The following is a 57671-nucleotide window of genomic DNA, read 5'->3' on the forward strand; positions in this document are numbered from 1 at the left end:
ACGCAAGCTTGAATGCCTCATTTGCCGCCGCCTCAAATCCACGTCGATTGTATATTTTAGTTAGCTCATCCTCGACACTCATCTTCTCAAGCCTTTCATTCATCGCGATAAGCTCAGATGTTTTTGCAGCAACCTCTTCCTTTAAATTTTCTTGGTATTCTAAAGTTAATTGCTGCGCCTCACGTAGCTGATAGCGAACAGACTCTACTTCTTTGCTGGTATAAATTGAATTCGGTTCTTGAACAATAACTTTATGTGCGGCAAAGCTTTTTACTATTCCCACCAAAGGGTCGGTAATTTGCTTTGATAAACGACGTGTAAAGACCAGTCCTAAAATTGAAATAAGAAACAGGGCGACCATAAGTCGATAAAAATTCTGCTTATAAAAGCCTATTAACTGGCTCGCGTCAGCTAAGGCATATATATTCCAGCCCTGCTTTGAGTCTTCAAAATGATACAGGTAGTTACCAGTAGAAAGCGTCAACACTGGCAAGGTATTGGTAAAAGTTATGGTCTCGTCAACAGGCTCAAATCGACTCAAATTTTCTAATCCTAGTCCATCAGATGCGTAAACTATGCTGTTATTGCTATCCGTTACAATCAAATAGCTTACTCGTCCCTCTTTATTATCAGAACCATCGAATTGGGGCAAGTCCAAAGATCCTTGGACAATCCCTTTAAAATCGCCATTGCGTAATAATGGCGAGCTTATAGCTACTATTGGTGCATGTCCAAATCCTCGACCTTTAAAAGCTGTTGAAATGAAATTTTGTTCGGTTTTTTTAGCCACATAAAAATAGCTACGGTCAGTAACTATTCTTTCACTGGCTGGTAACTGAGTTATTTTATCAAACGCAGTTTTAGGTGAACCATGAATAATACTTCCAGAAGCATCAGCTATGAGCATTGTGAGAAACCCTTCATAGGTGCTGTTCCACTTTTCTAATAGTTCTCGAGTTTTGGTTTCATCCAGTTGAAACTCAACTAATAGTAGCGCCAAACTATCGATTGCATCTCTATGGTGTTGGACATGGCTCTCTATTGAGTCGACATGATTTTCTGCCTTTATCTTTAATAGCTGAGAAATCTGTTTTTCGGCATTATCAGCAGAGCTATCAGATAGAATTAAAGCAACAATCAATGATGGAAGCGCGATACTTATCAGTGAAACCTCAAATATTCGGCTCGACAGCTTTAACGTTGTCCGGGTATAGTTTTTCGAGTACCATGACGCTGGAGCGAAGGGTCTCACCAAAGAAACAATTGAGACGATCAGTATGCCATTAAGCGCCTGTTTGAGTAGAACGACATGAGCAAAGTCTTGCGTACTGACCTCATAAATAAACACGATGACCAAGTATGTAATGGGCAACCCAATCAAGAGCCAAAAGAGCAAATCTGCTACTAATAAGACGATCTCTTTTTTTAAGAGATAATGTAAAACCAGTATTTCTAATATCGAAACAGCAAAAAACCATGGATTACCGGTAGTGATATACAGTCCTAAAGAGCCCAGTATCGATGCCATAAGTGCTGGGGATAAACCTCTGGTGACCAAGCAAAAAATGACAAAAAATTCACCAAGATGCAAGCTCAAATTACCATAAACAGGCAAAACAAAATAAAGATTAGCAATTAATGCTAACGCCCCATATACCAATCCTGAAATATATTGGTTCATAACTCTCCTGTTAACCTGCTCCCATCATTTAGCTTTATTTACTTTCTACTGCTTTTCCATGGTCAATTGATTTCGACCATTTTCCTTACTTTGGTATAGAAGTTTGTCCGCGTTAGAGACTAGCTTATCATAACTAATATTTAAATCTTCGACGATACTGTATGCACCAATGCTCACTGTGATCGAAATAATTGTGTCTTCATAGTAGACTTCATGGTTGGCAATGTTAGTCCTCAGCTCTTCAAGCATTCTTTTATGAACATCCACATCTCCGCCAGCAATAAATACTACAAACTCTTCACCACCATAACGCGCTACAAAATCAGAATCGCGCTTGAATCGCTTTTTCATTTCCTCCGCAACCATAATAATGCATTGATCACCAGCGCTATGCCCCCACTGGTCATTCACATTCTTAAAATGATCAATGTCGAGTATCGCTAACGTTACAGGAGTAGCGTGGCGTATCGACACTGCAAAAGCATTTTTAGCATTCTGATTGAAGCCGCGGCGGTTATAAATCTGAGTTAACTCATCCTGCACACTAACCACTGCTAACTTTTCATTTGCTTCGCGAAGCTCCTTTGTTTTTTCCTCAACTTGTTGCTGTAAGGTTCTTTGATATTCCAACATAAAGAACTGCGCCTGCTGCAACTGATCCCGAACTGATTCAATTTCTGCGCTACTGTAAACAGAGCGTGACTTTTGAGGTATAGGATCGTTTGCGGCAAAATGCTTTACAATATTTTCTAATGGTCGAGTAATTTGTTTGGAGAACCTTCTAGTTACCAGCAAGACAATAGAAGCAATGATCAACAAGCTAACAATCAAGCGATAAAAATCACTTCTATAGGCATCAATCAATGTATCCGGAGTACTTAATGTAAAAATTCTCCAACCACTGTCCGTAATGCTTTTTTTGTATAAATAAAAACTATCATTTAATGCTAATAGAGGAAGTGTTTCGGTATATACCTGCTCTACCTCTTCCACCTTAAACTCGGTTAACCGCTCAAGTCCTAAAGCATCAGAGGCGTAAACCAATTGCTTCTTCGCATCAGTAACAACCACTAAAACATCAAGTGCTTCTGAACCACTTTCGAATTTTTTAAAGTTTGCTAAGTTCAAGGTCGCCTGCACAATCCCTGCAAATGCATCGCTTTCATAATAAGGAGCGGTAATTGCCACTATAGGGTCATTACCGTAGCCTCTTGCCTGGAACACATCCGATATATAATGAGTATTCCTCGAAAGAGGTACTTGATAATAAAGTCTATCATCAACCATCTTTTCTTCTCTTGGCAACTCCCTCAATGTTTTCTCAAAGTCTTCAGGGGCTCCATGGGTTACAAACCCAGTATGATCGGTTATCAGCATAGAGAATACATCTGGATACTGGCTATGCGAGTCCAATAATAATTCTAGTTTGTGGTTACTGTCATAGATTTGCCAGCTGAATGTGTTGGCCAAGTTATCAACCATCCTCTGATGAAATGTTAAATGGTTATTGGTAATTTCAGCGTAATGCTCTGCTTGTACTCCCAACAATTCACTAACCTGTTCCTCTGCAATCTTAGCCGCATTGTTAGACAGAATTAAAGTTATCACCAACGATGGTAAGACAATGCTAATCATCGACAACTCGAATATCCGGTATGATAGCTTTGGCAGCTTGACTTTAACTTCCAGATTACTCCAGCGACGCGGTATGAATGGTAAAAGTAGTGAAGCTGCCGATACCACTATCACTCCGTTCAGCAGCTGCTTCAACATGATGACCTGGATAAAGTCACTGGATGATATGCCATAAAAAACGGTTACAAATCCATAGGTAATTGGAATACCGATCAGCAACCAATAGACGATGTCTGCAATCAGCAACACCCAACCTCTGCGACTCAGTAAGTATAAAACCAGGATTTCAATTAATGAATTGATGAAAAAGGCGGGGTTATGAGTCTCAATATAAAGACCTATTGAGCCTATTAAAGCCGCCAATGCAGCAGGCTTTAGTCCTCTTGTTATAAGACAGAATATGACAAAAACTTGCCCAAAGTGCAGGCTAAGATTGCCATAAAGATGGGCTATGAGATAACTATTGAATAACAAAGCGATCAGGCCATACGTCAATGCATAGCCCAATTCAGTAACTATTTGCTGTTTTTTGGTTCTAGTTTCCAGAATTGCCTCCTGTTGCTAGCACTCCCATAGTAACCTAATCTTTTGATTTACCAAACTTTTTTTGACTTTTTGCCAAGTCATAACATCCCCCTTTAGGTGTTATTTTCAATTTTAAAGGCTTTTAGCCGTTCAGCCTTTGCCTCCAATGGCTTGCTAATATATAATCCCTGTCCATTTTTTGAACACCCTTTAATACTTAACTTATTGATTTTCTAACTATGACTCAAGCTAACTCTGCACAAAACTCGACTACAGCCCCACAAAAACAGCGTAAAGCCGTTGCCTTAATATCCGGCGGCCTGGACTCTTTGCTTGCTGCAAAAGTGATCCAAGAACAAGGTATTCACGTTGAGGGCATTAATTTCTATACAGGCTTTTGTGTCGAGGGCCATACCCACGCCATTCGCAAAAAAGACAAAGATAAGCAGAAACGGAATAACTCATTGTGGGTTGCAGAACAGCTTGGCATAAAACTCCATATCATTGATATCTCGGAGGAATATAAAGATATAGTGCTCAACCCAAAACATGGCTATGGCGCCAACCTCAATCCGTGCCTGGATTGTAAGATCTTTATGGTCAATCAAGCTCAAGCTTGGGCCTGGGCCGAAGAGAATGGCTTTGATTTCATAATCACAGGCGAAGTGATCGGTCAGCGCCCCAAGTCACAGCGCAAAGAAACAATGCCCATTATTGCTCGCGAATCCGGCGCAGATGACCGACTGTTACGCCCTCTGTGTGCAAAAAATCTGATGCCTACTCTCCCCGAGCGTGAAGGATGGGTTGATCGTGAACAACTCTATGGTTTCTCTGGGCGTAGCCGAAAACCTCAATTTGAATTAGCAAAACAATTTGGTTTCGAGGATTTTGCACAACCAGCCGGTGGCTGCTGCTTCTTAACCGATGCAAATTACTCTGCCAAACTTGCCGATCTCTGGGAAGCGCGTGGTGAAAGACGTTACGAACTGGACGATATTATGCTATTAAAAGTTGGACGCCATATCCGCCCCAAACCAAACTTCAAGCTTATTGTTAGCCGCGAAGAAGGGGAAAATAACTTCTTAACCGGTTATAAAAAACAATTTACCAGCATCCACACCGTCAGCCATGGTGGACCCTTGACCTTACTTGACGGCGCTTTTGACAAAGAGGACATTAAGTTGGCAGCACAAATAACAGCGCGCTACTCTGGTGGTAAAAGCGCTGAATCGGTAACCGTTCAGGTAGAAAACTATAATGGCACTTCATATGTCATGGATGTCCCGCCAATGGCAGCGCATGAAGTCAAAGAGGAATGGCACGTATGAGCACAAACCATAAGCTAGATTGCTCAAACCTGTTGTGTCCAATGCCGGTTATAAAAACGCAAAACGCACTAAAAGAATTAAACGAGGGAGATATACTGGAGGTCACCTGCACCGACCCAGGTACATTAAGCGATATCCCCACCTGGTGCCGTATTAACCAACAAGAAGTATTAGAAACCATTGAACATGACAGAACAATCATCTTCACGATAAAAAAAACCGCTAATTAGCGATTTCTTACGGCCTGATGCTCTAGCCAGAATATTTAAACCAGCAATTAAAAGCTACGGTGATTCTATCTGACTCACCAAAGTAAGGCTTTACCTCGTGCAACAACCATGATGGAAATAATACCAACTGCCCTTCCTGTAATTGAACGAGCTTGTTCCCCCTACTAAATTGCCCTCCTAAATTTGTACAGGCCTTATCGATAAAACTCGTCGTACTAATATGTGGTGAAATAAAATTTAGACCACCACTATCGGGGTCATCATTCATTTTATCTCCAGCCTTTACGCAATACACTCCGGACCAAGAAGCCATAGGGTGGTTATGAATACCAAAGTATCCTCCTTTCTTTGTAATATGATACCAACTCTCGCTAGCGATATGTAACTTGCGAAGAGTATCCATATCATACTGATTTAATGTACCTATAAATTGATATAGTTGCGCCCAGCAGAATCTTTGTAGCTCTTGTACGCAATCATCTTTCCAATTAAACAAATCAAAAGAACTTTCAAATACCTCCTTGTTTTTAGTAACAAAACCATGTTGATCTATCTCACTGTTAGCTGCTTTATGCCGGAACAGTTTAGCCAGTTCATTGTTCAACTCGTTATGATCTGGATTATGAGCCACCCCCAATGGAACAGAGAACATTGGTATAATTTCATTTTTTAGTATATTCATTTATTGATATCTTTCTTATACTGAGCTTTATTTGAAATAAATACTATCTCTAACTGTTAGCCTTGGTCAAATTTTAACAATAAATCTTTCCTCTCATAAAATACCAAAACAAAAGAAGAATAAACTATAACTTACCATCAGAAACATCATCTATATACATAACTGAAGTCTATTTGCCTAACTTTATTACATCTGCTCTACTTTGTTGTATAGTTATAGTTTATAGAATACTTATTGATAATTATGCAACATTGGACAGATTACTGGAAAAATACTAATGCTTTAAACAGTTTTTCGGAAGGAAAACAGGGGCAAGGCTATCAAAAGGATATTGCTGACTTTTGGGAGAATCAATTCAAACAAATAACCCCAAGTGGTACAGTTGTGGACTTAGGGACCGGTAACGGTGCTGTTGCTGTATTAGCTTGGCTATTCTCCAAAAACAACCAACTAGACTGGAATGTAATTGGAATTGATGCTGCCAATATTGATCCTCGCAAGCTAAATCTAGAAGATAAACTTATTAAACGAAGTTTAAACAACATTGAATTTATAGCGAACACTCCGATCGAAACAGCACCCTTTCAAGCTGGAAGTATTGATGCTTTTATTTCTCAATTCGCTTTTGAATATTCAGATTTAAAAAAATCTCTTCAGCATTGCTTCAACTGTCTAAAACCCGGGGGTATAATTTCAATAATATCTCATCATCCAAAATCCCATATATCATATGACAGCTTAATTGGTGAGAAAGTTATAAGGTACATTCTCGAAGAATCACCAGCCTTCATGCAAACTGATCTGTTATTAGATATTGCTCTCCAACAAACCCAAGCCGGGCAGATGCATAATTGGACCAAAAACCCTCACAAGCAAGTTATAAATACGACTCTTCACTGGATCTTTGCACAATTAACTGATAAATATAGCGCAGACGCCGATGCGGAATATTGGTGCAAATTAACCATTGGCCAAATTGTAAATATCCTAAAACAGGTTGGTACAATTGATCCTCTTCAATTAAAGAGACACCTTCAACAGCTTTATCACAACCTTGTATCTCATAGGTTAAGACTCCAAGATCAAAACAATGCCTGCCTTTCAGAAACGCGACTCGAACAAATAGAGGAGCACTGCAAGACGAACGGGATATCTTTAAAAGTTGAAGAGTTTTATATTGAGGGTAAGCTATTTGCTTTTCATTTAATTATGCAAAAATAGCTTTGATGTTATCTTATATTGAAGAATAATTGAGCCTGCGTTTAACGCTGGCCCAATTAATACGTTGTTCCAATGCGCTCTCAGTATTCCCAACCTTCAAGGCTGCCATAAGCTTCAAGCTTACTAATTAAGGGTTGTAACTCATTTCGATAGTTCTTCCACATCCCAATTGAACTTGAGTATACTTTCTGCCTAACTTGACTGGCACTTGCTGTCGCTGTTGGCTGTTTATTTTCATGGAAATCTAGACAAGATTCTTCCCAGTCAAGCCCACAAAATTCAATAACGCTTCTAGCAGTAACCTCAAGATTATTAACTAGGTCTTCATATCTAACCGTTTTTACAACCCCAGGCAGAACTTTTTCCCAATGAGACATTAATAACTGATGCTGATAATAATATTCAGCTAATTCCTCTAAATCATATGAGAACTGATAGATATCAGTAAATAATTGCTTATAAACGGAGTAACATACATCAAGCGGATGCCTTTCTAGTATTAATATTTTTGATTGAGGCAATGCTAAATGGATAAGACCAGCATACACTGCGTTGTGCGGGAATTTATCTACAAAACATTTAGTTTTGTGGCCAACCGCTCGACAAGTAGTTAAGTATTTCTCTCCTAACTCATGAAAATCTAAATGGGTGGACTCTGGAACCATTTCACTCCGGGAAAAGTCCGGATTTAGCTTTAATTTTTCCACACCTGCGCTCATAAAACGTATAAAATGAGGTAACTCGCCAGCTGAGGACACTTTACCGTGACTACTCACAATTCTTTCTAGTAACGTTGTTCCCGTTCTAGGCAAACCAACGACAAAGATCGCTTCTTTAGATTCATTACTCTGCTTCTGGCTTTTTGATAGCGCTTTTATGACTTCTTCACTATATGTTTCGCGCAAAGCAATCAATGAATCAATGTCATCTCTGAAGTCATATTTCAGACTTTTCCTGAATATCTCCGCCCCTCTCTCTCTTGCTTTGAAGCTTTCTTCATAACTCTCACAATCTTCTAGCTCTTTTGCCAATGCGTAAAAACCTTTGGCTTTTGTTACTGGGTCTTGAATAGTCTTATTTGTTAATGCCTTTAGCTCTTCTATATTATTCCTTGATTGACTCATTTTCTTTAGGCTACTACGAAAAAAATGCACCTCACAATCAAACTCATTACCCCTGAGCGCCTTAGTTGCTAAGTGATTAGCCTCATCTAAATCTCCAATAAAGAGCACAGCATTGGCCAGTGCTAGCATTATCTCAGGATTATTGGGATCTAACTCCAAGGCTTTTCTGTAACACGCTTCTAGCTCTTTATACTTTTGGTGTCTATTAAAAAAAGAGGCCAAAGTCATAAAAAACCTCTTATCTTTTATATTATTTTCTTTAAGTTCCACAGATAATCTTAAGGATTTTTTCAGCTCTCCCATTCTTTCAAGTAGCAAAACTTTGTGGAGCTTAAAGCGCAACTGCCCAGGTTCTAATCTAATAGCCTTATTAATAGCAACTAATGCTTCGTCATAACGTCCAACTTTATCTGCGATGAATGATTTTGTCATCCATGCATCAGCAAACTTAGGAAACATTTTGATTAACTGTAGACATAAATCCCAAGCCTCTCCCAGCTGATTCGAGTTTATTAAGAAATGTACCTTTTGAATGAGTTGATTTGCCGAGGGTAAATATTGTTGCATGTGACACCTTTATAATCAGGTTATTAATATAATAAAGCCTACGGCTTTAACTCTATAATTAAGGTCCTAATGGTATAGCTACTAACAACCACAATACAAGCATGAAACTCACTTATTAAATACTTAGTCTAAGTCTAATCTATTTATTTTTACTGTTTAAACCAAGAAATGGATATTCTTTAAAATTGATTCATGACTATTGTGGTTAGTATGAGGTAAGAAGTGTTGTATGAGTTATTAATATACGTATTTATTTCGTCCTAACACAATTTCCTTTGTGTTAAAAAAAAGGCGAGGAAACCCCCGCCTTTTTTATTTCGCTTGTTAACTTAAACTTAGAAAGTTTGAGTATAACGAACGTAAGCTACACGACCATAGCCGTTATACAAGTAGTAGTTGTAGTCACGGTTATCGAATGGCTCTAAACGTGGAAGTTTTTCAAATACGTTTTGAGCACCCACTGAGATTTGACCATCCCATGAAGTGTTATAGCTAACTTGAAGATCATGAGTAGTCCATGTACCCCAGTTGCCTGTACGTCCAACACGTCCACCTGAAATGCTTTCTACATCAATATATTGACTACCGATTGCATTCACGTTCCATGCAATAGTGAAGTCATTAATGTTATACACGTTTTGCAACGCTGCACGCCATTGTGGAACACCTGGGTCACGAGTTAAGTTACGACCACCGTCTACGCTGTAGTCATGAATCCAAGAAACCTGGAAGTTTGAAGCCAAACGACCCGCATCTTCGAAATCAAAGTTGAAGCGAGTGTTCATATCCACACCATTAGTCTCAAGGTCACCCTCGTTACCATAACCAGTTAGGATTTCAGCAATTGAACCATCTTGTCGACGAGTTACACCCAAACCTGGAGGAATTGGATCACCGGCATCTTCACGTGCTAACAAGTTACCAGAACTAAAGAATGCAATACGATTATCGATTTGAATATCGTAGTAATCTAAAGTGAAGTTAACCCAATCAGTAGGCTGATAAGCCAAACCGAATGCATATTGCTTAGACTGCTCAGACTCTAGGTCAGGGTTAGCAATACGGTATGCATTAATTTGAGTTTCACAATTTGCTGGTAAGTTTTGAGCCAAACATGTTGCAGGATCTCTCACAGCATCAGCTGAGAATGATGTCAGCTGAGTCAAGATATCCAGTGTTGGAGCGCGGAAACCTTCACCATACGACGCACGCAAGGTTAGCTCTTCCATTGGCTGATAACGCATAGATACCTTTGGAGAGAAATCGTTACCGTAATCTGAGTAGTCATCGAAACGGCCTGCAACAGATAGCTCGAAGTCTTCAGTAAATGGAAGCAACGTTTCGAAGTACATTGCATTTACGTCACGGCCACCGCCTGCAGAGTTACCTGCTGAACCACCAACCTGACCAGCCTCTGATTGCGCGTCATATTGGTCAGAGTAGTACTCTTCACGACGATCAGCACCAACAAACATCTGAATAGCGCCACCATCTAGCTCACCTAGATCAAATGCTGCAGAAGCTGCAACTTCATCAAAGTTGAAGTCACTTACACGTAGAATTGTAATAGCTGAACCGCTTAGCACATTAGCAGGGTTGTCAAATGGGTTTTGAATGTCATAACCGTAGTATTCGCTTTCACCCACGAAAACACCACCTGAATCGTAACCAGGGTTAAACTCGTTTACGAAATTCCAGGCAATTTGTGCCGCTAAATAGCCATTACCATAATCATATGACTTATTGCGAACACGACGCATATTGAAATCTAACTCTACATCGCCGACAAAACCCGTAGCACCTACTAAGAAGTCAACATTTTCGTTGTCTACTGTATTATCACGGTTACCTAATGCTGCAAAACGGTGGAACATGTGAACATCTGTCTGCGCACCGACTCTAGCCGCATCGTATGCAACCGCATTTGGGTTGTTAACAGTGTCATACATCCAAGCATCTGGGTTAGTCGGGTTGTTGTAACTATCGCTACTAATTGCATAGCCTTGGAAATAGTTAGTATCAGGGATTGGTGCATAACGGCCAAATGATTGGTTCTTAGCAACAGTTGCGTTTGAGTACAACTGCCAATCATCATTAATCATGTGGCTTGCTTTCAAATATAAAGATTCATTCGTAGTTGAAGCTTCATTTGCGTTGGTCGCATTGAAGTTATAACCACAGAAGTCACCAATTTCAACGTAGTTTTCGCCTTCACAACCGCCAGGTATCGCTTGGTAAGGGTTAGAAAAGTCAGATCTTCTCCAGTTATTACCATACCTAGATAATGCTGGCTGAGTCCATGGGAAATCACGCTGGAAAACAATTTCACGCTTGTTCCAAGAAACACCACCTAGCAAGCTAGTTGTATCGTTCGATGAACCGAAGACCAAACTACCTGCTTCACGCTCACCACCTTCTGCTGGAACGCTTGGCTCAGCTTTTTGCAAACTAATTTCTGCGCCATTGTAATCTTTACGAGTGATTACGTTGACAACACCACCGATTGCATCAGAACCGTAGATCGCTGATGCACCATCAGTCAAAATCTCAACACGCTCAATTGCGCCCATTGGGATTGAGTTCAAATCCTGGCTAGAACCAGTTGATGGTGACATAGTCAAACGACGGCCATCAACCAATACTAATGAACGAGATGAACCAATACCACGTAGGTCAATCATCGCAACACCCTGCGCTGAAGAACCAGACTGTGGACGGAATGAACCTGTTGTATTAAAAGTTGTGTTACGAAGTAATTCGGCTGCTGAAATCTCACCAGAAAGTTCGATTTGCTCACGAGTAATTACAGTAACTGGGTTTGCACCTTCAACGTCAGTTCTTTTTAAACGAGAACCTGTTACAACAACCGTTTCTGCGTCGTCAGCTTCTTCTTCTGCAGCGAAAGTAGCTGGCGCAGCAACAGCCATTGAAGCTGCGAAGCCGCTATATAAAGCGTACTTAACTGCTTTAGCTATCATTGTCTTGTTAGTCATAAAATCCTACCTATAGATAAGTTGGTAAATTTTCTTTCTTTTTACCCAAAACCACATTTTGTCGTGCCACAATAAAGTACCACGGCCAAACACAGCCTTGGAGAATGCTATAGTTATCATAATTTTCTATAGTTGGTCAACAAGTTTTACATTTAAGTTACTATAGTGATAGACCTTGTTTTCCCTTACAGGGGCTGCTCTAGAGCTTAATATTCACCCTCAAAAAATAATTAACTTTGTCTCTTTTTTGACCAGCATAAAATCACTTCTGGTTTGTTTTTCCCATATCATGGAGTTTTGCTGACCTTTCACACAATTGCACCAGTTTGGTGCGTGAGCTTTCCTATTTCCTTCTTTTACTATTAGTTATAATTTTATGACCTGCTTATAATACACACCATCAAATTCTTTTTGACACACTGGAGCTAGAGTAATGTCAGTTGAAAACGTTCTTAAAATGATTGAAGAAATGGATGTTAAGTTTGTCGACCTTCGCTTTACCGATACAAAAGGTAAAGAACAGCACGTCACGATTCCTGCGCGCTTAGTTGATGAGGAAATGCTTACCGAGGGCAAGATGTTTGACGGCTCTTCAATTGCCGGCTGGAAAGGCATTAATGAGTCGGACATGGTGTTAATGCCAGACGCTGAATCTGCGGTTATGGATCCTTTCTTTGAAGATACTACGCTAAATTTGCGTTGTGATATTTTAGAACCGTCAACCATGACTGGTTACGATCGTGACCCACGTTCTGTTGCACGTCGCGCAGAAGAATACTTAAAATCAACGGGTATCGCTGATACTGCATACTTTGGCCCAGAGCCAGAGTTCTTCATGTTTGAAGATGTGCGTTTTAAAACAGACATGAGTGGTTCATTTGTTAAAATCGACGATCCAGAAGCGGCATGGAACTCTGACAAAACTTACGAAGGCGGTAACTATGCTCACCGTCCGCGTGTAAAGGGTGGTTATTTCCCAGTACCTCCAGTCGACTCATCACAAGATATTCGTTCGCAAATGTGTTTAGTGATGGAGCAAATGGGTTTGCGAATTGAAGCGCACCACCATGAAGTGGCAACTGGTGGTCAAAACGAAATCGCGACTGAATTTAATACGCTAATGAAAAAGGCTGACGAAGTTCAGATCCTTAAATATGTGATTCATAACGTTGCGCATGCCTATGGCAAAACAGCCACTTTCATGCCAAAGCCAATCGTTGGTGATAATGGTACCGGAATGCACGTTCATATGTCTTTGGCTAAAGATGGCAAGAACCTTTTTGCTGGTGACAAATACGCTGGTCTTTCTGAAGAAGCATTGTATTACGTTGGTGGCATTATTAAGCATGCTCGCGCGCTTAATGCGATTACCAACCCATCAACTAACTCCTTCAAGCGCCTGGTTCCTGGTTTCGAAGCTCCGGTTATGTTGGCTTACTCAGCCAAAAACCGCTCAGCATCAATTCGTATTCCGCATGTAACCAGCGCTAAAGCTCGTCGTATCGAAGTTCGCTTCCCTGACCCTATGGCTAACCCATATCTGGCATTTACTGCACTAATGATGGCGGGCTTAGACGGTATTCAAAACAAGATTCATCCTGGAGATGCTATGGATAAAGACTTGTATGATTTACCAGCAGAGGAAGCAAAAGCTATTCCAACCGTAGCTAAATCATTAGAGCAAGCACTTGATGCACTTGATGCAGACCGTGAGTTCTTAACTCGCGGCGGCGTCTTCTCCGATGACATGTTAGATGCATATATTGATCTGAAACGTGCTGATATCGAGCGTTTGAACATGACAACTCATCCAATTGAGTTTGATATGTACTACAGCTTGTAATCAGATGCTAAGCAACATACAAAGCCCAGCACAAGCTGGGCTTTTTTATTTTGACACCGAGCACTAACTGACTAATACTTTGTCTAATCAGTAAATGATTTACAGGGAGATTTTAATGTCACTTAAAGTTTCATACTTATTCAACGTTTTTATTCTGATAGTAAGTTGCTCTTGGCTTACATCAGCTGATGCCACCGTACTCTATAAAAAAGTCGACAAAGATGGCAAAGTCACATACACCGATAAGCCTGGTGATGATGCCGAAGCGATAACCGTTCACACTGATCGCAATGTCGTGTCAACACCTCGAATGAACTCAGGCAGCCCACAACAATCCACCGATAGCGAAGAAGAAAATGAAGGCGCAGCCTATGAAGTTTTCGCTATTGACAGTCCAGCTGATGACCAAGGGGTTCGGGCAAATGATGGTTCGTTAACTATAGTCGTCGGCATTTCTCCGCAGATACAACCTAATCACAGCATTCGTATGCATATGGATGGTATGCAGGTTGGTCAAGATCAGAAGATTCCTTATTTCAATTTAGCAAATATTGACCGCGGTACTCATGAGTTGGTGGCTATGGTCATTAATGACGAAACACAAGAGATCGTACAGACTAGTAAATCCGTAACCTTCCACTTATTGAGAACATCGATTTTAAACCGCTAAAAAACACTTCTTTAATGTTTAACTAAGCAGCGCACCAGAATGGTGCACTGCTGGTTTTAGCCTGTTATACTAAGCTACTTCTCTGCCAACGAACCCTGCAATGAATACCAAAGCTCTGCTTGATCAGCTTTCCACAGCCGTCATGCTATTCGATACTCACGGTCGCTTTGCGTACCTGAATCAAACTGCAGAGAGCGCCCTGATGACGACTTCCAAAGTCCTGTTAGGGCAACGCTACAGCTATTTCATCGCCAGCGACAGCCTACCGTTACGCGAACTACTAAAAACGCTTAAAGATAATGGTAGCTTTGCTCAGGACGACTTAAGATTAGAGCTACTTAATGGTCGTAATATTATCGCTAACTTCACAGGGCATTGGATTCATCTGGAGAAACCATATCTGTTGGTTGAGTGGCAAGACAGACAAAGTATCAAGCGCTATCAAAACGAACTTGGTATTCTGCAACAAAACCAAACCAATAATAAATTGCTCGCGCAACTGGCACACGAAGTTAAAAATCCGCTGAGTGGTATCGCCGGAGCAGCGCAACTTCTTGCTCAAGAGCTCCCTCCTGAACAGCAAGAGTTTACAGCCATCATTCAGCATGAAATTGAGAGACTTTCTAAACTGGTGGACCGATTGCTTCTTGGCGGAAAAAAAGCTAGCAAAGTATCCCTTAACATTCATGAAATCACCGAACAGGTTTATGACTTTTGTAATATTAACTTGCCGAAAAATATTCAGTTGATGCGAGATTATGATCCAAGCTTGCCCGAGTTAAACATTGCCCCCGAATCTGTTTATCAGGCTTTACTCAATGTGGTTCAGAACGCAGTAGATGCCTGTGCTGAACAAAAGCGAGCGACCATCACCATCAAAACCCGTGCCATCCCCCGCCACAGTATCGGCATAAAACAATATCCTCTTATTATTCGTATTGATGTTATTGATAATGGGCCAGGAATTGACCCTGCTCTTCAACCGAATGTGTTTGTGCCGCTTATTAGTGGTAAACAAAGTAGCGGCCTGGGATTGGGTATCGCACAAAGCCTGATCCAACAGCAAGAAGGCATCATCGAATTTATCAGCGACCCAAGCAGTACCATTTTCTCCATCTACCTGCCGGTGGTGAAAGCTGAGGAAGAAGTAGGATTAATCAACAATGAATGAGCAAGCGACCATACTGGTAGTGGATGATGACAGCTCCATTCGTTGGGTGCTGGCAAGAGCACTACACAATGCCGAGTACAAAGTTATTTCTTGTGATAACGGAACCGAGGCAATTGAGCTGGTTAATACGCACCAGCCCAATATCGTGATCACCGATATACAGATGTCAGGTATGAGCGGATTAGAACTATTGGAAAAGCTCAACCAATCGCATCCTAGTCTGCCGGTAATTATGATCACTGCTTATGCCGATACAGATATTGGCAGCCAAACTCATGACCTGGGTGCATTTGACTACCTACCCAAACCATTCAATATCAATCAAGTTATCAACATTTGCCGTAAAGCCCTTGATAGCCGGCAACCCGATACTTATTTGCCTGCATGGCAACAACAAATCCACAAGACCATTGAGCAACATTACCATCAGGGACAAACTAAAATATTGCAGCAAATTCAAGATGATTTTGAGCGCTTTATCGTGGACAATGCGCTACGCCTTACTCATGGCCACAAACAAAAAGCAGCCAAACTTTTGGGCTGGGGGCGCAATACTTTGACCCGCAAACTTCAACAGTGGCAACAGCAGGACAACGACTGAATGTACCATATCGTTTTATTTGAACCAGAAATTCCGCCAAATACGGGCAATATCATTCGCCTGTGCGCCAACACTGGATTCCAGCTACACTTAATCAAGCCGCTCGGTTTTGAGATAGATGACAAAAAAATGCGTCGCGCCGGACTCGATTATCACGAATGGGCACAAGTTAAAACCCATGAAAACTATCAAGAATTTCTTAATAACGAACAGCCCAAGCGATTATTTGGACTGAGTACCAAAGCAAAGCACTACTTTCATCAAATTGCCTACCAAGATGGTGATTATTTAATGTTTGGTCCAGAAACTCGTGGTTTGCCTAATCATATCCTGAATGATATTGGGGAACAGCTGCTGAGAATCCCTATGCGGCCCGATAGTCGCAGTTTGAACCTTTCCAATACCGTGGCTATTGTAACTTACGAAGTGTTGCGACAGGGAAGTTTTGAGGGGTTTCTGTAAGTGGAATTTTTAACTTTAACCCTAACCTTCAGATTTAAGGTCTCGAGTTAATAATTCATGTGCGGCCTGACGGGCGTCGACGCCTTCATAAATTATGCGATAAATCGCATCGCTGATTGGCATTTCGACCCCTAGTCGCTCCGCCAGCATCTTAACTTCCTTGGCATTACGAACACCTTCTACTACCTGCCCAATGGCATGCTCAGCCTCATCTCTATTAGCACCTTTACCTAAAGCTAAACCAAAACGCCTATTACGCGACTGATTATCGGTACAGGTTAAGACCAAATCGCCCATGCCTGCCATTCCATTGAAAGTTTCCTGCTTTCCGCCTGCGGCAACACCTAAGCGAGTCATTTCAGCCAAACCCCGAGTGATCAAGGCTGTTCTTGCGTTCGCACCATAACCTAGTCCGTCAGCAATTCCAGCACCGATAGCTACTACATTTTTAACCGCACCACCGACTTGAACACCAACGATGTCATCACTGGTATAGACTCTGAAACGCTCATTATGTAAAGCCAAAGCTAATTGCTCAGCAAAGTCGTCATTATTAGCTGCTAAAGTGATAGCGGTAGGCATACCAATAGCCATTTCCTTGGCGAAAGTTGGCCCAGATAAAATGGCGTGTGGCATATTATCGCCTAAAATATTTTTCAGCACATTACCTAACAAATCACCACTATCGGGATCGAGCCCTTTGCTCGCCCATACTAGCTTACTATCTTGGTTTACAAGAGGTTTGATGAGGTACAGTGTATCGCGAAACGCATGACTTGGGACCGCTACAAGAATAATAGGATGATGCTTTAAAGCTACATCAATTTGATCGGTTACTGATAGATTGTCAGGGAAAGCGACATCAGGAAGGTATTTCGTATTCTGTTTTGCCTGCTGCATTTCAACAACATGCTGAGAGTTGCGAGCCCATAACTGAACACTATGGCCATTACGGGCAAGCAAAACTGCCAATGCGGTTCCATAAGAACCTGCCCCAAGAACCGCAAAGGAAAGTTGTGCAGACATTAAGCGTTCGCTTCGCCCTGACCCGCCTGTTGCTGCTGAGCTTGCTGCATAGCCTGCTCATACAAAGCATTAAAGTTAATAGGTTGCAATGTAAAGCGAGGGAAACCACCGCGCGCAATAGTTTCAGAAATGGCTTCACGAACGTAAGGAAGTAATTGTTCACAACAAAAAGTTCTCAACATACGGTTTCTTACTTCATCTTCCAAGCCTTTAATACCGAATACACCACCGTATTTTACTTCTGTGATATAAGCAGTTTTCTCACCATTTTTTGCAGTAATGGTTACTTGCAACTCTACCTCATAACTGTTGTTGTCTAAGTCTTTAACTTTATTATTAAGATTGACATCAATGCTTGGCTTATATTGTTCCAGAAAAATCTCTGGTGAGTTAGGAGCTTCAAAAGAAACGTCTTTTGCGTAAACTGTTTGGATTTGAAGTTGTGCACCTTCTGGAGTATCAACTTTCTGCTCGCTATTATTTCCGATGTTTTGATCTTGTTCTGCCATAATATTCTCTCTTAATTTTTAACAAATCATTCATTGTTGTCTTGCAAAAGTGGTAATAACTCACCCTTGCGGTGTAATGCATACAGGTCATCACAACCACCAATTGCACGTTCATTGATTATTATTTGAGGAACCGTATAACCACCGGTTAAAGACTCCATATGAGCACGAAGCTCAGCATCTCCATCGACAGGAATCTCTTTAAAATCAACCTGTAATTCATTTAATAACGATTTCGCTCTGACGCAGAATGGACAGTAACGAGTGGTGTAAATGGTTACTTGTGACATTGTAGTTCTCAAATATCGTTGGATGTTTTAGCTTAGCCTTTCGCTAAAGGCAAGTTTTCTGTAGTCCAGGACTGAATTCCACCTTTTAGCTTATGTACCTCGGTGAAACCGTGTTTTCTAAGTTGCATTGTAGCATTCCCTGCTTGCACGCCTGCGTTACAGACCATAATGATGGGGGTTCCTTTATGCTTTTCAAGGTCCTTAATCCGATCCTTAAGCTTACCAAAAGGAATATTCATCGAACCTGGGATATGACCCTTGTTGAAATCCGCAATCGCGCGCAGGTCAACCACCACTGCATTCTGCTTGTTGACCATTTGCGTCATCATTAATGGTGTCAATGACTTAGAGCCGCTGGTTGCGGTTTTAATCAAGCTAATAATAATTAGTACAGTAAATGCCAGCCAGGCAGTCCCCAAAACAGGGTGATTACCGTAAAACTCGAGTAGTTGTTGCATCTGCTGATAAGCCTTTGGATTTCACAAAATAGAGACAGCGCATTATACACAAAACAGCACCAAGGCCTAGAGTCTATAAGGATGTCTAATTAAAAATATAGTTGCTTACATGTCAAAATGGAGGCCTGAGCCTCCATTTCTATGGTAAATAGAACAGTCTTCTAAGCTTCGGAATCAACAGCAATAACCTTTAAAGTCGCTCCTTCAAAGCCAACGACCTTTACCTTTTGCCCTTCTGGTAAATCAGGCCCCTCCACGCGCCAGTAGGAGTCTCCGACTCTAACCTTACCGACTCCATTCACAATGGCGTTACTAAGATTAAACTCCCTGCCGATCAAAGACTTGCTACGCTGATTCAATGAACCCGAATCATCATCCTGATCGAGTTTATGTTTTTGGGCGTATTGCTTCCATAAAATTAAACTGGCTACCGACAACACCGAAAAAACAAGCCATTGAATTTCAGGTGGCATCAAGCCAGGCATCAGTAACTGGAAAACACCAACCGCCAATGCACCCAATCCAAACCAGAGTAAAATGGCACCCGGAGCAAATATCTCGAGGATTAATAGCACTAGCCCGAAAACCAGCCAGTGCCAATATTCTACTTGTAGGAAAATCTCCATAGCTACCCCTTACTTTTTGGCAAATGACTCTTTGGCAATCTCAGCAATACCGGCTACCGAGCCAATGACAGAAGTAGCCTCAAGAGGCAACATTAACACTTTCTGATTATCAGAAGTCGCGATTTTAGCCAATGCATCAACGTATTTTTGTGCGACAAAATAATTAATGGCCTGCACATTACCTTCGGCAATCGCTTTCGAGACCATTTGCGTTGCATTCGCTTCCGCTTCAGCCTGACGCTCACGCGCTTCCGCTTCACGGAATGCTGCTTCTTTTTCACCTTCAGCTCTCAAGATAGAAGATTGCTTCATACCTTCAGCTTCCAAAATCTCTGACTGTTTGGTCCCCTCGGCATCTAGAATTTGAGCACGCTTTAGACGCTCCGCTTTCATCTGTTTCGCCATCGCATCAACCAAATCACGCGGTGGTAAAATGTCTTTAATCTCTATACGAGTGACTTTCACACCCCAAGGATTGGTTGCTTCATCCACAATAGTCAAAATTCGTGCATTGATTTCATCACGCTTCGACAACATCCAATCCAGATCCATGCTACCCAACACTGTACGAATATTGGTTTGCACCAAATTCTGCATAGCACGAGGCAACTCATTCACTTCATAAGTCGCCTTAATCGGATCAATCACCTGGAAGAAGCACACTGCATCAATGGTGACAGTCGCGTTATCCTGTGAAATGACTTGTTGTGCGGGAATATCAAGCACCTGTTCTTTCATATTGACCGTGGCGCCGATTTTATCGACGATAGGCACAATCAAATGCAAGCCAGGTGATAACGTCTTGCGGTACTTCCCAAAGCGCTCGACCGTATATTCAAAACCCTGAACCACTGTTTTAACGCCAGAAAATAATAAAAAGACGACAAATACAGCAAACCCAATAATTAAACCCAGTTCCATTAATATCTCCTTAATTTGTTATTGAAATTGTTTTCGCCCATAACTATAGGGAATCTTTCCTGATGAGATCAATCGTTTTTATGTAACTAATTTTTGACAAGTGATTGAAACTTGTAGGCTCCGGCTGGCTTAGAATCAAGGCAAAAGGTACAATAGCGCCAACTTTTAGCAAGCTAATTCAAGATTCCATGAGCAATACGCCTAAACCAATGGCCCTAATCATCCTTGATGGCTGGGGCTACAGTGAAGATCCGACCGATAACGCCATCATGGCTGCTAATACGCCCAACTGGGACAAGTATTGGCAGCAATACAGCCATACGCTCATTTCCGGCTCTGGTACCGACGTTGGTCTACCTGACGGACAGATGGGCAACTCCGAAGTAGGCCATTTAAACCTAGGTGCAGGCCGGGTGGTTTATCAGGATTACACCCGGATCAGTAAAGCCATTGTCGACGGTGACTTTTTTGAAAACCAGGCGTTAGTTACAGCAATCGATAAAGCCGTTGCGCAGAATAAGGCTGTACATCTGATGGGACTGCTCTCGCCAGGCGGCGTGCACAGTCACGAGCAACACTTTCACGCAGCACTAAAATTGTGTCATCAACGCGGCGCAAAGAAAGTGTATATCCATGCCTTTCTGGATGGCCGCGATATGCCACCTCGCAGTGCCGAAGCCAGCCTGACATTAATGAATCAGGTTTGTAAGCAACAGGGCGTGGGGCGTATAGCCAGTATCATTGGCCGTTATTTTGCTATGGATCGCGACAATCGCTGGGAACGAATCGAGGAAGCCTATGCGATGCTGACGGAAGGCAAAGCCACTTATCATGCTGATGATGCAGCCGCTGGCTTACAAGCCGCTTATGCGCGTGATGAAAATGATGAATTTGTAAAAGCCACCACCATCGGTGAACCCGCAGCTATAGAAGATGGCGACAGCGTCATTTTCATGAACTACCGAGCAGACCGAGCACGCCAGTTAAGCAAAACTTTTGTCAATGATGACTTTGATGGCTTCTCACGCAAGGTTCGCCCACAACTGGCCGACTTTGTCATGCTCACGGAATATGCTTCCGATATAGCTGCAAGCGTCGCCTACCCTCCGATTGCCATGACCAATGTCTTAGGTGAGCACCTGATGAAGCTCGGTAAGAAACAGTTACGCATTGCAGAAACTGAAAAATATGCTCACGTGACTTTCTTCTTTAATGGTGGTCGTGAAGAACCTTTTGCTGGCGAAGTTCGAAAGCTCATCCCCTCACCGCAGGTCGCAACTTATGATCTGCAACCAGAAATGAATGCCGCCCTGGTCACGAACCATTTAGTTGAAGTTATCGAAAACCAAAGCTATGACGTGATTATCTGCAACTTCGCTAATCCTGATATGGTAGGCCACACCGGCAACTTTGATGCTACTGTCAAAGCCATTGAAGCATTAGACGTTTGTATCGGCCGCATCGTAGATGCGCTGGAAAAAGTGGGCGGTGAAGCTTTAATTACAGCCGACCACGGCAACGCCGAAAAAATGGCTGATGCCTCAACTGGCCAAGCTCATACTGCGCACACCAACGAACCGGTTCCTCTTCTTTATGTCGGCCGAAAAGCGATGATTAAAGTCAGTGATGGAGTTCTCTCTGATTTAGCTCCAACCATGTTAACCTTGATGGGCTTACCCATTCCTGAAGAAATGACGGGGCGCCCAATTTTTGAAGTTAACTGATTTTTTGGTTTTATTTTCTCATAAATCAACGCCACGGTGTCTACTGCTGGCGTTGACTTTGTTTTTTTCATCCTCTGCGCTAGCTGCACAAAATCAGGAACGTGCAGAGCAGGAACTGCAGCAATTAAAACAAGTTATTAGCCAGCTCCAAAAACGTTTAGCTGAAAACCGTAGCCAGCAGAGTGACACCGAAAAAGCGATTCAAGCAATTGACGTTAAACTCTCAGCGGTCAGCAAGGAGTTACGCGACACTCAAAGCAAAATCACACAGAACAAAAATCAACTTAACAAACTGCAGAAGCAGAAAACCGAAAAAAACATCCTTAAAGAGCAGCAAAGAAAACAGCTTTCTTCTCAGTTAAGAAGTGCCTATATTGCAGGTCAGGAAGAATACATTAAGCTTCTTTTGAATCAAGAAGACCCAGCAAAAATCTCCCGTATGTTGCAGTATTACCGCTACCTCAACGAAGCACGCATTCGCGACATTGAGGCTTTGCAAAAAACCTTACAAGAACTACAGCAGGTTGAACAACAGATTAACTCTAAAACACTTGAGTTAACTGAACTTGAAACAAAGCAAAAGCAACAAGTTGAGCAGCAGCTTTCTTTAAAATCTCAACAAACAGATGCGCTCAAACAGCTCAAGCAAGAATACCAAAATCAAAATACGCGTCTGGCACAGCTTCGTAAAGACGAGCAAGAATTGCAGTCAATCATTTCCTCACTGCAACAAACCCTTGAAGAGTTTGCTCCCAAGCAGTCTCTCAAAGGATTAGCAAAACACAAAAACAAGCTTAACTGGCCAGTTAAGGGATCCGTTGAACATCGCTTTGGCAGTAATAAATTTGAAAACAAAGTGAAGTGGAACGGTATAGTCATTAATGCATCATCTGGCCAAAGTGTGCAATCGATTTATAATGGACAAGTCGTTTTTGCAGATTGGTTGCGCGGGTTTGGACTAATGGTTATTATCGATCATGGTCAAGGCTACTTATCACTATATGGACAGAATGAGAGTTTGCTTAAATCCACTGGGGACTGGGTTGAAGCAGGTGAGCCTGTCGCAACCGTGGGGAGAAGTGGCGGCAGTTCAGAACCTGGCTTATATTTCGAAATTCGATATAAAGGCAAACCACAAAACCCATTAAGCTGGATCAAATAATTCTACGATGAGTACTGAGGGAAACTTATGAATCACATGGTGTACTGTTTAATCTTTTGGTTAGCTACCTGCCCACTCATTGGAGCGGCAGAACACCCTGATGAGCAAGCTCCAGTACAACAAGCCTCCCCACAAAACTCTATCGAAACTCTGCCCTTAGATGAGCTAGCGGCTTTGGCTGATGTCTACGCTGAAATAAAAAAATCTTACGTTCACGAGTTGACCGATAAAGAAATTCTCGACGGCGCCATTCGAGGCATGCTACATAATCTCGATCCATACTCTAGTTACTTGAATGCTGAAGAGTTTGCCCAACTGGAAGAAAGTGCTACCGGTGATTACGCTGGCATCGGTATTGAAGCCATCCACTTACCCGAAGGTATCAAAGTTATGGCGATTATCCAGAACTCGCCTGCGGAAGAGGCAGGACTTGAGCTCAACGACATAATCACTGATATTAATGGCATCTCAACAAAAGGCATGTCAGATGTCGAAGGCTCCGAACTAATGCGAGGCCCGCCCGGCAGTAAAGTTTCCCTCAACGTCATAAAGGCTAATGCCAATAAGACCAAAAACATTACCATTACTCGCCAAATTATTCATACCACCAGTGTGCGCTATCAGCTACTTGAGCAGCAGATTGGTTATGCTCATATTAATGAATTTCAAATTCGCTCGGCCAATGACCTGAGCAAAGCAATTAGCGCAATGGAAAAACAAAATAAAGCACCATTGGCTGGGTTTATCCTAGACTTGCGATACAATCCTGGTGGCTTATTGGATGGTGCGATAGAGGTCAGTGACTTATTTTTAAATGGCGGAGTGATTGTTTCGACTAAAGGTCGATTACCTGAAGGTAATGAATCTTATACTGCAACGTCAGGGGATATCCTTCGCGGCAAACCCATGGCTATATTAATCAACGGTAGCTCCGCTTCTGCTTCTGAGATTGTTGCGGGCGCCTTACAGGATCATCACAGAGCGACTATCATCGGCACAGATTCTTACGGAAAGGCTATGGTGCAAACCATTTTACCAGTCCATGGTGGAAATGCAGTAAAGCTTACTACCGCCTTGTACTATACGCCTGATGGTAAATCGATTCAGGACTCTGGTATTAGCCCTGATATTTCAGTTGAATTTCAACCGATTGAAAAAGCACAGAACGGCCCAGTTTCCACTCGCGCTGGTCAGGTATTGAGTGACTACAAAAGTGATAGTCAGGTGATGTCGGCCTTCGAACACCTAATTCAACTCATGCACTCAAAGCCCCTTTGACTGTTCAAGAACATCCCAGAACCCCATCTTATTGAATTAATAGTACTTTTCTTATTTTCTACTGTCCTTCACACTAAGTCTGATAAGCTGGTATTAACCCTTTAGTATTTACAAATAGCATGTGTTTGTTCATATTCTATAAAGAATACATAGTTTACCCTTGGTTTAACCATATCTTTGGAGAATATCAATGAAGATTATTCGTGGCACTCTTATTATCACTCTTTTGGCCTTACTGGCAGCTTGTGGTGGTGGCAGTGATGGTGACTCTGACAATCAGACACCTACCAACCAATCTCCTTCTGCCAGTGCCGGGGCTGATATTACTGTCTCTGAAGGTGAACTGGTTGAATTGAATGGTTCAGGCACTGACAGTGATGGAACCATAAGCAGCTATAGCTGGAGCCAAATTAACGGAACAAATGTCACCCTAAGCTCTACCAATACTGCAGCAACCAGCTTTACTGCACCGGCCACGAACTCAAGTTTACAAATTACGCTGCGATTAACCGTTACCGATGATGACGGAGCAAGTGACAGTGACGATGTGGTCATCACAGTTAACACGGAAAATGCCCCCGAAACTGTCACTGTTTCAGGTAAAGTCACCTATGATAACGTCCCTCATAACACGTCCACTAATGGACTGGATTACAACAATACCACCAAAGATCCTGTGCGTGGGGCGACTATCCAGGCGTTGCAAGGCAACTCCGTTATAGCCAGCTCTAAAACGGACAATAACGGAAATTATAGCTTTAACTTACCTTCTTTAACCGACGTCAGGATTCGTGTTCGCGCTGAGTTAACCAAATCTGGTTCACCGAGTTGGAACACCCGAGTAGTTGACAATACTAATAGCAAAGCCCTCTACGTGCTTGACTCCGCGATATTCTCAACAGGAGCGTCCAACCAGACACTGAATTTGAATGCAGCCTCAGGTTGGGGTGGCAGTAGCTACACCTCTACTCGTGCAGCAGCTCCGTTTCATATACTCGATCGTGTTTACGAGACAATAATAAAACTTGAGGCCGTGGACGGTAGCATTAATTTGCCAACCTTAAGCATTAACTGGAGTGTTAATAATATTCCTCAGTCAGGCGACCGAACTCAGGGCCAGATCGGCACCTCATTTTATAGTAATGGAGAAATCTATTTGCTGGGAGCGGAAAATACTGATACCGACGAATATGATGGTCATGTAATTATTCACGAATGGGGGCACTATTTCGAAGATAATCTGGCTCGCTCGGACAGCATTGGTGGCTCTCATTCTGGCGGTGACCGACTAGATATGCGAGTTGCATTTGGCGAAGGATTTGGTAATGCCTGGGCAGGTATCGTAACGGACGATCCTTTCTATAGAGACTCCCTTGGTTCAAATCAGTCTCAAGGATTTTCAATCAATGTCGAAAATAACAATGTCTCAAATAAAGGTTGGTTTAATGAAAGCTCTGTACAAGCGATACTGTACGACATTTATGATGGCCTTACTGACGACACAGCAAACCTTGGATTAGCTCCTATTTATGAAGTTCTTATTAATGAGCAAAAAAATACCGAAGCTTTTACTAGTATTTTCAGCTTTATTACTTACCTCAAAGACAATAATCCTGGCCAAACAACCCAAATAAATAGTTTAGTCAACGAACAAAATATAGTCACCAATATGGATATCTGGGGAAGTAACGAGTTAAATAATGGTGGTAATACTAATAACCTTCCGGTTTATGTAACCATAAGCCCTAATAACTCCGCAGTTGAAGTCTGCACTAATACAACCAATGGCAGTGACAGAAACAAGCTGGGTAACCACAGATTTTTGCGTCTGAACATATCAACATCTGGCAGTTACACACTTCGACTTACGCCAAACGCTGCCAATGATGTTGATGCGTATATTTACTCCCGAGGCTCTCTGATCGCCTTTAATCAGGATGGCGGTACGGGCGTGGTCAACGTTACAACAAACCTTCAGTCGGGAATATACGTTGTTGATACCCTCGCTTATGACTCAGGTGGGACAAACATTGCTGCTGCCTGTTATGACGCTCAGCTTATTAGTAACTAACACAAAATTAAGGCACATATTATGAAATCTCTAACTACAATATTAACGTTTATTAGTAGCTTGGTACTGGGTATTTTGTCTCTGTCTGCCTGTGCCAACCAAACTGAAACCAGCAAAACCAGTCATGCTTACCAAAGCCCAGGAAAACCTGGTAACGATATTGCTATCAATTATCGCATAAGCAAGGAGCGCGTCGCTGTTGGTGAAGCTGTTCAAATCCATCTGTCATCGGTGAATAACAAACAAGATGTTATCGCACGACTACAAACTACTGACAAGCTGCTAACAACCAGTAGCAAGGAGCTCACCTTCCAAGCGGAAACCTCGAAGCAGCAATCCGAAGAACTGGTTATTACAGTTATCCCACAAGAAGAAGGCATTCACCTGGTTACTATTTTCGCAAAAGAACTGTCAGTAGCATATGAGAAGCCGATAGCGATTCAGATCGTTGCAGGAGACAAACCTGTCAGTGAATATCTAGAGATTAATGGCAGACTGGAACAGCAGGAAGATGGCGAAACGGTAATCTCGATGCCCGCTGAAGAAAAGTGATATTCTGTAAAGCTTTTTCTTACTTACTATTTCAATCACAAAAAAACAGTGAGCAATTGCTCACTGTTTTTTTGTAACCTGATGAATTATCATAATTGAGCTAAATAATCTTTCAATAAATACAGCGCCGCAATACTGCGAGCCTCACTAAACTCATCAACCTTTAAAAGTTTATCTATATCATTAATTTTCCACTCAACCACTTCAATCGGCTCTGGCTCATCCCCTTCCAGTTTGCTTGGGTATAACCCTTCTGCTACAACAATGTCCATTTGATGACTTAAATAACCTGGGGCCAAACTAACTTTACGCAACACTTGAAGATGATTTGCCGCGTAACCAACCTCTTCCTGTAACTCACGATTCGCCGCCTGCTCACTACTTTCACCTGCATCAACCAAGCCTTTAGGAAAGGCCAGTTCATAGCGCTCGACCCCAGCGGCGTATTCTTTAATCAGAAGCATGGTGTCTTTATCTAACAGCGGCAATATCATCACAGCGCCATGTTTGCCTGCTTTCAGCCTTTCATAAATACGGAAAACACCATTAGAAAACTCAAGCTCCATTTCTTCCACACCAAAAATTCGCGTCTGCGCAATAAGCTTAGTCCGTTTGATTTTAGGTGGTTCACGCATATATTCTTATCCAATAATTTCATTCAGTTGATTAATGCTCGGGAATTTCAAACCGCTTTTGACCGGTAGCGACATGTCAGGCTGGCTTACCGACAAGACCAGTTTAACTCCTGACTGTTGCGCTACCGTTAAAATCTCTTCTGAGTCATCAACAAATAAGCACTTGTCCAACGGTATATTTATTTCCTGTTGCAAACGAGCCCAGAAATCGAGCGATTCTTTGGGCCGAGAAAATTGATGCGAAGAGTAAATATCATCAAAGTACTTAGCTATTAATACTCGATCCATTTTAACCGCTAATGTATCCGGATGAGCATTGGTTACCAGCACTAATCTTTTATTATGAGCTTTTGCCTTATTCAAGAATTCAAGGGTTCCCGGACGAATGGCAATATTATGTGCCAGATCATACTTGTGCTTGATGATATCGATGCCTAATTGCTCGCTCCAAAAGTCTGTACAATACCATTCAAGGGTGCCCTTATAGTCATGGTACAAATCAAACAATTGCTTTTGTGCAACTTCAAGGTCAATGGCCAGCTTATCAGCGTAGAGCCTGGGCACTTGCCTTAGCCAAAAATCATTATCAAATGCCAGATCGAGCAGAGTACCATCCATATCTAATAAAATGGCTTCAAGCTCATCCCACTGGCTTTGTGTTAAGGCAGGCGACCATTCCATTTAATAAGGATCCTGTTGTCTTCAGTCCGACCCAACTGAGTTAACCACTGTTTAATATTTGAAGGAACATCAGTCTGTGTGCTGACATCAAGTTGATACTGCTTATCGAAACCGACTTCAAGCGTACCTTTCAGATCTAGTATTCCTGGGTTGTCGGTAATAGTTAGTAATGCTCGGCCATTGTCAGTACGCTCAACAGTGAAATGAATGTCGCCAAGCTCAAGAACCGAATTGGGATAGCCAACTACCGCATTCTGCCAATAGCCATTGGCATCTAATGTTTTCAATTCTTTAGTCGCTAATTCAATACCATTAATGTCACCTATGAAACGCCCCGAAAGCTCGGTGATCGGTAGTTGTACCCAATCCAGAATGCTCGATGCTTCAATCTGGTAACGAGCACTATTCACAACCATGTTCTGGCTATTAAGGATGACATCACCCTCCAGAGACACGCCATTATCATTGACTGTAATATGAGAACTTAGGTTCCCAATCAGCAAATTGAAAAAGCTAGTCTTAATGGAGATATCTTCAATCGAGCGACCTTGATATGTGATTGACTCTAAAGAAGCCTCCCATATAGTTCCCGAAGGCTGATTGAGTGTCAGTTGTTTCAGATCATTGGTTGCCCACGGCAACACGATTCTTGCCGGGGCCATGACAACCAAGAATATCAATAATACCGTAACTCCAATTATGGAGCCTAAAACCCATTTCTTCATGAAACTTTAATCAGTTTGATCGAAGCATCCACTTTGCCCACAGTATCCTTTTTTGAAACTCGTAATGTATCAACAACTAATCCGCGCTCCTGCTCTAACAGTGAAATCCAACGCAGTAACTGGTCAAACTCGACATCATCCAACCGCAATTGAATCTCTTTATTACGTTCGCGCTCTTCAATTCGAGAGAAACTAAGACCAAAACTTTTTGCGCTCTGATTAACCAACTGGTTTAGAGACACATTAGTATTATTGGCCTTTGCCGGACCCGCACTTTTAATCGCTGCGACTTGCTTCTGAACAGTAACCATCTGACTTTCGTAGTAACTTAAATCATCATTTAAATTGTCAAAATAACTTTTCAATGGCAACACAACCAACAAAAAAACCAGCAAGATAGTCATAGCAATCCCGAGTGCTAACACCATATTCTGCTCGCGCTTCTGCAATCCAGAATACAAAGTTTTAATAGCGCTCATTGTTTGACTCCTACAGATATTCTAGCCGACCAAACCCCGCCGTTTTCTGATGCATTTCGCATCTCGACTTGCATACCGGAAGATTCTAATTTATTTTGTGCACCGGTTAATGTTGTATAGCTAGCTGCTTCGACATCAAAGCTTAATTGCGCCTGGCTCGATAAATACTCCAACTGAGAAACTTTAATTTCTTTTGGGTTAATTGCTGCCAATGACCTATCAAATAAGAGCATAAAGCTATTCGATGAAGCAGCATCCCCCCCCAAAGTTGAAAAACGATTTGATACTTGTATCAATCCAGTATTCACATCATTGATATTAGGGAAAACCTCCTGAACACTGACCAACATCTGCTGCTTTAAATTCGCTCTCTGTTGACCCAGTACAATCATTTGGCTAATCATATAAATGATACCGACTCCAATAAGAACGCTAGCAGCAATTGTCGGAAGTTTCCATTGGCCCAAGTTCATCTGGCTTTTCTTCTGCGATGAAAACTCTTGCTGTAAAAGATTGATCGACGAATTATCAAACTGACTACATAACCATTCCAAGCTGTTATCGACTGACATTTTCTGAATAGCTAATCCTGCAACACCTGAAAGCAATTCACTTTGCTCGTCAGGGCTATAAATTCGGGCTGCCTGTGAGACTGTTTGATTTTCTTCAAATTGAGTCTGTAAATTCCAGTTAACTAAATCCTCCAGCATGTCTACTTCAGTTGACCAGTATTCATTGGCAGACTGTCTGACTAAAACAGAATCATCATGTTCTAATAACGTCCACGCATCCTCAAATAATGGTAAGCATGCGGCATCTGAAACTGCAAAATCTGGCTCAATAGCTGCTTCTTTAAGCCGCTCAAGTACACTGGACAGGTAGGCCTTATCAATAACATTAACAGCTAACATCCCATTACTGTTAACACCACCTAAAGCAAACATTTGATGCTCTACATTGTCGAGCACCTGCTCCTCCAATATGTAAGGAACGGCTTTTTCCAATTGTTTACGGCTTCGTGTTGGTGCTTTAACATTAAAACAGCGTACTCGACTGGCTGGTAATAGCAGTATGACTTCCTGTTGATTAGCTTGTTCAGCAAGCGCAATCATATCATCCAGCAATAACTCACCCTGCTCCTTAAGTTTAGGAACAGACTCCTCATAGGTTAAGAGTCCCCACTCCAAAGACTCTTCATCACTTTTTAATCGAATAAATAATCGATCTTTCATTGCTAATCTCCAATGTGGCGTGCAACCACTTGAAATTCATTGTCAGATTTCATCAGTAATGACTGCACTTTAGCATTTCCAGTTTGCACCATTGCCGTTGCAGTTAGCTGCATATACTGGCTATCAAAAACTAATCTGCCGCGCCCATCTTGAGACACCTTACCACTCCCCAAAGTCTCAAAAAAGGTGGCTTCATCGTAACCATCTTCTGGTAACTGTTCTAAAGCCTGTCTAACCGTAGCCAGGTCAACATCTTCTAATAGTATCCAAACCAGTTCTGCATGCTCAGGCTTCACCGTATTAACATTAATGGTTCCCTGTTCAGTGGGCAACACACAAATATAATCTTTTATGCTGTCATAAATATTAGCATCAAATCCCTTCACCACCATCAACTCGCTGGTGTGGGCCATAAATGTATTGCCTGTCCGATAAGGCTTGGTATAGCCGGTATAGGTATAATCTTCTGCACCATCGATACCGCTAGGTTCAAGGTCATCATCAATCCAGTCACGAACAGCTGTAGCTAAGGCTTGAGGTGATGATTCTCCGCTTTCGATGAGAGGCTCAATTAACTTGGTAAAAAGTTTTTGACCTGGTAGCACTTTATTTCTATCGCCAGTTGACTCTTCTACCACCTGTAAACCACCCAATTGTTCGCCCTCTCTTTCATCATTGGGGCCTCCAGCCTGAGCCACTGATTCCATAATAATGCTGTTGAGGTTAAAGCAGCTATGCATGTCTTTTATAGAACCTTGTAGCTGCCCCATATTTTGTTCAATAGGGAACATCATAGGACTCTGTGCCCAGGGCTGGTTTCTGTGAACTCTTTCCTGCTCACTTTCTTCAAAATAATTCTGCAACAAGCTTTTAGCAAACTCCTCAGCGCCGTACATATACTGATAGGCTTTAGAGCTGTTAATAATATTAGCTGTACGACGGTTATTCATATTCTGATTAGATAAAATATGAATCGACATAATACTTAATACGCTGAATATCACTAGCACTGTAATTAAAGCGATGCCATCTTGACGATTCGCTTTGCATATTTGTTTTGACACTGTTGTAGAAGATCGCTTGTTCAAGTCTAACGCCTCCCACGGTTATCACTACCGTCATTATCGCGTTCTGATTCACCACCACTCCTGCCATCACCACTACCGTCATCACCACGCTCGCTAGTACTAAAATCAGTTAACGGAAATAGCCGATAAATCTCTCCATAATCTTGTAATGAAATAGTGACTTTTATAGCTTGTGGCATAGAGCCCTTAGTGCCGCGGTCAATGATCCAATCTTCTTTCCAGCTTTCCTGATCTAGAAATTCAAGCTTGAACTCATTGACGCCTTTTAACATCACTCGCGTTAATTCCTGTCCTTCTTGTGCTGGATCGATATACAGCCAATGGTGTCGTAATAGCTCATCGTCAACAAACTCATATTTTAAATGTTGTAACTCGCTACGCTGTAGCTTTGCTGGATTTCGCCAACCTGCCCGAGTAAATTCCAGATAACTATTGACGCTATTGCTTTCGCCAACAATAAGCGGCGAGGTATCTCCGTACTCATCCCGACGTGTTCGTGGAACCAGATAGCGGATATCTTCTTCCAACTGTCGAACCGCCATTTGTACTTCACGTAATCTCTGGATTTGTTTGTCATTAGAATCCGAAGCTTTTTGTACAAAGGTAAATACCTGTAATGCTCCTGCTACCACAATACTAAATACAAATAACGCGACCATTATTTCGGTAAGAGTAAATGCTGACTGCTTTAAATCTAGTCTTTTCATCAGTCTTTCTCTTTCTTACCGACAAATCCAATCATCGAAAAGCTGCCCTGCTCTCCCGTTAAAATAACTACAGTCACCCTACGCATATTTTCATCCGCTGTATTGGCAACCTCCTGTTCCCAACGCCACTCCTGGCCCACAAACTCAACTTCCCCTTGTTTACGCCCTACTGAAGGCCATTCATCATTAAGTTGCAACTCGGCCAAATGATTTTGGGCAATGTAGCTGGCTAATGTCCGTTCTTTGGCATTGCCAATCGCGGTCACGCTGGCAGCATACAACCCAGTTAACATGGGCGTAATAAAAATAGCAAACACTGCCAAGGCTATTAATAGCTCCAGCAGGCTTAAGCCTTTTTGTCGTTTGCCCATTATTGATTTCATTAATTTACTTTAGCTTGCCTATTAAAACGATTCATTCAGTTCCAAGTCCCAGTCATGGCGGTAATGCCCTTCGATGGCTGGTGTCAATTCGACATCACCTAAGTAATTACCGGTCACACGGTAAAACCTTGCATCATCTCTGTCTAAACCAATAGTCACCGTAAACTCATTCATTTCGCCGCTGGAGAGAATGAAGATTTGTGGTGGTTCAACCTTATTGGTTTGCTCGTCCTCGGCCTGTTCATTTTCTGCATCACCTTTCACCACGTCATCATTTGAGCTTCCGAGCAAAGCTTCCTGCCCTTCAACATTGACATACATTTCAATAGGCTCATCTAACTCAACCTTTCGCAACAATGGATGGTCTTGCAATGGGTTCCAGCGCGTTCCGTCATATATCATGAAGCTGTAGCCATCCTGCTCGACTCGAATCCCAACCTCAATACCACGAATGATCGATTCTTCTTGTGCAATCTGTATCAGACCAAAGAGTTGATGTGCTTTATTCTTCAATTTTGCCGCATCATTATCCGAAAAGGCGATTACTGCCACCGACAACATGATGCCCGCAATTGCCAGGGCTATAAGAATTTCAAGCAGGGTGAACCCTGCTTGAGTAATGGGATGTCTAAAAGACTGCTTACTGATTGTCGCGGTTGAAATTGGCTTCATGTACATTCCAAGGACTAATGTCCATATTCTCACCGTCACCACCCGGACGACCATCAGCACCTAAAGTATAGAGGTCATAATCATGGTTACGTCCTGGTTGCATATAAACATATTCACGCTTCCAAGGATCAGTAGGGATCGCACGGCTGCCTAGATAACCGTTACGTGGATAATTCTGTGGCACTGGATTAGTTGAAGGCTTCTCAATCAAGGCTCGTAAACCTTGCTCAGTAGTTGGGAAATAGCCATTGTCCAATTTGTAGTTTTGCAAAGCCATCTCGATAGTACCTAGATCAGACTTCAACTTCTGCAAATTAGCTTTATCAGTATTACCCAATAAACTTAATGTCACTACGGTACCCATAATGGCAACGATTGCTAAGGCAATCAAAATCTCAGTTAAGGTAAAACCTTTCTGTTTGCGCAATATACGTTTCATTTCAACTCCGAAAAAATAATTAACCTGTAATAGAATTTGTCAGTTCGAAAATTGGCAGCATCATTGCCAACACAATAAACATGACCATGCCGCCCAAAGCTAAAATAATCAGCGGCCCCATAATATTGAGTGCCACATCGACACTGTTTTCAAATAAGCTTTCCTGATTATCTGAGACTTGCTGCAACATCTGCTCCAGCTCACCGCTAGCCTCGCCACTGCCAATCATGTGAATCATCATTGGAGGGAACAAGCGAGACTGTTGTAGCGCCACTTTTAGGCTGGTGCCTTCGCGAACTTTCACGGAAGCCTCCGCTACAGCCTGTCGCATCTTTAGGTTAGACAATACTTTGCCGCCGATATTCATTGCCTCTAACAAGGGCACACCGCTGGAATGCAAAATACTTAGAGTGCTGGAAAACTGGGCTGTGTTGAGGTTACTCGACAAACGACCAAATACCGGCATTTTCAAGATCTTAGCGTGCCATCTGCGTTTATTGTCCTCATTACGAAGCCAGTAACGCATTCCTATGAACATCAATATCAGCAATATCAGCGTATAAAGGCCATAGTTAATGACAAAGTCACTGATACCGATCAAAATCTTTGTTAGAACTGGTAACTCCTGACTCATATGGGTAAATTGCTCAACCACCTTTGGTACCGCAAACACCATCAAGCCGGAGACAACACCAACCGCAACTAAAATCAATACTGCGGGATAAACCATTGCAGCCGATACCTTGCTGTTAATTTTCTGGCGACGCTCTGTGTAATCCGCTAACCGATTAAGAACCTTGTCTAAGTGACCAGCTCTTTCGCCAGCAGCCACCATTGAACGATACAGCTCATTAAATACATTAGGAAACTCTGTCATACCATCTGCTAAAGTATGACCTTCCAGAACTTTCGCTCGAACACCTAAAATAATGCTTTTGACTTTGCCTTTATCAGTTTGATCAGCAACCGCTTTGAGCGCTTCTTCGATGGGCAGAGCAGCTTTTACCAGTGTTGCTAACTGGCGCGTCACCAACGCAAGATCAGCAACCTTAATGGAAGGCTTAAAGAATCCGCCAGAGCTTTTCTCGCGCGCTTTTTGCGCATCACCAATATGCACCACTTCAAGTGGAGTCATATCTTTTTCTCTTAATTGCTGACGAATTTGGCGAGGAGTATCAGCTTCAAGAACCCCTTTCTTTTGCTTACCTCGAGCATCCAGTGCTACATATTCAAACGCGGCCATTAGTCCTCCCGCGTAACACGCAGCACTTCTTCAACGGTCGTCATTCCTTCGAGTACACGCTTACGGCCATCGGCACGGATGCTTGGCGTCAATTTTCGTGCATGACGCTCCATATCCTGCTCACTGTTATTATTGTGGATCATGGTACGCATTTGCTCATCAATGATGACAAGCTCATAAATACCTTGTCGGCCACGATAACCGTGATAATTGCAGTTTTCGCAACCATCCGGATGATAAATAGTTGGAGGGTTGGTCGCATCAAAACCCATCAACTCACATTCTTTCTGGTTTGCAGGCGCTGGCTTTTTACACTCAGGACAAAGCACCCTGACCAGACGCTGCGCCAATACACCCAACAAACTGGTTGATAATAAGAATGGCTCAACCCCCATATCCTGCATACGCGTCACAGCGCCAATTGCAGTATTAGTGTGTAACGTTGATAAAACCAGGTGACCTGTCAAACTGGCTTGGACAGCAATTTGCGCCGTTTCAAGATCTCGAATCTCACCAACCATCACGACATCCGGATCCTGACGCAGAATAGCACGCAATCCGCGGGCAAAAGTCATATCAACTTTTGGGTTAACTTGAGTTTGTCCGATTCCATCGATTAGGTACTCGATAGGATCTTCAACCGTTAAAATATTTCGTGTCGAATTATTGAGGAGGGATAAGCCAGCATAGAGAGTGGTTGTTTTACCAGAACCTGTTGGACCTGTTACCAGAATAATACCATGAGGCTTGTGTAGCAAATCGCCCATAAGCTCCATGGTCTTAGGCTCCATGCCCAAGTGTGAGAACTCAAGACGACCGGCTTCTTTATCTAATAAACGAAGTACAACACGCTCGCCAAAACTAGATGGCATGGTCGATACACGAACGTCCACCGCACGATTGGCAATTCTTAAAGCGATACGACCATCTTGGGGAATACGCTTTTCGGCAATATCCAGCTTGCCCATAACCTTAATACGAGATACTAACAATGGGGCTAGTTTGCGATTTGGCTGTAACACCTCGCGTAAAACTCCATCCACTCGAAAGCGAACCGATAAAGTTTTCTCGAAAGTTTCGATATGAATATCCGAAGCGTTTTCTTTGATAGCCTCGGTTAATAAAGCATTAATCAGTTTAATGATTGGAGCATCGTCTTCTGCTTCCAGCAGGTCTTCAGTTTCTGGTAGCTCCTCAGCTAAACGGAACAGATCCATTTCGTCGCCAAGATCTTCCATAGTCTGACGCGCATCTGCAGTTCCCGACTGATAAAAAGCACTCAAACGGCTTTCAAATTCAGCCTCGTCCAACTTTTCAATTTTGAAACGGTGCGGGTAATGGCGACGAACTTCTAGCAACGCCTGCGGTGGAGTTCCTTCGCGCATAAAGCACTGCATGACATCATTGGTTCTAATCAAAAAAACCCCATGACGGCGGGCAAAACTAAAGGGCAAAGGACGAAAGCCGACATCTTTTGCACTGCCTTCCGTTGCTAACTCTTCGTTTGAATGCTCTGTTGCCATTTGCTCAGCCATTAGTTTTCTTCAGCCTCTTCACTCTCCTCCTGCATGTACTCTTCATAAGTAGGAGGCAAAACTAAGGCTTCGTCGTAAGTTGGTAATACTTCAGTCTCTTCTTCTGGCATTAAGCTGATACCGCGATTAGCCTGCTCAATTTGCTGGGCACGAATATAGCTGTATTTTGCACTACTTAACTCACGCAACTCGGCATCATCCTTTAGTACAGTCGGATGAATAAAAATCATCAAGTTACGTTTAATTTTCTGGGTACGTTGCGATTTAAATGCATGACCTAGAACTGGAATATCACCTAGAATCGGTACTTTCTGCGAGCTTTGCTGAATATCGTCATCAATCAGGCCACCCAGAACAACCATGCCGCCATCCGGTACCAATACAGATGTTTTTACTTCACGCTTATTGGTTACAACATCTACATTGGTTGAGCCAGCAATTGATGATACTTCTTGCTCAATATCCAAGCGAACATAATTGCCTTCATTGATTTGCGGGGTTAGCTTTAACATCACACCCACATCTTTACGTTCAACATTTTGGAAAGGATTTGAATTATTATCGCCTAATGTCGAGCCGGTAATAATCGGGATTTCCTGACCAGATTTAAAAATAGCTTCCACATTATCAAGTGTGGTTACACTAGGACGAGATAGAGTATTTGAATCAGTCACACCTTCAAGTGCGCGAATAAAAGCACCCCAACTAAAGCCATCGGGTCTAATTTTGGCAACACCCAAACCAAGACCTTGCATACCGCCCAACACTTCTGCAAGCGCAGCACCATTGTCACCCCCGACACGTCGGGTTTCAGTTCCGGTAATCTCGCCAGTTTCAGGGTCTCGAGTAAAGACTTCTTCCTCTGTTCCGCGCGCGGAGATGGCACCGGCAGCAACCTGCCCAATACCAGGGCCAGTGTTAGTAAAGTTCACAACGCCACCTGGAGTCGTATTGCTTCCCTCAGGAGAAAACAACCACTGTATGCCAAGTTCTTTTGCTTTGTTATCTGAAATTTCAACGATAATGGCTTCAACGTGAACTTGCTTACGGCGGATATCAAGAGCGCGAATTACTGAGTCAAACTCGCGCATAATATCGGGTGGCGCAGTTAACACTAAAGCATTTGTTTCTTCATGCGATTGAATGCTATACAAAGATCGCTGAGTAGCTACGCCGCCACCAGCACCTGCTCCACCGCGCCCCGAAGCAGCAGCTTCTTCTTTTTGTTTGATTTCACCAATGCCCGATAACACTTCTGCAACCTGTTCAGACTTGGCGTACTTCAAAAATACGGTCTTGGTATTACCCATTGAATTCAAAGGACGATCCAAGCTGCCAATCAGAGCTCTTAGACGAACACGTTGGCGGTCATTAGCGCTCAACAATATACTATTGGTTCTTTCATCAGCGACATAGCGAGGCTCTTGTACTTCATTGCCTTGTGGCTGACGACCACTACGATTTAAGCTTTCAAGAATTCGTACGATTTCGCTGGCAGAGGCATGCTCTAACGGAATCACCTCAATTTCTTCATCATTGGCTTTGTCAGTACGATCAATAATTTCAGTTATACGACGTACATTCGATGCTGAATCATGAAGAATTAAAGTGTTAGTTCCTTGCACTGCAAATAAATGACCTGAAGTGGGCGATACTAATGGCCGCAATACATTCATGATCTGCTGGGCATCAACATTCTGTACAGGAATAACTTGTGTAATATAACGATCACCATAATCATCCAAATTACCAACATTGACCGGCGAATATTCCGAACGCGCCTGTTGATCTGGAATGATTTTTACTACTCCATTAGCTTCAATTGCCTGAAACTTGTGTACCTGTAGCGCCGACACGAAAATGTTATAAATTTGGTCTTTGGTGTAATCAACGTTACCCGCGGTGATAATGGTCACTTTAAGACCTTTGACTCGCGGGTCAACGATCATCGTTTTGCCGGTTATCTTGGCAACCGTTTCAACCACTTCACGAATATCGGCGTCTCTGACATTCAATCTTTCGGCGTTGGCGCTAAATGAAGACAGTAACAAACCAGCTGCACAGAGTGCCATGGTCAGGTTATTACCAAGCTGTTTCATTCGGGATTTCTTGAGTGTCTGTATCATTGGATTCTTCTCTCATTTGGATCTGGCTTTTGCTGCTGTGACAGCTCAGACAAACCCAACAATAGTGTTACGGGCTGTCCATCTCTCTCAATTGATATTTCCAGGGAATCGGTATTAGTTAATTCATTGGCAATTCCCAGCAACCCTTGTTCATTGAGCTGCGTACCATTAACTGATTTTATAACGTCATTACGTCTTAAGCCTAAACGAGCAAACATTCTTGGATCAGAACCAGGTGCCACCTTGTAACCAGTTACAACCCCACTTTCATCTACCACCTGCTCAAATTTGGCTAAGTCCGCTAGTGACTGAGGATCGGTAAAGACCTTGTCCTTCATCTCTGAAAGCTCGCTAGATAGCCGACTATCACGTCGCTTATCAATAGTACGCTCTTGGCTACTATCTACAGGTTTCATTTTGTTTTGTGAGTCTGACAACGCACTCTGATCCAACTGCTCTTCAAGAGTCAAAGTTTCCAGTCGGCCATTATTCTTTAATACAACTTGCAAGGTTTCAACTTTATGCAAAACGACATTACCGCTAACTTCCAGTTTGTCGTTCATGAAATAGGCTTTTTCATCCCGGGCATTGGCCTGAATAATAGCACTCGATAATTCTGCATCAGTTGACACATAGGTGCCAAGAAGCTTCAAATTCAAGCGGGTTTCTTCCGCCTGAACCACCTGTTCTTCTACCCGCCCGGCTTCACCAAAGACATGCAGAGACACCAGCTTGTTGACATCAACAGCCGCACGTTTCGTTTGTTGGGGTTGGTTTATAGCTACAGTTTCTATTTGTGGTGGTGGTTGAAAAAAACCAATCCACAACCATATCAACTTTGCGACTATATATAAGGTTAGCAATGTCAATAAGACGGCTAGAACCTGCGCAATCAACCTACCCCGTTGTTGCACAAACTGGTTTATTTTATGAGTTATAGGATTCATGAGTTACAGTTGTCACGAAAATTCGTATTGTTCCCTCGTAATTGTTCGGCATCCTTCCTGAAGATCGCCTATAATCGAGATATTCCCATGCAGGGACGGAGAAAGCAAGCAAGATACTGTAAAGAATAGTAAGGTTCAAGATGGCAGTTGACATTTATGTGAGATTAGACAAATGGCTCTGGGCCGCACGTTTTTTTAAAACCCGTGCGCTCGCAAAAACCGCTATCGAAGGAGGGAAAGTACATTGCGATGGGGTTCGAGGCAAACCAAGCCGCCAGGTTCAACTCGGTATGACGATAAAAATCAGGCAAGGTTTTGCTGAAAAAACTGTCATTGTAGAAGGGCTATCAGAACAGCGTGGTCCCGCCAAAGAAGCACAAACTCTCTATAGCGAGACTGAAGATAGCATACAAAAACGTGAAGAATTGGCGGTACAAAGAAAATCGATGCCGCACTCCGAGCATAAACCCGATAAAAAACAACGTCGCCAGATCCATCGCTTTTTACGGCAACAGGATCAGGACTAATACGATTTACACTACTATTTACATAGTATCACCATAGATTTAAATGAGTAACTAGAGAGAACCAATGCCCGACCATATCCAACGATTTACCTTTGCTGATTTACCCGTGCGCGGAGAAATCATCAGCTTGGAACACAGCTTCCAGACCATTTCTGATCAGCACAATTACTCAAGCACCCTCCGTCACCTTGTCGGTGAAGCGCTTGCAGCTACGGCTTTAATGGCTGATATCATTAAGATTGAAGGCAAAGTAGCTCTACAGTTGCAAAGCCCTTCCCAAGTCAAGCTGCTAGTTAGCGAATGCAATAACCATGGTCATATTCGAGGTGTCCTGCATTCCCTGGCTCCTGACATTAACAGCTACAACTTTAGAGACTGGGCTCAGGGCGGAACCCTAGCAATTACCATTGAGCCCGAGCAAGGCCATCGATATCAAGGTATAGTCTCGCTTGAAAAAGATAGTTTAGCCGAATGCCTTGAAGATTATTTCACCAGTTCCGAGCAACTGCCGACTTACATTAAGTTATTTATTGGTAAGGACCGAGTAACCGGACTTTTCCTGCAAGCTATGCCTAATTCAGATAATAAGGATCAAGACAATAAAGTGGCTTTTGAGCATGTCACAACTTTGGCAAACACTATTACTGACGAGGAAGCCTTGACTCTCTCTCACCATGATCTGCTGCATCGCTTGTACCATCAGGATAAAGTCACTCTCTACGACGAAAAAGCCATCAAGTTTCAATGTAGCTGCTCTCGCGAGAGAAATGAACGCGCCCTTCTAACCATTGAACCACAGGAATTGATGCAATTAGCCGAAGAGCATAACGGTAAAATCGAGCTCGTATGTGATTTTTGCAGCAAAAAGGAAGTCTTTACTGAGCAGGAGCTCGCTCAGTTGATCACCACTAATCAGGGAACTGAAGCAGTTAACTAGTTAACAAACAATGACTCAGTGAAGAGGGATTTGTAGACGCGCTTCAAGACCTTTTTCGGCACGGTTATGCAAAGTGACCGTGCCGCCATGCATTTCCGCAATTCGGCGAACTATCGCTAACCCAAGACCGGAGCCACCGCCACTACGTGCTGAGTCTCCTCGAGAGAAAGGCTGAAATAAATGTTCCATGTCAGTATCTTTGATGCCCGGTCCTTCGTCCAATACAGATAGCTGAATCATATTGCTCTCTATCTTGGTGGTCACCTTTAACGGTGGTCCTGCATATTTCAGCCCATTCATAATCAGGTTAGTGATTAATCGCTTCATCGCTAATGGCTTAAAATACAGCTTAGGTAATTTTCCTAGTTCAAAACTGATGTCCTGCGTTTGCAGACGGACTGATTTGATGCACTCCTCTACCAATGCATTTAAATCACCCAGCTGCTCACGCTCATCGCGACCATCTCGTACGAAGGAAATGAACTGATCAATAATCTGATCCATGTCCTCGGTATCGCTCACAATACCTTCGCGTAACTCGTCGTCCGCTTCAGCCATGAACTCTGTTGCTAAGCGGATACGGGTTAATGGCGTGCGTAAATCATGGGAAACACCCGCCAGCAATAAATTACGATCCTGCTCAAGCTGTTGCACATTGCGTGCCATTTGGTTAAAGGCTCGAGTCACTGTCACCATTTCCTCAAGACCTTCCTCTTTTAGCTGTCCTGGATTGTCACCACGACCAATTTCCCGCGCAGCAAATTCTAGACGGCGTAAGGGCCGACTGATCTGCTTGGTGAAAATCCAGCCACCCAACAAACTCAATAACAAAATCACTGAGATATAAACCACAGGTGGATGAATGTAGAAACCTTCAAATGGATCCATCGCAATTCTGAGCCAGACATTGGTATGTTGCGGTGACTTGATCCAATAATAAATGTTGTCTGATTCTTCGACCCGCATTTCAGTTTGCGACTCACTGACCCCAAGGCTCTTGGCCAGTTGCTCAGTTAATACACTGTATGGGCGCGCCTCTCTGAGTTGCTTTGGTTCACCCATGCGCGTGGAAATAAACTGGATACGCTGGTTGTCCATAATCTGCTGGCGTACCGAACCATCAATTTTCCCATCAAACTCCAAAGCCTGCAGTTCCAGTGAAGTTTTCACATCAGCCGAAAGTAGCTGCACCAACTGTTTCATCGAAGGCTGAGCCACATACCAGGAAATCGACAGATAGGAAACCCACTGATTAATCAGCAACAGGCAGCCGACCAATACGGCAATACGACCAAAAGCTGATTTAGGCAGAATACGCATGAAAGCTATTGAATGAGACTTTTAAGGAAAACAGAGTAAGACCTGATAATCAGGCCTCACCACCATCGGGAACGAACACATAACCCACGCCCCAGACTGTTTGGATATAACGCGGGTGGGCAGGATCGGCTTCAATCAAACGACGCAAACGCGATACCTGTACATCAATACTACGCTCCAGCGCCGAATAATCACGACCACGAGCCAGATTCATCAGCTTATCGCGTGACAAGGGCTGGCGAGCATGCTCAACCAGGGATTTGAGCACTGCAAATTCGCCACTGGTTAATGAAATAGGATTACCATCATCAGTCATTTCGCGGGTTGCCAGATTTAAAGTAAAGCGACCAAAGCTGACCACCGTTTCAGAATTACTCGGCGCACCGGGAATATGTTTGGCCTGACGACGAAGCACTGCACGAATACGAGCCAGAAGTTCACGTGGGTTAAAAGGTTTCGCCAGATAATCATCCGCACCGACTTCCAAGCCGACAATTCGATCCACTTCATCGCCTTTAGCGGTCAGCATAATAATCGGGATAGGGTTATTCTGTGAGCGTAAGCGGCGGCAAATAGACAGACCATCTTCACCTGGAAGCATTAAATCGAGAACCATCAGGTGATAGTTTTCTCGCTCGAGAAAGCGATCCATCTGTTCAGCGTTTTCAACTGTGCGGACCATAAAGTCCTGCTCTTTCAGATAACGCTCTAGCAGACTTCGTAAACGAACATCATCATCAACAACCAGTATTTTTGGAGTTTCTTCAGTCATAACCCAACATTCCTTCTACTTTTTTGCGCTTTTTACTAAGCGCCCCCGTTTCATCAATAACTTTTAACAGAAAGACTATTCATTGTCTTGTATTTCTATCGTGTATTCAGAATCAATAATTGACCATTAAAACAAACAATTAGCTATGCTCCTCAGTGCTTTGGCTCTTATTTACTCAACATTGAGTGCTGGGTCAAAGTCGACTTGGGCATTTTGTTCTTTTTTCATAGGTGCCGAAGCACTATACTATGCCGCCATATTTTCCCCAATAAGCACTTAACAAGATGTTACAAATAAACCAACAGATAGCTCAAGAGTTAAATGTTCGCCCGCAACAGGTTGAAGCGGCAGTTCGCCTACTTGACGAAGGCTCGACAGTGCCTTTTATCTCGCGCTACCGTAAAGAAGTTACCGGTGCGCTGGATGATACTCAGCTTCGTGATCTTGAGCAAAGGTTAGGTTATTTGCGCGAACTGGAAGACCGCCGTGCCGCCATTCTTAAGAGCATCGATGAGCAGGAAAAGCTCACCCCTGAATTAAAATCATCGATTAATGCGGCCACTACCAAAAGTGAATTAGAAGATTTATACCTGCCGTATAAACCCAAACGTCGTACCAAAGCACAAATCGCGCGCGAAGCAGGCCTAGAGCCACTGGCTATGGATTTATGGCAAAACCCGACACTTGATCCTGAAGCCGAGGCCGCTAAATTCCTTAATGAAGAGCACAAGATTGAAACCACTAAAGATGCACTGGATGGTGCTCGTCAGATATTGATGGAACTGTTTGCCGAGAATGCTGATCTGCTTAAAACCTTGCGGGACTATTTGTGGAACAATGCCTTTATTCACTCCACTGTGATCGAAGGCAAGGAAAAAGAAGGCATCAAGTTCTCGGATTACTTCGACCATAACGAAGCCTTTAAGACTATTCCATCACACCGCATTCTGGCTTTATTACGCGGCCGTAATGAGAATATCCTAAGTCTGCAAATGGTTTCTAATCAGGATCTTATCAAAGATCCTGATGCCTCCGACCCTTGTGTGTCGATGGTCGCTGAGCATTTCAACATCAAAGACCAGAAGCGTGCGGCGGATCATTGGCTACAGCAAGTAGTATTGTGGACCTGGAAAATCAAACTGCATCTTTATCTCGAAACGGAATTATTAGCCAAAGTACGCGAACTTGGCGAAACCGAAGCGATTCGTATCTTTGCTCGTAATATGCATGATTTATTAATGGCCGCTCCGGCTGGCGCCAAAACTACCATGGGACTTGATCCGGGTTTACGAACCGGCACCAAAGCGGTGGTTGTGGATGAAACCGGCAAATTACTGACCCAAACCACTATCTTCCCACACGCTCCACAAAATCAGTGGGATCAATCACTTCGCAAATTACAAAATCTGTGCGAAATGCATAAAGTCCAACTGGTCAGTATCGGTAATGGTACCGCATCGCGCGAAACCGATAAGCTGGTAGCCGAACTAATGAAAATGGCACCACAGCTCAAATTACAGAAAATCATGGTCAGTGAAGCAGGCGCATCAGTCTACTCAGCATCGGCTCTGGCGGCTCAGGAATTCCCTGATTTGGATGTCACCTATCGTGGTGCCGTGTCAATCGCTCGTCGCTTACAGGATCCATTGGCAGAGCTGGTCAAAATCGAGCCGAAGTCAATTGGTGTAGGTCAATATCAGCATGACGTGAGCCAAAGCCAATTGGCCAAAAGCCTGGATGGTGTGGTGGAAGATTGTGTAAACGCAGTCGGTGTTGATTTGAATATGGCCTCCATGCCGCTATTAACCCGCGTGTCTGGTCTTAGCAAAACCATTGCTCAAAACATCGTCAACTGGCGCGATAGTAACGGCCGCTTCAATAACCGCAAGCAATTGTTAGAAGTCGAGCGCATGGGCCCGAAAACTTATGAACAGGCAGCTGGTTTCTTGCGTATTCGTGATGGTGATAACGCTCTTGATAGCTCTTCGGTTCACCCTGAAGCCTATCCAGTGGTTGAAAAAATGATGCAGGCGCTTGAAATGCAGGATGCTCATCAGCTTATGGGTAACTCTGATAAGTTACGTCAAATCAAAGCACAGGAATTCATCGATGACACCTTCGGTTTGCATACCGTCAATGACATTCTAAAAGAACTGGATAAACCAGGACGCGATCCTCGTCCAGAGTTTAAAATGGTTCAGTTCAAAGATGGTGTCGATACGCTGAACGACCTGAAAATTGGCATGGAGCTCGAAGGCGTTGTCACCAATGTGACCGCTTTTGGTGCCTTTATCGACGTTGGTGTCCATCAGGATGGTCTGGTTCACCTGTCGATGATGGCCAATGAGTTCATCAAAGACCCTGCTGAAGTAGTTAAAGCTGGTGATATCGTTAAAGTTTGGGTGCTGGACGTTGATATGCAACGTAAGCGTATTAGCCTTTCAATGATTGGCCCTGACGCTCAGGCAGCCTCCAAGCCAGCCCAGAAACGCGATGGCAAGGCGCATAAAAAAGGCCCAATGAAAGGAAACCAATCCAATAAGCGTGGTCAAAATAAGCCACAGGGTGCTTTTGCCGATGCGCTGGCCGCAGCACTGAAAAAGTAACATCGCGAAAATGGTTACAAATTGACACTTTTAATACAGCATTGCCATGAGTAGTATTGCAATGCACATCTGCTTGCACTTTTACTGAAGTGAAGGTAGTGTGCGCTATTCGCGTGCTGTGAACTAACGACACAAGAGCATACAACATGAATTTAAATAACCGTGGCTGGAACTTTTTAGGTGCTTTCATCTGTTATCAGTTATTGGTAACGGCCCTTTATTTTCAGTACGTAGATGGACTTGAACCCTGTCCATTATGCATGTTCCAACGAGTGGCCGTAGCTGCAATGGGGATTGTGTTACTGCTTAATGCCATTCATAACCCTACTATTCACTCCATCAGTAATCGTATTTACCAGATTTTAGGCCTGCTAACCGCTCTTGTCGGTATTGGCATTTCTGGACGTCACGTCTACTTGCAAAGCCTACCAGAAGGTGAAGCACCTGCCTGTGGTGCTCCGCTTGATTACATGATGGATATACTGCCTTTCATGGAAGTCATTCAAACCGTTTTAACAGGTGCAGGTGAATGCGCCAAAATCAGCTGGCGCTTCTGGGGAATATCCATGCCTGGCTGGATGCTTATCATTTTCATCATAGCGGCGCTGGTCTTTAGCTTTAGATTGTTTAAAGCATTCCAGCAACCTAAACCACTTTAATCTTAAAGCAGAACTGAGGCTCTTATGATCCGAGTTATTATCGAGCGAGTGATTCAAGAAGGTAAACTTGACGATTATCATGCACTGATCCGCCAAGCTAAAAATAAAGCCAGCAACTCAGCAGGCTTCTTAACTGGCGAGATTTTTCACGTTAAAGACAACCCCAATCATGTCATCGTCATGTCATGCTGGGACTCATTTGATACTTGGGAAGTGTGGGCAGAGTCTGAACATCGACTCGATTTGCTTGACGCCATTAGGCCACTACTGGAGTCAGATGAAAAAGTTACTGTACTAGAGAGCAGTCATCTTAAAAGCTAGTGACTGAGTATAGTACAAAGAAATTAACCATTCACAAAAAAACCAGCTCAGTGAGCTGGTTTTTTCCTATACGAACCTATTAACTATTACTATCTCAAAAATACTTAGGCCACTCTTTTTTCAACTGCCCCGTCATTGCCATAAATAACATTTTATAATCTGCCATTAATGACCATAAAGGATAGGTAAATGTGGCCGGTCGATTCTTTTCAATCACAAAATGTCCAATCCAGGCTGGTCCATAACCAACGACCAATACTAATGGTAGCCACACCCATTGCTGGGTCGCGATCAAAAAAATGAGTAATAATAATGAAGCTGTAGTGCCGGTATAATGAAACAGGCGATTACTCGGCAAGCGATGCTCGCCGAGATAAAAAGGCCAAAACTCTTTAAAGCTTTTGATACTTTTTTCCGCCATATGCCTTACTACTGTTAATTACTGGTCGTCACCTGTCGCTTCTTTAACTTCCTCTTCTACTTCTTCAGCAACTTCTTCAACAGTTTCCTGAGTCGCTTCAGCAGCCTGCTCTAACTCTTGAGCAGCTTCTTCTACTTGCTCCTCAAGCTGTTCATCAATGGCTGGCTCTTCTACAGGTGGAACTGGTTCAGTTGGGTTAATTTCAAGTAATTCAACTTCGAATACTAGTGTCGAATTACCCGGAATAGAGCCACGATCCATCTCACCATAAGCTAAATCGGGCTTGATCACGAACTCGTATTTATCACCGACATTCATCAATTGAACACCTTCAGTCCAACCAGGAATGACGCCACGTAATGGAAAGTCGATAGGTTGCTTACGCTCATAAGAACTATCGAACTCCTTACCATCGATGAAGGTACCACGATAATGGACTCTAACAGTGTCTTCTGCAGCTGGGCTTTCCTCACTACCACTGACATCAATCACACGATACATCAAGCCAGATTCAGTAGTTTTGACACCTTCTTTCTGTGCATATTCTTCACGGAAAGCATTGCCAGCGGCCAGGGTTGCCTCTGCTTCTTTTTGCGCTTCGGCTTCTAACTTAGCCTGATGCTCTTCCATTTTAGTATTCAAGTTAGTTTGGAAGGCATCCATTTCTTCGGCTACTTCCTCATCAGTCAACTTCGCATTACCGGCAAAGCCATCTTTGATGCCCTCGGCAACGATCTGAGGGTCAATTTCAACACCATATTCTTTTAGAGACTCAAAATTCTGTCCCATTTGAGTCGAGAAATTTACGCCAATTGCGTAAGCGGTTTTATCGTACTCACCTTTAAATTCAGTAACTTGTTTAGTTTGTTCAGGCTTCTCTGACTGCACGTCGTTGGATTGCTCACATGCTACTAGTGCAGCACTAAAAGCTAGTACTAATGTTGTTTTCTTCATGGTTGGTTTTATCACTTTATTTTCCCCAAATAGTGGTTGAAAAACAGGCATTGTGCAGGAGTTGCCTACAAAATGCGAGGTCTAAACCTGTAACTTTTGAACTATTACTCCTAGTTCAGAAGCTTCCAGCAAAGCTTCATCCGCTTCAATTCGCGACTGAGCTTGAGTTTCAATATAGAAACGTAAATTACTCATAGGTTCAACTGAATGAGGCACAATTGGCCAAAAGGGTAGCAAGCTCTTAACTGCTTGTTGTTGAACCAACTTTTCGCCTTTCAATTCAAGAGTCAGCAGTTTCTGATATTCCGCCTTCTGTCCTAAATGCTTGGCCTTGCGACGTCTATGCCTAAGCCCTGAAACCGCCTGCGACGGCTGAATGCCGTCACGAATCACTTTTTTCCAGACTACTTTATCCATCTCGATACCCTGATCTTCTGCCCACAGGGCCAGTAGCACATAATTCACATTCAGTTGATAACTGTCTTGTAATTTCAGCAACAAGGGCTTGACCTGCGATGCCTCATAAAACACGCACGACCAATCCCAGAAATTATCCTGGTGATGTTTTAATAGCTTTTCCTTAACCATCAACTAACCCCATGCGTTGATTCAGGCATCTAATTCTTACTGTCTATTTTGCTAGCAATAACGGCCCAGAAAAAGACCAGCCAGCTTAGTATAAGTAGGCTTCCGCCGAGAGGGATAACTTTACGGATCAGTTCATTGCCCGTCAATGCGTAAAAATACAAACCACCGCTAAAGCCTACAATGCCTGCAAACATTAACCAGCCCGCCAGTTCGCCCTTGCGATTTGCTAGATAACCGGACATCAATCCAACAGCTAACAAGCCTAACGCATGGTAAATCTGGTATTGAACACCCAGCTCGAAGAGTCTCTGCATGTCGCTACTCAAACTTAATGCGTGCGAGCCTATTGCCCCGAGCGCTACGCCAAACGCCATAAACATGGCGCCATGTAAGATAAAGTGTTTTTTCATTGATGTGTTTGAGAATTTTAAAAGGGCTTAGTATTACATGAGAAATAAGGTTTACAAAATCTACGGTTTTATAATGTACCGCTTTACGGGTAAAATGATGGAAATTTTCTAATGATTTGAATCTCTTGGCTAAAAAACCCAGCAAAGCATCCTCTTTATTCATTGGCCTGGCCTTTGGCTTACTGAAGCTATTCGCAAAACTGCCCTATCCGTTTGTTATAGCTTGTGGTCGTCAGCTAGGTCGTCTGCTGTACCGAGTTAAGAGCCGTCGTATCATTGTTGAAGCCAACCTCCGCTACTGCTTTTCAAATGTAAGCTATTCAGAACGCCAGAAGCTGTGTAAACAGCATTTTTTGGCACTTGGTGAGGGTTTTGCTGAATTAGCCCTGGCCTGGTACAAACCCTTTAACAAGCTGGAAAAATATCATGAGATTCGCGGTATTGAGCACTATGAAAAGGCCCAGGCAACTGGACGTGGTATTTTCTTTCTAGGCTATCACAACACCAGCCTGGAGCTGTCGGGTGCCATTATGTCGCGCTATCTGGAGTTTGCTGCGTTTTATCGTCCTAATAAAAATCCAGCACTCGATTATCATATCCAACAAGGCCGCAATAATCGTACCCAGACTATGGGCCGTAACGACATTCGCTCGATTGGCAAGTGGTTGAAGTCTGGTAAAAATTTGTGGTTTATGCCGGATCAGGACATGGGGCGTAAAGCCACTGTGTTCGCCCCCTTCTTTGGCAACCCTATGGCAACCCTAAATTCGCCAATGCGCATCACCAAACTGGGCAACGCCATTGTACTGCCGGTCAGTTATCACAAAGACAAAAAAGGCAAAATGATCGTCGAGGTCTTACCGGAAGTTGAGTTTACAGGACAAGATGATATTGACTGCACCATGACCAATAAAATTCTCGAAGCTTGCATCATGCAGGCACCCGAGCAATATTATTGGGTACACCGCCGCTTTAAAACTCTGCCGGAAGGTCAACGTACGATCTACAAGCAAAAACCCCCAAAGCTGAAAACTATCAGTGCTGAGCAACATGATGGCGGCATAAGTGCAGGTAAAATCTTGACCCGGCAAGATGGTTTACCAAAGTTGGTTCGCACCTTTGACGGCCAATTGCTTAATATATTCCCGCGTCGCACCAGCCTGGCAATTGATATCACCCGTCAGGAACTTAAACGCATGCTGGATAAATGCTCAGCCTTCACCTTCCGCGGCTTTTATACCATCACCCCGCAGGAGTTTACTTTATGCGAAGAGCGTAATGCGTACATGTTACGTTACCTTGAAGTGCCTGGCGTCAGCTTGAGCCATATTCCAGCTGATCGTCATGAACCAACCGCCATCCTGCTCGGAAGCTGGTTGCGACATCTGCACAGCGAAGGGGTTTATTTAAGCGATATACGCCAAACCAATATTCAGATCCTGCCCAATGGTTCGTTCATTCTATTGAATCCAACCAATTGTGAGTTTTATGATCGTGAGCTTAAAGAGTCATTGCGCGAAAAAGATCGTCAGCAGATGATGGAAGCTATTGCCTTATTAAAAGACAGTCAGCGTTGTCGTGAATTATTTATCGAACAGTATCATATGAAGGTGTAAGACCCATTAATCCTTGTAGTTTTAAGATAAAAATCCTTTATCCATTGTGATGTAAACACCTGCTCGAATACCTATTTTTAAAAATAACACCGAACTGAGTGCTCGCAGTAGCATAAAGGCATAAAAAGCCCACCACAAGCCATGATTGCCGTAACCCTTGGTCAGGAAATACAAAGGGACAAAGCCGACTAAAACGGCAATCAACATTGAGTTACGCATAGCAGAAATTTGCGAAGCACCAATAAAGACACCATCCAGCCAGAAACTCCAGACCGATACCAGCGCCATAAAAATAATATACAGATGATAAGGCTCGGCGGCCTCTCTGACACTCTCAATGGTTGTTATAAGCGCAATGAATTCCTCAATGAACAACCAGAATACCAACGCAAAAATTAAACTGACCAGTAACGACCATAAACCGCCCACATTAATACTGGCTCTGAAATCCCGCCAATTATTACGGCCAATTGCTTTACCCACCAAAGCCTCAACAGCATTAGCAAATCCATCGAGACCATTAGCAATTAACATCAAGAAATTAAGCAATATGGCATTAATCGCCATCACTTCATCACCCAGCTCAGCCCCTCGAGCGTGGATGGTGAAAAAGACCAGCTCCAATGCCAAAGTTCGAATCAGCAAGTCACCATTTAAACTGAGTAAGCGTTTTAATTTGTGCCAGGCCAGTTTGAATTTTTGCGCAATCGGGTACTTTGCTAAAAGTCGCACCACATGATAAGCACCAAATACAAAACCTACTGCTTCGGCAATCACGCTTGCCAGCGCCACGCCTTCAACCGTCATGCCCAAACCAAGAACAAAATACAGATCCAACATCACGTTGAGCACATTAATAATCAGCAGCATCCAGAATGGAATACGCGCCGTCTGCATGCCAAGGAACCAACCAATCATCACCGCATTGAGCAAACTAAACGGTAAGCCCCAGATCCGAGTATTCCAATAAGCCAGAACACTGGATTCAACCTCAGACGACCCCTCAATCCACCACAGAATCAGATCAATCAGCCAGGGGTTTAACAACAAAGTCAAAAAAGCTACCATCAACCCCAACAAAGACGACAAAAACAGCCACTGCCGGATCGCCACATAATCTTCCGCACCATAAGCCTGCGCCACCAGACCCGTGGTAATCATGCGCAGAAAACCCATAGTCCAAACGATGAACGTAAACAAAGCCGCACCCAGCCCCACCGCCGCCAGATAATGCGCCTCCGGCAAATGCCCCATCACCGCCGAATCCACCAGCCCCACCAACGGCACCGTCATATTCGACAACACCATAGGCAACGCAATCCGCCATATCGCCGAGTGTTGATCGCGGCGCTTTAAGTCTTGTTTTAAGGTTTTATAAGTCCAGAGTTTCATGTAGTTTATTCTGGTTAATTTCAGGCTGGTTAATTAATTTTAAGTGTGGGTTTCGCCACTCGCAAGCCATCTGTATTGAAGCCAAGGGTAGTGCTCTTAATTTCCCCCTGGAGTTAGCCGACAGAAGAAAAAATATAGCGTAAATTGGGCATGGATAGCCCAATTTAGCCAATTCGAAACATGGATGTTTCGTTTGGCGGCGCGTTAATATTTTTGATGAAGGAGGGAAGTCCGAAGGACCTAACGATTGGGGCGTCTTTTCTTTTCGCCCTTTTCTTTGGACGAGCAAAGAAAAGGGCAAATAAAATAACTCTAATCTAGAATAAATTTTCAGTACCAAAAGTAAGGTAATAAAATACTAAAATTCTGACTGTTCCCTCAAAATCTCAAAATCCCTCGCCACAATCCCAACTAAATCTTCACCCGGTAACACTTCATCCGGCGATAACAAGGCGTAACGTCGGCCAAGCGGATCGATGATAAACCAACGAGCTGTGTGTTCGACCAGATAGTTATCAGGGTCATCATGACCTGGAATTTTGTAGAAGGTGACGCCGATGGACTCAGTTAATTTTCGAGTTTCTTCTAAACCAGCATTAATGCCAATAAAGTCTTTGTTAAAAGCTGGAACATATTTAGCTAGTCGCTCAATGCTATCGCGCTCGGGATCGACAGAAACCATCACCACCTGAGTTGAACTGGCAATTTCGGGGGGCAATTTTTGCATCACCTGATTGATGTTGCTCATTGCTGTCGGGCAAACATCTGGGCAGGTGGTAAATCCAAAAAATACAATGCTCCAGTTACCGATGAAGCTTTCCTGATTAAAAGTTTCACCGGTATGAGTCTTACCCTCAAAAGGTGCTATTGCGCGCGGCTCACCAAAGGTGCGCATCAGTTGCATTTCTTTTGGCGCAAACAATAGCTGATAAGACATCACACCAGCCACTAGTGCAAGGACCGCCGATATAATAAAAATCATTCTGGCAAATGCTGAATTTTTCTGCATGTTAGCCTCTATTCTGGATTAAAAGTTAATAAAGGGATCGACATAATGATCGATCAACAAGAATGCGAATAAGAAGGTCAAATAACCGATGGAAACACCAAAGGTTTTCATGGCAATGCCTTCTCGCTCACGATACTTAAGTACCACTGTGTAGTACAAAAACCACAGGCCTAAGGCTACAGCAGCGACCAAATAAATGATCCCACTCATACCAGTCAGGTAAGGCAATATTGTCGATAAGATTAATAGGACCGTATACAGCACGATGGAGGTCTTGGTGAAATCTTCGCCATGCGTTACTGGCAACATCGGGATCTCAGCCTTGGCATAATCTTCAATGCGATGGATTGACAGAGCCCAGAAGTGCGGCGGTGTCCATGTAAAAATAATCAGCACTAACAACCATGCATGAGGGTCAGCTGATCCGGTTACAGAAGTCCAGCCCAAGAGTGGAGGAATAGCACCCGAAAGACCACCGATAACAATATTCTGAGGTGTGGCACGCTTCAAGAACATGGTGTAAACAAAGGCGTAACCAACTAACCCACCTAGTGTTAATACTGCGGTTAGCGGATTGACTAAAAACCACAACATTGCCATTGCTACGATTGCCAGTGCTGCCGAGAAAATAACAGCATTGCGTGGCTTAACCCGTCCTTGTGCTACCGGACGCTGCATGGTGCGCGCCATCATGGTGTCAATGCGCGCATCAACCACATGATTAACCACCGCTGCAGCACCCGAGGCAAAGGCAATACCTAGCGTACCAAAGATTAATGCACTCAATGGCGGAAACCAGCTTTGAGTAACATCATTAGCCAAAAACATGCCCACTACGGCCGTAAAAACCAACAGATAAACCACTTTCGGCTTGGTCAGTTCGTAATAATCACGCCAGGTGATGGGACGTCCCTGGCTTTTCGGCGCACCCTCTGTTGCCTGGGTTTGCTGATTCGAATTAGCCATGCTTGCCTCCCACTAACTTTGGTTGCTTAAATTGCCAGCTGACCAAGAAGTTCACTGCAATCAAGGTTAATAATAAGATGACGCCACCTCCATTATGGGCAACAGCCACATATAGGGGTAATGCGAAAATGATATTGCTGATACCCAACAGCATCTGTCCGATGAGCACTAATGCCAGGGCACGACCAAAATGACGGATCAGCACGCTATCTCTTTCACGAATCATCAAAATAGCCAGTAAACCGACCACTAAAAAGACAAGATAAGCACCGATACGATGACTCACATGAATCGCGACTTTTTGAGCGTGGCTTAAAACGCCACCTTCATAATTAATAAATGACTCACCCTGAGCTTTAGCTAAATCTGCTTCGAACTTTTCTTGTTCAAGCGCTTTAAATTCATCAAACTCAAAGCCTTTCTGCCATAAATCATAACCACCTTGAAAGTCTACATTCTGGGTCCAGCCATCATTACAGAAAGGCAGTTCAGTACAAGCAGTTGCAGCATAGTTGGCTGCAGTCCAACCGCCCAACGCGATTTGCAGAATCACCAGCACAAAACTGACCATCGCCAGCTTTTTAAACTTCTTAGCAACAACCTCTGACAGGGAAACAATCTTCGGCCTTAATTGTAGAATGTATAAAAACAGCAACGATATGATTGAAAAGCCACCCAACAAATGAAGCATGACTACAAACGGATGCACTTTTAAGGTTACTGTCCACATCCCCAATAAGCCTTGGAATATGACCAGCGGTAGAAGAATAGAAGGTATAAGAACCGGAATGGTTGGGTCTTTGCGACGCCCTCTCCAGGCACCGATAAAGAGAATGATAATGACCAGGCCAATTGCCTTTGCAAAGTGGCGGTGAATCATTTCAGGCCAGGCCTTATCTGCCTCAAAAACCTGATTGTATTTAACCTCTGCCTGCTTAATATATTCAGCATCTTGTGGCACTGTGAAATGACCATAACAACCCGGCCAATCGGGGCAACCCAGGCCAGCATCACTAAGACGTGTCCAGGCACCTAATAAAATCACACACAAAGCCAGTACGCTGGCAAATATGGCAAACTTACGTAATGTTTTCTTTTGCATTGATAGTACCTGCTTACAAACCTGTGGTCTTAATGGCGCGGCGCGCATCATCACGCAGACCTTTGCTGCGCATTATTGCTTCCTGCTCATTAGCGACTGGTTCGTAGCGCATGAAAATATTGCCATGCACATCCATCAAATAGATCTTCCCAGCCTCAAGTTGCACGCTATCGCCCACTGTCGGCTGTCCAGTGCCACGAGCAAGCCTTAGTTGTTCGCTGTTCTGCACCTTATCTTCATAAATAATGTCATCAGGGAAAACGATAAGACGAGTCAATTTTTCAGACTCTTTGCCTAATGTAGCGTGAGTCTGCGTCAGCCAATGAATATTCAATTCACAAGCTTCATCACAGGTGTTCTGCTCAGGAAAATAAATCCACCACCACTGAGTTTCAAAATCTTTAAAGTGTAATGGCTGGTCATCAACACCAAACCATTCAAATTGATCGAAGTGCGGGTAGGGCGTTTGCAAAAGGGTGCCGTTATTCTTGGTTGCCACATGAAACCAACCCATATGCATCGCCACATAGGCCAGAATCACTGGGGCGGCAAATACCAGAACCAGAGCTGAAACGACTTTTCGGTTTTGACTGCGTACTTTCGGGTCAACCGTTTGCTGACTCATCTTGTCTCTCTCGCTTTAGATTTAACACAATGAATAATATGATCAGTACCAAGGCCATCCCAAACCACTGAACCGCATAGGCAATATGCTTTTCTGGGGGGCTTGCCACCAACTCCCACTGCCTGACGAAAGGGGAACTGGAATCTGCCTGCTGCCTGACCACAAAAGGAGCGGTATAATACCCTATTTCACCTGCTTTTTCTGCAATAGTTTCCAGATCAAACTGGCCAATTAGCCAGGCATCATCAAACTTTTGCCACTGGGCATTTTGTGCCACAACCTGATTAGAGCCTTTCGAGAAATAGAGCTGGCCTGACAGCTTATTATCCGTAAATTTCGGGATATTGGGCACTTTTTGGTAAAAATCCTGGCGCGGAAGCCAACCTCGGCTCACTAATATATATTCTTCAGGATTGCCTTGAGAACCAGACTCTGTTTGCCATAAGCCATAAACTTCATAACCCAATCGTCCATCATGCTTTTGATTGTCCACTACCAGATGCACATCATTAACGGGTTGCCCAGCAACCATGACTTTGGTCTGATCTGGTTTTTCTAACTGCAATGCTTGCTCCAGACTGATGCTTTGCTGACTGGATTTAGCTTCCAAACTTGCTATTAGCTCGCGCTTTTCCTGAGCCCGATCAAGCTGCCAGACCCCAAGTCTTAGCAAGACAGGTAATAACAACAGGAAGGCTATTGTTGGAATCAGGCTAGGTGCAAACAACCGGCCACCTATTGGTAATTGAAACAAAGGTTTAGACAAAACAAGCCCTTATCATTCTACTGCTTCAGTTTTTATGCCCAATCTGAGTATAATGCGGCTCTAGCCCCATTAAATTCGATCTGTCTTTTGCAGATTGGTTACCAGCAAAGAATTAAATTATGTGGATTAAAGTTGTACTTATTATATTGATGCTCGCCATATTATTCAGCCTTTTTAGAGGGTTGTTCTTTTTAGGCAAGGGCGACGAAGAATCAAGCAAAAAACTGGTTAAAGCTTTAAGCTGGCGAATCGGCCTATCTATCTTATTGTTTATCATTGTAATTTTGCTACATTACTTTGGTGTGCTTGAGCTTAGAGAGAGCGTCCTGCCGGTTGAAACTTCACCCCAAGGAACGAGTAGTGAATCAATCAAACTCCCAAAAAGCTGGTAAATATTGCAATCAGTGCGGACAAAAGAACTTTCGTCCGCAAAGAACC

General features: G+C 43.2%; 58 protein-coding genes (2 of these 58 only partly in view). 21 read left to right on the plus strand and 37 right to left on the minus strand.

Features of this window, described 5'->3' with window-relative positions; genetic code table 11:
• Together KKOR_RS11455 and KKOR_RS11460 are read right to left on the minus strand one after the other, a co-directional pair.
• A protein-coding gene (locus KKOR_RS11455) for a sensor domain-containing diguanylate cyclase (protein ID WP_015781294.1) crosses the window boundary here: on the minus strand, positions 1 to 1681 show its 5' portion. The gene continues 422 nt to the left of window position 1, outside the view; only the first 1681 of its 2103 coding nucleotides appear in the window; it begins with the start codon at positions 1679 to 1681; its stop codon lies off the left edge, out of view.
• 45 nt (positions 1682 to 1726) lie between these two features.
• Positions 1727 to 3679: a sensor domain-containing diguanylate cyclase gene (locus KKOR_RS11460; RefSeq protein WP_228638637.1), complete on the minus strand. Its 1953-nt coding sequence runs from the start codon at positions 3677 to 3679 to the stop codon at positions 1727 to 1729.
• Positions 3680 to 4080: 401 nt separating this feature from the next.
• Between KKOR_RS11460 and KKOR_RS11465 the strand changes: the two genes are divergently transcribed.
• The gene (locus KKOR_RS11465) at positions 4081 to 5169 is read left to right on the plus strand and encodes a tRNA (5-methylaminomethyl-2-thiouridylate)-methyltransferase (protein ID WP_015781296.1); all 1089 of its coding nucleotides are present in this window, start codon (positions 4081 to 4083) and stop codon (positions 5167 to 5169) included.
• Positions 5166 to 5399 carry a sulfurtransferase TusA family protein gene (locus tag KKOR_RS11470; RefSeq protein ID WP_015781297.1) on the plus strand — a complete coding sequence of 78 codons (234 nt, stop codon included), beginning with the start codon at positions 5166 to 5168 and terminating at the stop codon, positions 5397 to 5399. Before KKOR_RS11465 ends, KKOR_RS11470 begins: the two co-directional genes overlap by 4 nt.
• A 22-nt stretch (positions 5400 to 5421) precedes the next feature.
• Here the strand turns inward: KKOR_RS11470 and KKOR_RS11475 are convergent, their stop codons facing one another.
• Complete coding sequence (locus KKOR_RS11475; RefSeq protein ID WP_015781298.1) at positions 5422 to 6081, minus strand: TIGR02466 family protein; 660 nt, start codon at positions 6079 to 6081, stop codon at positions 5422 to 5424.
• 243 nt (positions 6082 to 6324) lie between these two features.
• Between KKOR_RS11475 and KKOR_RS11480 the strand changes: the two genes are divergently transcribed.
• Entirely contained in the window at positions 6325 to 7302 is a 978-nt protein-coding gene (locus tag KKOR_RS11480) for a class I SAM-dependent methyltransferase (protein ID WP_015781299.1), read from the plus strand.
• 80 nt (positions 7303 to 7382) lie between these two features.
• On the opposite strand, the gene KKOR_RS11485 is transcribed toward KKOR_RS11480, so the two are convergent.
• Both KKOR_RS11485 and KKOR_RS11490 read right to left on the minus strand, forming a co-directional pair.
• Positions 7383 to 8993: a tetratricopeptide repeat-containing sulfotransferase family protein gene (locus tag KKOR_RS11485; protein ID WP_015781300.1), complete on the minus strand. Its 1611-nt coding sequence runs from the start codon at positions 8991 to 8993 to the stop codon at positions 7383 to 7385.
• Between the two features lie 335 nt (positions 8994 to 9328).
• Positions 9329 to 11986, minus strand: a complete 2658-nt coding sequence (locus tag KKOR_RS11490) for a TonB-dependent receptor plug domain-containing protein (RefSeq protein ID WP_015781301.1) — start codon at positions 11984 to 11986, stop codon at positions 9329 to 9331.
• Positions 11987 to 12419: 433 nt separating this feature from the next.
• On the opposite strand from KKOR_RS11490, the gene glnA reads away from it, so the two are divergent.
• The 5 genes from glnA to trmL all read left to right on the plus strand — a co-directional run bounded on the left by glnA (position 12420) and on the right by trmL (position 16733).
• Positions 12420 to 13829: a glutamate--ammonia ligase gene (glnA, locus tag KKOR_RS11495; protein WP_015781302.1), complete on the plus strand. Its 1410-nt coding sequence runs from the start codon at positions 12420 to 12422 to the stop codon at positions 13827 to 13829.
• Between the two features lie 115 nt (positions 13830 to 13944).
• Positions 13945 to 14499 (plus strand): DUF4124 domain-containing protein, encoded by a 555-nt coding sequence (locus KKOR_RS11500; RefSeq protein WP_015781303.1) that lies wholly within the window; start codon positions 13945 to 13947, stop codon positions 14497 to 14499.
• Between the two features lie 100 nt (positions 14500 to 14599).
• The gene (gene glnL / locus KKOR_RS11505; RefSeq protein ID WP_015781304.1) at positions 14600 to 15670 is read left to right on the plus strand and encodes a nitrogen regulation protein NR(II); all 1071 of its coding nucleotides are present in this window, start codon (positions 14600 to 14602) and stop codon (positions 15668 to 15670) included.
• A complete protein-coding gene (locus KKOR_RS11510) occupies positions 15663 to 16271 on the plus strand; it encodes a response regulator (RefSeq protein ID WP_015781305.1) in 609 nt (202 codons plus the stop codon). Before glnL ends, KKOR_RS11510 begins: the two co-directional genes overlap by 8 nt.
• Positions 16272 to 16733 carry a tRNA (uridine(34)/cytosine(34)/5-carboxymethylaminomethyluridine(34)-2'-O)-methyltransferase TrmL gene (trmL, locus tag KKOR_RS11515; protein ID WP_015781306.1) on the plus strand — a complete coding sequence of 154 codons (462 nt, stop codon included), beginning with the start codon at positions 16272 to 16274 and terminating at the stop codon, positions 16731 to 16733.
• A 21-nt stretch (positions 16734 to 16754) separates the two neighbouring features.
• Here the strand turns inward: trmL and gpsA are convergent, their stop codons facing one another.
• The 6 genes from gpsA to KKOR_RS11545 all read right to left on the minus strand — a co-directional run bounded on the left by gpsA (position 16755) and on the right by KKOR_RS11545 (position 20563).
• On the minus strand, positions 16755 to 17759 hold the full coding sequence (gene gpsA / locus KKOR_RS11520; RefSeq protein ID WP_015781307.1) for an NAD(P)H-dependent glycerol-3-phosphate dehydrogenase: 1005 nt from the start codon (positions 17757 to 17759) through the stop codon (positions 16755 to 16757).
• On the minus strand, positions 17759 to 18268 hold the full coding sequence (secB, locus tag KKOR_RS11525; RefSeq protein ID WP_015781308.1) for a protein-export chaperone SecB: 510 nt from the start codon (positions 18266 to 18268) through the stop codon (positions 17759 to 17761). Before secB ends, gpsA begins: the two co-directional genes overlap by 1 nt.
• A 26-nt stretch (positions 18269 to 18294) precedes the next feature.
• Positions 18295 to 18558 carry a glutaredoxin 3 gene (gene grxC, locus KKOR_RS11530; protein WP_015781309.1) on the minus strand — a complete coding sequence of 88 codons (264 nt, stop codon included), beginning with the start codon at positions 18556 to 18558 and terminating at the stop codon, positions 18295 to 18297.
• 32 nt (positions 18559 to 18590) lie between these two features.
• A complete protein-coding gene (locus KKOR_RS11535) occupies positions 18591 to 19016 on the minus strand; it encodes a rhodanese-like domain-containing protein (RefSeq protein WP_015781310.1) in 426 nt (141 codons plus the stop codon).
• Positions 19017 to 19177: 161 nt separating this feature from the next.
• A complete protein-coding gene (locus tag KKOR_RS11540; RefSeq protein ID WP_015781311.1) occupies positions 19178 to 19642 on the minus strand; it encodes an NfeD family protein in 465 nt (154 codons plus the stop codon).
• A 9-nt stretch (positions 19643 to 19651) separates the two neighbouring features.
• Entirely contained in the window at positions 19652 to 20563 is a 912-nt protein-coding gene (locus tag KKOR_RS11545; RefSeq protein ID WP_015781312.1) for an SPFH domain-containing protein, read from the minus strand.
• Positions 20564 to 20751: 188 nt separating this feature from the next.
• On the opposite strand from KKOR_RS11545, the gene gpmI reads away from it, so the two are divergent.
• The 5 genes from gpmI (at position 20752) to KKOR_RS11570 (ending at position 27350) form a co-directional block, all read left to right on the plus strand.
• Positions 20752 to 22287, plus strand: a complete 1536-nt coding sequence (gene gpmI / locus KKOR_RS11550) for a 2,3-bisphosphoglycerate-independent phosphoglycerate mutase (protein WP_015781313.1) — start codon at positions 20752 to 20754, stop codon at positions 22285 to 22287.
• 58 nt (positions 22288 to 22345) lie between these two features.
• Positions 22346 to 23449 (plus strand): murein hydrolase activator EnvC family protein, encoded by a 1104-nt coding sequence (locus tag KKOR_RS11555; RefSeq protein WP_228638641.1) that lies wholly within the window; start codon positions 22346 to 22348, stop codon positions 23447 to 23449.
• Between the two features lie 27 nt (positions 23450 to 23476).
• Complete coding sequence (locus tag KKOR_RS11560; RefSeq protein ID WP_015781315.1) at positions 23477 to 24727, plus strand: S41 family peptidase; 1251 nt, start codon at positions 23477 to 23479, stop codon at positions 24725 to 24727.
• Between the two features lie 190 nt (positions 24728 to 24917).
• Positions 24918 to 26798 carry a PKD domain-containing protein gene (locus KKOR_RS11565; protein WP_015781316.1) on the plus strand — a complete coding sequence of 627 codons (1881 nt, stop codon included), beginning with the start codon at positions 24918 to 24920 and terminating at the stop codon, positions 26796 to 26798.
• Between the two features lie 21 nt (positions 26799 to 26819).
• A complete protein-coding gene (locus tag KKOR_RS11570) occupies positions 26820 to 27350 on the plus strand; it encodes a hypothetical protein (protein ID WP_015781317.1) in 531 nt (176 codons plus the stop codon).
• Between the two features lie 89 nt (positions 27351 to 27439).
• Here KKOR_RS11570 and nudE read toward each other — a convergent pair whose 3' ends face one another.
• Genes nudE through KKOR_RS11640 form a run of 14 tightly spaced genes read right to left on the minus strand, consistent with a single transcriptional unit; the run spans position 27440 to position 40242 of the window.
• The gene (nudE, locus tag KKOR_RS11575; protein ID WP_015781318.1) at positions 27440 to 27985 is read right to left on the minus strand and encodes an ADP compounds hydrolase NudE; all 546 of its coding nucleotides are present in this window, start codon (positions 27983 to 27985) and stop codon (positions 27440 to 27442) included.
• A 6-nt stretch (positions 27986 to 27991) separates the two neighbouring features.
• Entirely contained in the window at positions 27992 to 28666 is a 675-nt protein-coding gene (yrfG, locus tag KKOR_RS11580; protein WP_015781319.1) for a GMP/IMP nucleotidase, read from the minus strand.
• Entirely contained in the window at positions 28645 to 29391 is a 747-nt protein-coding gene (locus KKOR_RS11585; RefSeq protein ID WP_015781320.1) for a type II secretion system protein N, read from the minus strand. The genes yrfG and KKOR_RS11585 overlap by 22 nt, the downstream gene beginning before the upstream one ends.
• Positions 29388 to 29870: a type II secretion system protein GspM gene (gspM, locus tag KKOR_RS11590; RefSeq protein WP_015781321.1), complete on the minus strand. Its 483-nt coding sequence runs from the start codon at positions 29868 to 29870 to the stop codon at positions 29388 to 29390. The genes KKOR_RS11585 and gspM overlap by 4 nt, the downstream gene beginning before the upstream one ends.
• Positions 29867 to 31102, minus strand: a complete 1236-nt coding sequence (gene gspL, locus KKOR_RS11595; RefSeq protein WP_015781322.1) for a type II secretion system protein GspL — start codon at positions 31100 to 31102, stop codon at positions 29867 to 29869. Before gspL ends, gspM begins: the two co-directional genes overlap by 4 nt.
• Before the next feature lie 2 nt (positions 31103 to 31104).
• Complete coding sequence (gspK, locus tag KKOR_RS11600; RefSeq protein ID WP_015781323.1) at positions 31105 to 32190, minus strand: type II secretion system minor pseudopilin GspK; 1086 nt, start codon at positions 32188 to 32190, stop codon at positions 31105 to 31107.
• 2 nt (positions 32191 to 32192) lie between these two features.
• The gene (gspJ, locus tag KKOR_RS11605; RefSeq protein ID WP_015781324.1) at positions 32193 to 32897 is read right to left on the minus strand and encodes a type II secretion system minor pseudopilin GspJ; all 705 of its coding nucleotides are present in this window, start codon (positions 32895 to 32897) and stop codon (positions 32193 to 32195) included.
• Positions 32897 to 33280 carry a type II secretion system minor pseudopilin GspI gene (gene gspI / locus KKOR_RS11610; RefSeq protein ID WP_015781325.1) on the minus strand — a complete coding sequence of 128 codons (384 nt, stop codon included), beginning with the start codon at positions 33278 to 33280 and terminating at the stop codon, positions 32897 to 32899. The genes gspJ and gspI overlap by 1 nt, the downstream gene beginning before the upstream one ends.
• Positions 33281 to 33301: 21 nt before the next feature.
• A complete protein-coding gene (gene gspH / locus KKOR_RS11615; RefSeq protein WP_015781326.1) occupies positions 33302 to 33952 on the minus strand; it encodes a type II secretion system minor pseudopilin GspH in 651 nt (216 codons plus the stop codon).
• Complete coding sequence (gspG, locus tag KKOR_RS11620) at positions 33921 to 34391, minus strand: type II secretion system major pseudopilin GspG (protein WP_015781327.1); 471 nt, start codon at positions 34389 to 34391, stop codon at positions 33921 to 33923. Before gspG ends, gspH begins: the two co-directional genes overlap by 32 nt.
• Positions 34392 to 34410: 19 nt before the next feature.
• Positions 34411 to 35634 (minus strand): type II secretion system inner membrane protein GspF, encoded by a 1224-nt coding sequence (gspF, locus tag KKOR_RS11625; RefSeq protein WP_015781328.1) that lies wholly within the window; start codon positions 35632 to 35634, stop codon positions 34411 to 34413.
• Positions 35634 to 37169 carry a type II secretion system ATPase GspE gene (gspE, locus tag KKOR_RS11630; protein WP_015781329.1) on the minus strand — a complete coding sequence of 512 codons (1536 nt, stop codon included), beginning with the start codon at positions 37167 to 37169 and terminating at the stop codon, positions 35634 to 35636. The genes gspF and gspE overlap by 1 nt, the downstream gene beginning before the upstream one ends.
• Positions 37169 to 39268: a type II secretion system secretin GspD gene (gspD, locus tag KKOR_RS11635; RefSeq protein ID WP_143715066.1), complete on the minus strand. Its 2100-nt coding sequence runs from the start codon at positions 39266 to 39268 to the stop codon at positions 37169 to 37171. The genes gspE and gspD overlap by 1 nt, the downstream gene beginning before the upstream one ends.
• 23 nt (positions 39269 to 39291) lie before the next feature.
• The gene (locus tag KKOR_RS11640; protein ID WP_015781331.1) at positions 39292 to 40242 is read right to left on the minus strand and encodes a type II secretion system protein N; all 951 of its coding nucleotides are present in this window, start codon (positions 40240 to 40242) and stop codon (positions 39292 to 39294) included.
• Between the two features lie 140 nt (positions 40243 to 40382).
• Here KKOR_RS11640 and hslR point away from each other — a divergent pair, with 140 nt between their 5' ends.
• On the plus strand, positions 40383 to 40769 hold the full coding sequence (gene hslR, locus KKOR_RS11645) for a ribosome-associated heat shock protein Hsp15 (RefSeq protein WP_015781332.1): 387 nt from the start codon (positions 40383 to 40385) through the stop codon (positions 40767 to 40769).
• A 64-nt stretch (positions 40770 to 40833) separates the two neighbouring features.
• The gene (gene hslO / locus KKOR_RS11650) at positions 40834 to 41706 is read left to right on the plus strand and encodes an Hsp33 family molecular chaperone HslO (protein ID WP_015781333.1); all 873 of its coding nucleotides are present in this window, start codon (positions 40834 to 40836) and stop codon (positions 41704 to 41706) included.
• A gap of 15 nt (positions 41707 to 41721) precedes the next feature.
• On the opposite strand, the gene envZ is transcribed toward hslO, so the two are convergent.
• A complete protein-coding gene (envZ, locus tag KKOR_RS11655; RefSeq protein WP_015781334.1) occupies positions 41722 to 43026 on the minus strand; it encodes a two-component system sensor histidine kinase EnvZ in 1305 nt (434 codons plus the stop codon).
• Positions 43027 to 43075: 49 nt separating this feature from the next.
• Positions 43076 to 43798, minus strand: a complete 723-nt coding sequence (gene ompR / locus KKOR_RS11660) for an osmolarity response regulator transcription factor OmpR (RefSeq protein WP_015781335.1) — start codon at positions 43796 to 43798, stop codon at positions 43076 to 43078.
• A gap of 284 nt (positions 43799 to 44082) precedes the next feature.
• Between ompR and KKOR_RS11665 the strand changes: the two genes are divergently transcribed.
• The 3 genes from KKOR_RS11665 (at position 44083) to KKOR_RS11675 (ending at position 47384) form a co-directional block, all read left to right on the plus strand.
• Entirely contained in the window at positions 44083 to 46404 is a 2322-nt protein-coding gene (locus KKOR_RS11665) for a Tex family protein (RefSeq protein WP_015781336.1), read from the plus strand.
• Positions 46405 to 46550: 146 nt separating this feature from the next.
• Positions 46551 to 47063: a disulfide bond formation protein B gene (locus KKOR_RS11670; RefSeq protein WP_015781337.1), complete on the plus strand. Its 513-nt coding sequence runs from the start codon at positions 46551 to 46553 to the stop codon at positions 47061 to 47063.
• 24 nt (positions 47064 to 47087) lie between these two features.
• A complete protein-coding gene (locus KKOR_RS11675; RefSeq protein ID WP_015781338.1) occupies positions 47088 to 47384 on the plus strand; it encodes an antibiotic biosynthesis monooxygenase family protein in 297 nt (98 codons plus the stop codon).
• A gap of 94 nt (positions 47385 to 47478) precedes the next feature.
• Here KKOR_RS11675 and KKOR_RS11680 read toward each other — a convergent pair whose 3' ends face one another.
• The 4 genes from KKOR_RS11680 to KKOR_RS11695 form a co-directional block, all read right to left on the minus strand.
• Complete coding sequence (locus tag KKOR_RS11680; RefSeq protein WP_015781339.1) at positions 47479 to 47805, minus strand: DUF962 domain-containing protein; 327 nt, start codon at positions 47803 to 47805, stop codon at positions 47479 to 47481.
• An 18-nt stretch (positions 47806 to 47823) separates the two neighbouring features.
• Positions 47824 to 48774, minus strand: a complete 951-nt coding sequence (gene fkpA / locus KKOR_RS11685; RefSeq protein ID WP_143715067.1) for an FKBP-type peptidyl-prolyl cis-trans isomerase — start codon at positions 48772 to 48774, stop codon at positions 47824 to 47826.
• A 66-nt stretch (positions 48775 to 48840) separates the two neighbouring features.
• Complete coding sequence (locus KKOR_RS11690; RefSeq protein ID WP_015781341.1) at positions 48841 to 49347, minus strand: TIGR02444 family protein; 507 nt, start codon at positions 49345 to 49347, stop codon at positions 48841 to 48843.
• A 29-nt stretch (positions 49348 to 49376) separates the two neighbouring features.
• Positions 49377 to 49757 (minus strand): DUF423 domain-containing protein, encoded by a 381-nt coding sequence (locus KKOR_RS11695; protein ID WP_015781342.1) that lies wholly within the window; start codon positions 49755 to 49757, stop codon positions 49377 to 49379.
• A gap of 125 nt (positions 49758 to 49882) precedes the next feature.
• On the opposite strand from KKOR_RS11695, the gene KKOR_RS11700 reads away from it, so the two are divergent.
• The gene (locus KKOR_RS11700; RefSeq protein ID WP_041296054.1) at positions 49883 to 51373 is read left to right on the plus strand and encodes a lysophospholipid acyltransferase family protein; all 1491 of its coding nucleotides are present in this window, start codon (positions 49883 to 49885) and stop codon (positions 51371 to 51373) included.
• A gap of 21 nt (positions 51374 to 51394) precedes the next feature.
• Here the strand turns inward: KKOR_RS11700 and KKOR_RS11705 are convergent, their stop codons facing one another.
• The 6 genes from KKOR_RS11705 to KKOR_RS11730 all read right to left on the minus strand — a co-directional run bounded on the left by KKOR_RS11705 (position 51395) and on the right by KKOR_RS11730 (position 57233).
• Complete coding sequence (locus KKOR_RS11705; RefSeq protein ID WP_015781344.1) at positions 51395 to 52765, minus strand: MATE family efflux transporter; 1371 nt, start codon at positions 52763 to 52765, stop codon at positions 51395 to 51397.
• Positions 52766 to 53123: 358 nt separating this feature from the next.
• Positions 53124 to 53774: an SCO family protein gene (locus KKOR_RS11710; protein ID WP_015781345.1), complete on the minus strand. Its 651-nt coding sequence runs from the start codon at positions 53772 to 53774 to the stop codon at positions 53124 to 53126.
• Between the two features lie 18 nt (positions 53775 to 53792).
• The gene (gene cyoE / locus KKOR_RS11715; RefSeq protein WP_015781346.1) at positions 53793 to 54740 is read right to left on the minus strand and encodes a heme o synthase; all 948 of its coding nucleotides are present in this window, start codon (positions 54738 to 54740) and stop codon (positions 53793 to 53795) included.
• A complete protein-coding gene (locus tag KKOR_RS11720; RefSeq protein ID WP_015781347.1) occupies positions 54733 to 55842 on the minus strand; it encodes a COX15/CtaA family protein in 1110 nt (369 codons plus the stop codon). The genes cyoE and KKOR_RS11720 overlap by 8 nt, the downstream gene beginning before the upstream one ends.
• Positions 55843 to 55855: 13 nt before the next feature.
• Complete coding sequence (locus KKOR_RS11725; RefSeq protein WP_015781348.1) at positions 55856 to 56467, minus strand: hypothetical protein; 612 nt, start codon at positions 56465 to 56467, stop codon at positions 55856 to 55858.
• On the minus strand, positions 56448 to 57233 hold the full coding sequence (locus tag KKOR_RS11730) for an SURF1 family protein (protein ID WP_015781349.1): 786 nt from the start codon (positions 57231 to 57233) through the stop codon (positions 56448 to 56450). The genes KKOR_RS11725 and KKOR_RS11730 overlap by 20 nt, the downstream gene beginning before the upstream one ends.
• Positions 57234 to 57352: 119 nt before the next feature.
• Here KKOR_RS11730 and KKOR_RS11735 point away from each other — a divergent pair, with 119 nt between their 5' ends.
• Positions 57353 to 57625 (plus strand): twin transmembrane helix small protein, encoded by a 273-nt coding sequence (locus KKOR_RS11735; protein WP_015781350.1) that lies wholly within the window; start codon positions 57353 to 57355, stop codon positions 57623 to 57625.
• A protein-coding gene (locus KKOR_RS11740) for a DUF3667 domain-containing protein (RefSeq protein WP_015781351.1) crosses the window boundary here: on the plus strand, positions 57594 to 57671 show its 5' portion. The gene runs 957 nt beyond the window's last position; only the first 78 of its 1035 coding nucleotides appear in the window; its start codon is at positions 57594 to 57596; its stop codon lies beyond the right edge, outside the window. The genes KKOR_RS11735 and KKOR_RS11740 overlap by 32 nt, the downstream gene beginning before the upstream one ends.

Origin of the sequence: Kangiella koreensis DSM 16069, assembly GCF_000024085.1 — a bacterium.
In the GTDB taxonomy this organism is placed as follows: domain Bacteria; phylum Pseudomonadota; class Gammaproteobacteria; order Enterobacterales; family Kangiellaceae; genus Kangiella; species Kangiella koreensis.

Excerpts from the sequence above, each read along its gene's own strand:
- KKOR_RS11465 (WP_015781296.1), top strand. The coding sequence starts at position 4,081 with ATGACTCAAGCTAACTCTGCACAAAACTCGACTACAGCCCCACAAAAA.
- KKOR_RS11470 (WP_015781297.1), top strand. The coding sequence starts at position 5,166 with ATGAGCACAAACCATAAGCTAGATTGCTCAAACCTGTTGTGTCCAATG.
- KKOR_RS11475 (WP_015781298.1), bottom strand. The coding sequence starts at position 6,081 with ATGAATATACTAAAAAATGAAATTATACCAATGTTCTCTGTTCCATTG.
- KKOR_RS11480 (WP_015781299.1), top strand. The coding sequence starts at position 6,325 with ATGCAACATTGGACAGATTACTGGAAAAATACTAATGCTTTAAACAGT.
- KKOR_RS11485 (WP_015781300.1), bottom strand. The coding sequence starts at position 8,993 with ATGCAACAATATTTACCCTCGGCAAATCAACTCATTCAAAAGGTACAT.
- KKOR_RS11490 (WP_015781301.1), bottom strand. The coding sequence starts at position 11,986 with ATGACTAACAAGACAATGATAGCTAAAGCAGTTAAGTACGCTTTATAT.
- glnA (WP_015781302.1), top strand. The coding sequence starts at position 12,420 with ATGTCAGTTGAAAACGTTCTTAAAATGATTGAAGAAATGGATGTTAAG.
- KKOR_RS11500 (WP_015781303.1), top strand. The coding sequence starts at position 13,945 with ATGTCACTTAAAGTTTCATACTTATTCAACGTTTTTATTCTGATAGTA.
- glnL (WP_015781304.1), top strand. The coding sequence starts at position 14,600 with ATGAATACCAAAGCTCTGCTTGATCAGCTTTCCACAGCCGTCATGCTA.
- KKOR_RS11510 (WP_015781305.1), top strand. The coding sequence starts at position 15,663 with ATGAATGAGCAAGCGACCATACTGGTAGTGGATGATGACAGCTCCATT.
- trmL (WP_015781306.1), top strand. The coding sequence starts at position 16,272 with ATGTACCATATCGTTTTATTTGAACCAGAAATTCCGCCAAATACGGGC.
- gpsA (WP_015781307.1), bottom strand. The coding sequence starts at position 17,759 with ATGTCTGCACAACTTTCCTTTGCGGTTCTTGGGGCAGGTTCTTATGGA.
- secB (WP_015781308.1), bottom strand. The coding sequence starts at position 18,268 with ATGGCAGAACAAGATCAAAACATCGGAAATAATAGCGAGCAGAAAGTT.
- grxC (WP_015781309.1), bottom strand. The coding sequence starts at position 18,558 with ATGTCACAAGTAACCATTTACACCACTCGTTACTGTCCATTCTGCGTC.
- KKOR_RS11535 (WP_015781310.1), bottom strand. The coding sequence starts at position 19,016 with ATGCAACAACTACTCGAGTTTTACGGTAATCACCCTGTTTTGGGGACT.
- KKOR_RS11540 (WP_015781311.1), bottom strand. The coding sequence starts at position 19,642 with ATGGAGATTTTCCTACAAGTAGAATATTGGCACTGGCTGGTTTTCGGG.
- KKOR_RS11545 (WP_015781312.1), bottom strand. The coding sequence starts at position 20,563 with ATGGAACTGGGTTTAATTATTGGGTTTGCTGTATTTGTCGTCTTTTTA.
- gpmI (WP_015781313.1), top strand. The coding sequence starts at position 20,752 with ATGAGCAATACGCCTAAACCAATGGCCCTAATCATCCTTGATGGCTGG.
- KKOR_RS11560 (WP_015781315.1), top strand. The coding sequence starts at position 23,477 with ATGAATCACATGGTGTACTGTTTAATCTTTTGGTTAGCTACCTGCCCA.
- KKOR_RS11565 (WP_015781316.1), top strand. The coding sequence starts at position 24,918 with ATGAAGATTATTCGTGGCACTCTTATTATCACTCTTTTGGCCTTACTG.
- KKOR_RS11570 (WP_015781317.1), top strand. The coding sequence starts at position 26,820 with ATGAAATCTCTAACTACAATATTAACGTTTATTAGTAGCTTGGTACTG.
- nudE (WP_015781318.1), bottom strand. The coding sequence starts at position 27,985 with ATGCGTGAACCACCTAAAATCAAACGGACTAAGCTTATTGCGCAGACG.
- yrfG (WP_015781319.1), bottom strand. The coding sequence starts at position 28,666 with ATGGAATGGTCGCCTGCCTTAACACAAAGCCAGTGGGATGAGCTTGAA.
- KKOR_RS11585 (WP_015781320.1), bottom strand. The coding sequence starts at position 29,391 with ATGAAGAAATGGGTTTTAGGCTCCATAATTGGAGTTACGGTATTATTG.
- gspM (WP_015781321.1), bottom strand. The coding sequence starts at position 29,870 with ATGAGCGCTATTAAAACTTTGTATTCTGGATTGCAGAAGCGCGAGCAG.
- gspL (WP_015781322.1), bottom strand. The coding sequence starts at position 31,102 with ATGAAAGATCGATTATTTATTCGATTAAAAAGTGATGAAGAGTCTTTG.
- gspJ (WP_015781324.1), bottom strand. The coding sequence starts at position 32,897 with ATGAAAAGACTAGATTTAAAGCAGTCAGCATTTACTCTTACCGAAATA.
- gspI (WP_015781325.1), bottom strand. The coding sequence starts at position 33,280 with ATGAAATCAATAATGGGCAAACGACAAAAAGGCTTAAGCCTGCTGGAG.
- gspH (WP_015781326.1), bottom strand. The coding sequence starts at position 33,952 with ATGAAGCCAATTTCAACCGCGACAATCAGTAAGCAGTCTTTTAGACAT.
- gspG (WP_015781327.1), bottom strand. The coding sequence starts at position 34,391 with ATGAAACGTATATTGCGCAAACAGAAAGGTTTTACCTTAACTGAGATT.
- gspF (WP_015781328.1), bottom strand. The coding sequence starts at position 35,634 with ATGGCCGCGTTTGAATATGTAGCACTGGATGCTCGAGGTAAGCAAAAG.
- gspE (WP_015781329.1), bottom strand. The coding sequence starts at position 37,169 with ATGGCTGAGCAAATGGCAACAGAGCATTCAAACGAAGAGTTAGCAACG.
- gspD (WP_143715066.1), bottom strand. The coding sequence starts at position 39,268 with ATGAAACAGCTTGGTAATAACCTGACCATGGCACTCTGTGCAGCTGGT.
- KKOR_RS11640 (WP_015781331.1), bottom strand. The coding sequence starts at position 40,242 with ATGAATCCTATAACTCATAAAATAAACCAGTTTGTGCAACAACGGGGT.
- hslR (WP_015781332.1), top strand. The coding sequence starts at position 40,383 with ATGGCAGTTGACATTTATGTGAGATTAGACAAATGGCTCTGGGCCGCA.
- hslO (WP_015781333.1), top strand. The coding sequence starts at position 40,834 with ATGCCCGACCATATCCAACGATTTACCTTTGCTGATTTACCCGTGCGC.
- envZ (WP_015781334.1), bottom strand. The coding sequence starts at position 43,026 with ATGCGTATTCTGCCTAAATCAGCTTTTGGTCGTATTGCCGTATTGGTC.
- ompR (WP_015781335.1), bottom strand. The coding sequence starts at position 43,798 with ATGACTGAAGAAACTCCAAAAATACTGGTTGTTGATGATGATGTTCGT.
- KKOR_RS11665 (WP_015781336.1), top strand. The coding sequence starts at position 44,083 with ATGTTACAAATAAACCAACAGATAGCTCAAGAGTTAAATGTTCGCCCG.
- KKOR_RS11670 (WP_015781337.1), top strand. The coding sequence starts at position 46,551 with ATGAATTTAAATAACCGTGGCTGGAACTTTTTAGGTGCTTTCATCTGT.
- KKOR_RS11675 (WP_015781338.1), top strand. The coding sequence starts at position 47,088 with ATGATCCGAGTTATTATCGAGCGAGTGATTCAAGAAGGTAAACTTGAC.
- KKOR_RS11680 (WP_015781339.1), bottom strand. The coding sequence starts at position 47,805 with ATGGCGGAAAAAAGTATCAAAAGCTTTAAAGAGTTTTGGCCTTTTTAT.
- KKOR_RS11690 (WP_015781341.1), bottom strand. The coding sequence starts at position 49,347 with ATGGTTAAGGAAAAGCTATTAAAACATCACCAGGATAATTTCTGGGAT.
- KKOR_RS11695 (WP_015781342.1), bottom strand. The coding sequence starts at position 49,757 with ATGAAAAAACACTTTATCTTACATGGCGCCATGTTTATGGCGTTTGGC.
- KKOR_RS11705 (WP_015781344.1), bottom strand. The coding sequence starts at position 52,765 with ATGAAACTCTGGACTTATAAAACCTTAAAACAAGACTTAAAGCGCCGC.
- KKOR_RS11710 (WP_015781345.1), bottom strand. The coding sequence starts at position 53,774 with ATGCAGAAAAATTCAGCATTTGCCAGAATGATTTTTATTATATCGGCG.
- cyoE (WP_015781346.1), bottom strand. The coding sequence starts at position 54,740 with ATGGCTAATTCGAATCAGCAAACCCAGGCAACAGAGGGTGCGCCGAAA.
- KKOR_RS11720 (WP_015781347.1), bottom strand. The coding sequence starts at position 55,842 with ATGCAAAAGAAAACATTACGTAAGTTTGCCATATTTGCCAGCGTACTG.
- KKOR_RS11725 (WP_015781348.1), bottom strand. The coding sequence starts at position 56,467 with ATGAGTCAGCAAACGGTTGACCCGAAAGTACGCAGTCAAAACCGAAAA.
- KKOR_RS11735 (WP_015781350.1), top strand. The coding sequence starts at position 57,353 with ATGTGGATTAAAGTTGTACTTATTATATTGATGCTCGCCATATTATTC.